Raw genomic sequence first — 57,671 nt, 5'->3', positions numbered from 1 at the left:
ACGACCTATCTGGAGCCTGCGCCCGAAGGCAGCGGCGTCCCCTATATCGTCGTGCCGGGGAGAGAGACCTTCGAGGCCGACCATATCGCGGGCGCGGATTTCCTCGACCTGCAGGGCGAGTTCTCCGATTCGAACACGGAACTGCGGTTCATGATGCCCGACGTCGCGCAGCTCGAATCCGCATTCGGCCGTCACGGGATCGGCCCCGACGGCCGGGTGGTGTTGTATTCGCAGGGCAATCCGATGTGGGCGACGCGATTCTGGTGGATGCTGAAGTCGCTGGGCTTCGACGGGGCCGCCGTGCTCGACGGCGGCTTGGACAAATGGAAAGCGGAAGGCCGTCCGCTCGAGACCGGCCCCGCCAAGGGCTATCCGCCGGCGACGTTTGCCGCGAAACCGCGAACGGGTTTCTTCGTCGGCAAGGATGACGTGCTCGCCGCACGAGCGGACCCGCGCACCGTCACCGTCAACGCGCTGGGTCCGCAATTCCATCAAGGACTGGAGCCGAGCCGCTACGGCCGGTCGGGGCGCATTCCCGGCAGTGTCAACATGCCGGCGGCGGCATTGCTTGACCCGGTGGCGAAGACCTTCGTTCCTCCGGTGGAAGCGGAGGCAAAATTCGCGAGCCAAGGCATCAGCAAGGACAAGCGCGTGATCGCCTATTGCGGCGGCGGCATTTCCGCCACCATCGATTTGTTTCAGCTGCATCGGCTCGGCTACGAGAATCTCACCCTCTATGACGCCTCGATGGGCGAATGGGCGAAGGACGAGACGCTGCCGATCGAGCGGGGATAGGATCGGGTTCGCGGGTCTCTCCACGTCATTGCGTCCTCGCGGAGCGAAGCAATCCATGGCGCCGCTTGCTGAGGCATGGATTGCTTCGCTTCGCTCGCAATGACGGGGGAAAGACTTACCTCAATACACACTCGTCATTCCGGGGCGATGCGAAGCATCGAGCCCGGAATCCATTTCTTCACTTGCGCCTGCGGCCCGATGGATTCCGGGCTCGCGACTTCGTCGCGCCCCCGGAATGACGGTGGTGGCTCACGCCGGCACATTCGGATCCGGGGTCACCTTCGGATCTGGCTTGTTGACGAGATAGAGGCCGACGATCACCAGCAGCGCTGCGACGCCGAACACCGGCGTCAGCGTGTCGTGCATGATGATGTAGGCGGCGACGACGCCGAACAAGGGCGTGATGAAGGTGAAGGCCGACAGCTTGCTGGCGGAATAGATCTTCACCATCGCAAACCAGATCACGAAGGTGCAGCCGACCACCCAGATCGCCTGATACGTCATCAAGGCAAGCGACAGCGGACTGGGAAAATGGGTGACGGTTTCGCCCGCAAGCCATGAGGCGATACCCAGGATCGGAATTGACAGGGCGACCTGATAGCCGAGCGCCTTTTCCGGCGCAGCCTTGCGCAGCGCCGTTCCCTTGGCCACCAGCGTGGTGGCCGCCCATAGCGCGCCGCCGCCAACCACCATCAGATCGCCCAGCAACACTCTTGCGTCGACGTCCGGCTGCGGCACGCCGATCGCGAGCGCAACGCCGGCAAAGCTCAAGGCAAGCCCGCTCCACTGCAAAGCCGAGAGCCGCTCGCCGAGGAACTGATAGGAGCCGAGTGCGACGAAGAACGGTGCCGTGTAGAGGAATACCGCCGCGCGCGATGCCGAGGTGAACACCAACCCGCTGAAGATCAGCACGAACTCGACGCCAAACATCAACCCCGCGACCAGGCCGGGCAGAAGCGTGCCGTCGCGCTCGAAGAATTTGACGCCGCGGAACCAGCCAACGATCAGCATCACCGGCAAGGCGCCGGCGGAGCGCAACATCGCCTGCAGCATCGGCGGAATGTCCGGCAGCGCGAGCTTGACCGCGATCTGGTTGAACCCCCAGCTCACGCACAGCATCAGCATGATCGCGACCGCGCCCGGGGTGAGCGCGCGCCCGGCTGCGGCGACGCTGGAGATGGCTTGCGTTGACATGTTGCCTCAGTTTCCGGCTTGGCGCCGTGTTATCGTTTGGAATTCCGGAACAGGGGGGCTTCCGGCTGCAATTCGATCAGAAACTGCCTCAGAGAACTGCCTTGGCTTCTTTCTGGCAATGCGCGCAAGTGCCGGCGATCTCGACGACCGACAGCTTCGGCGCGAAGCCCGCCGCACGCGCCGCGGCCTTCAGGCTCTGTGCCACAGGCGCCGCCGGAATTTCGCCGACCGCGCCGCAGCGATCGCAAATCAGGAACGCCACCATCGAGGTCTCGTCGTGGTCATGGGCGCAGGCCAGAAACGCGTTGCGGCTTTCGATGCGGTGGACGAGGCCGTTCTCCATCAGGAAATCGAGCGCGCGGTAGACGGTGATAGGCGCCGGGCGCGGCATCGACTTGGCGAGTTCGTCGATCACCTCATAGGCGCCGAGCGGCCGGTGGCTGGACAATAGCGCCTCGAGCACCTGGCGGCGGATCGGTGTGAACTTCTGCCCACGTCGCGCGCAGACCTCCTCGGCATGCGCGATCCCTTCCGCCGTGCAGCGGCCGTGATCGTGGTCAGGTGCGGGAAATGTGGGTTTTGCCAACGTCATATACGCCATTTTAGCAGCCTGACCGACGATTCCAAAGCCCGACGCGGGCAGCGTTCCCAGCCATGTTCTGGAAGCGGAGCTGCCTTCCGTTAACCCGGCATGCAGAATTCATAAGCTTGCTTATTATATTGCAAGCTTATGGAGGGTAGGCTTATGGCCGGTTCCGTTGATGCGAACTTCATGTTCACGCTTGGTGAGTTGTTTCGGCTGATCCGCGTCTACGCGGACAAGGAGGCCGCGCGCTACGGAATTACCCGCGCGCAATGGGCGGTACTGGCCAAGGTCGAGCGCAGCGAGGGAATGAAGCAGACCGAGCTTGCCGAGCTGCTCGAGATGCAGCCGATCACGCTGACGCGGCTGATCGACAAGCTCTGCGACAATGGCTGGATCGAACGCCGCGGCGACGAGAACGACCGTCGCGTCAACCGGCTCTATCTGCGCAAGGCGGCGCGCCCGCTGCTCGCCAAGCTTGCCGGCCTTCGCTCCGAACTCACCGCAACAGCGCTGGACGGCATCAATCCCGCCGATGCCCACCGCCTGCTCGCCCAACTCGAATCGATCAAGGAAAACGTCCGCAATGCGATCCAAACCCCAGCCGGCGAACCGCCCAGAAAAGAGCAGCGCTATGGCTGATCCCGTATTGAAACTCGCGCCCGAACAAAGAGACAATCCTGCCTCATCCCCGCCGAAGACCGAGGAGCCGCGCCGCAGCTTGATGGCGGGCTTGCGGCGCCATCGCCGCTTCCTCCTCCTCGTCGTTCTGCCGCTGGTGGCACTGGTTGGCGGCGTCGTCTTCTATCTGAACGGCGGCCGCTACGTGTCGACCGATGACGCCTATGTCGGCGCACAGAAGGTGCTGATCACGCCCGACATCTCCGGCAAGATCGAGAAGGTCGTGGTCAAGGAAGGCCAGCAGGTCAAGGAAGGCGACGTGCTGTTCGAGATCGACCCGGTGCCGTTTCGCCTTGCGGTGGACCAGGCCAAGGGCGCGCTCGACCAGGCGCGCACGAATTACGACAATCTGGTCGCCAATATCAAAATCTACGGACAGATGCTCGATCTGGCCCAGCGCGGCGTCGACCTGAAACAACGCGATGTCGACCGCAAGCAGTCACTGGTCAAGAGCAATTTCGGCTCGCAGCTCGACCTCGACAACGCCGCGACCTCGCTGGTCACCGCAAGCGCGCAGGCCGAGTTCATCAAGCAGCAGATCTCCAGTTCGAAAGCGCAACTGCTCGGCAATCCAGACCTGCCGCTGGAGCAATTCCCGCCTTATGCGCAGGCAAAGGCCAAGCTCGATGAAGCCCAGCGCAATCTCGACCATACGGTGATGCGCGCGCCGATGGCGGGCGTCGCCACTCAGGTCGAACAGATCCAGCTCGGCCGCTTCGTCGCCGCCGGCACGCCGGTGTTCTCCATCATCGACGTGGCGAACCCCTGGGTAGACGCCAACCCGAAGGAATCCGACTTCACCTATGTTGCGATCGGCCAGCCGGTCGAGCTCGAGGTCGACGCATTCCCGAACCACCTGTTCAAGGGCACGGTGGGCTCGCTTTCGCCGGGCACCGGCGCACAGTTCGCGATCCTGCCGCCGCAGAACGCGACCGGCAACTTCGTCAAGGTCGTGCAGCGCGTGCCGGTCCGTATCTATTTCGACAAGAACGACAGGATGGTGAAGAAGCTGAAGGCGGGCATGAGCGTCTACGCGACCATCGACACCAACCATCGCCGCACGCTGTCCGGTCTGCTCGGCCTGTCCTCGGCCGCGGCAACCCACGAACAGGACTGAACTGCGATGTCAATAGCGGCGCACTCGCCCAGCATGGTGCCCGGCCTCCGCCGGAACATGGTGACGGTCTGCGCCATGACGGCAACCGTCATGCAGGCGCTGGACACCACCATCGCCAATGTGGCGCTGCCCTATATGCAGGGCACGCTGTCGGCGTCGCAGGACCAGATCAACTGGGTGCTGACGTCCTACATCGTGGCAGCCGCGATCATGACCGCGCCGGTGGGCTGGATCGCCAACCGGTTCGGCCGCAAGCGCATCTTCATCATCTGCTCCGCCGGCTTCACCTTGGCTTCCGTGTTGTGCGGCCTTGCGCAGGACATCAGCCAAATGGTGCTGTTCCGCCTGCTGCAAGGCGTATTCGGCGCAGCGCTGGTGCCGCTGTCGCAGGCCGTGATGCTCGACTCCTACGCGCTGCATGAGCGGGCGAAGGCGATGTCGATCTGGGGCATGGGTGTGATGATGGGGCCGATCATGGGCCCCTCGCTCGGCGCCTGGCTGACCGAGACCTATTCCTGGCACTGGGTGTTCTTCGTCAACCTGCCGTTCGGCGCCATCACCGTGCTCGGCCTCATCATCTTCATGGACGAGACCAAGCAGGATCTGAACCTGCGCTTCGACTGGTTCGGCTTCGGCGCGCTCGCGGTCGCGATCGGCTCGCTGCAGCTTGCGCTCGACCGCGGCGAGCAGCTCGGCTGGCTCGAATCCAACGAGATCATCGCCGAATTCATCATCTGCGGCATCGGCTTCTATTACTTCTTCGCCCACTCCTTCACGACATCGAAGCCGTTCATCCAGTTCGAGCTGTTCAAGGACAAGAATTTCGTCGGCGGCTGCGTGTTCATGACCGTGATGGGGCTCGTGCTCTACTCGACCATGGCGCTGTCCTCGCCCTATCTACAGAACGTCATCGGCTATCCCATCATTACCGCCGGCGTGCTGCTGGCGAGCCGCGGCTGCGGCACCTTTGTCGCGATGATGCTGGTCGGACGCATGATGCGCTTCATCGAGGCGCGCACGCTGATCATCTCCGGGCTGGCGCTGACGGCGGCGTCACTGTTCGTGATGACGGGCTGGACCGACCAGACCGGCTCGAGCGAGATCGTGGTCGTGAGCATCGTCCAGGGTTTTGGCTTCGGACTGGTGTTCGTGCCGCTCTCGACGGTGGCGTTCCTGACCTTGCCCCATCACCTGCGCACCGACGGCACCTCGATGCTGACGCTGCTGCGCAACGTCGCGAGTTCGATCGGCATCTCCATCGTGATCGCGCAGCTCACGGAAGGCTCCCGGCGCATCTATGCGACGCTGTCCGAGCACATCAACCCGTTCAACCACGCACTGCAGATGCCCGACGTTGCCGGCATGATCAACCTCAACACCGACTCCGGCCGCGCGATGGCGGATAAGATCGTCGCGGCGCAGGCGCAGATCATCGCGTTCGCCCACGACTACCAGCTCGTGATGGTGTTCATCCTGACCTCGATCCCGCTCGCGATCATGATCGGCTCAACCAAGGCGACGCTGCGGTCGCAGTCGCAAGCATCATCGGACCATGCGGCGGTGATGGAGTAGCCCAGACTCGCTCACGAAGCAGTTACCTCCGGCGCGGCCGCTCTGGCCGATGCACCAAGCAGTCTTATCTCCTCACCCGGATTCGAGGAGATTGGAACATGGCGGGTTCAGCGCTGGTCGTGGGTGCGAGCGGTATCGTCGGCAATAATCTAGCCCGGCACCTTCGTCGGCAGGGATGGCAGGTCTACGGGCTGGCGCGTCGACCGCCGGCAAACATCGACGGCGTACAGCCTGTGGCGGCGGACCTGCTGGATCCCGCATCGGTTCGCCAGGCGCTGCAGGGGTTGAGACCGACGGATGTGTTCATCAGCACGTGGTTGCGGCAGAACACCGAGGCCGAAAATATCAGGGTCAACTCGGCGATGGTGCGCAACCTGCTCGACGCGTTGTCGCCTGCAGGCTCGGTCAGGCATGTCGCGCTCGTGACCGGGCTCAAGCACTATCTTGGTCCGTTCGAAAACTACGGCAAGGGCAAGCTGCCCGCGACGCCGTTTCGGGAAGACCAGCCACGGCTCGATATCAAGAATTTCTACTATGCCCAGGAAGACGAAGTGTTCGCCGCGGCTAGTCGCGACGGCTTTGGCTGGAGCATCCATCGGCCGCACACCATCATCGGCTATGCCCTGGGCAACGCGATGAACATGGGCGTGACGCTCGCCGTCTACGCCACCATTTGCCGAGAAACCGGCCGGCCATTCCTGTTTCCCGGCTCCGCGACGCAGTGGAATGGTCTGACCGATATGACGGATGCGCGGCTGCTCGCACGCCATCTGGAATGGGCGGCGACAACACCGGTCGCCCGCAATCAAGCGTTCAACATCGTCAATGGTGACGTCTTTCGCTGGAGCTGGATGTGGCAGCGGCTGGCCGACTGGTTCGGACTAAAGCCAGCCCCATTTCCGGGCGAAGGGATCCCGCTGGAGCGGCAATTGGAGGATGCGGGCCCGATCTGGTCCGATATTGCGCGAAAACACCGGCTGGCCGAGCCCGATATCGGAGTGCTCGCTTCGGCCTGGCACACCGACGCCGACCTCAGCCGCCCGATCGAGGTCGTCACCGATATGAGCAAGAGCCGGAAGCTCGGTTTCCTGGATTACCAGGCAACGGACGACAGCTTCTTCGATCTCTTCGCCCGTCTGCGGAACGAACATATCATTCCCTGACGCCTGCCGGTACGCAAGCGCGTCGAGCGGCACGTAGCCCGGGTGGAGCGAACGCGCAACCCAGGACACCTGCGCCCGCGTTTGCGAGCGGCCCCGGGTTACGCTGGCGCTCCACCCGGGCTACCGCACTCAAACTCAATCTCGGTCAGTTCATCGACGGCGAGCAGCGCCTCCGAGCAATCATCGTCGCGGAAGTAGGCGCTGCGGGTGAACAGCACGGGAATGCCGGCGCGCGAGGCCGCCAGCAATCCGTTGCGCGAGTCCTCGATGGCGATGCAGCGGGAAGCGGGGAGCGACAGTCGCGTCAGCATCATGAGATAGACGTCGGACGCCGGCTTCTTCTCGGGCACATCGTCGCCCGCGACGATCGCCTCGAACCATTCGGCCCAGTCGTCGCCCAGCGCAACCGACAGCAGCGCATCGATATTGGCACGCGAGGTCGTGGTCGCGATCGCCAGCCGCTGGCTGCGACGTCGTGCCCTCCGGAGCAAGGCTTCCACACCGGGCCGCAGCGGGCAGCCGCCCGCTGCGATCAGTTCGGCATAACGTGCGGTCTTGATCCGGTGCAGCTCTGCGATCTCGCGATTGGATAGCAGGGGCATGGTTCGCTTGCGCATGGCAAAGGCGCGGATGCGCTCCTTGCCACCGGCGACACGCAGCAATTGCCCGTAGGTCGCCTGGTCCCAGTGCCAGTTGAGGCCTGCGCGCAAGAACGCATCGTTGAAGGCGCGGCGGTGCACCTCCTCCGTCTCGGCCAGCGTGCCGTCGACATCGAAGATCAGGGCGTGGGCGCGGGCGATGAGGTCCCCGAAGGCTGCCCCCCGCACGGCTGTCAGCGCCTCGCTCATGTTTCCTTGTCCATCGCGCCTTTCGAGAATACCCGGCTTGCCAGCACGTCGCCGGCCTCGATCGACATCACGTCATCGGCCGTCAGCACCCGGTCGAGCCGCGAGACAATGCGGTTGGCCTGGCGGAGCCGGATGCGGTCCAAGGCATTGCGGATCGATCGCGCGTTGGAGAACAGCGGCTGGGTCTTGCGCACAGCGATGTAGCGGATGAAGGCGTCGCGCGCCGACGACGAAAGCCGGTAGTTCTGCTGTTGCAGCATCAATTCCGCGATCGCCAGAAGCTCGACATCCGAATAATCGGGAAAGTCGATGTGATGGGCGATGCGGGAACGGAAGCCCGGATTGCTCTGGAAGAATTTTTCCATCCGCTCGCCGTAGCCGGCGAGGATCACGACCAGATCCTCGCGCTGCTGCTCCATGATCTGCAACAGGATCTCGATCGCCTCCTGGCCGTAGTCGCGCTCATTGTCGGGGCGATAGAGGTAATAGGCCTCATCGATGAACAGCACGCCGCCCATCGCCTTCTTCAATATTTCTTTGGTCTTCGGCGCAGTGTGGCCAATATATTGCCCGACCAGATCGTCGCGGGTGACGCTGATGACGTGACCGCGGCGCACGAAGCCGAGCCGATGCAGGATGCTCGCCATACGCAACGCCACCGTCGTCTTGCCGGTGCCGGGATTGCCGGTGAAGGACATATGCAGGGTCGGAAAAGTGGTGGCGAGCGCCATCTTCTGCCTGATGCGCTCGACCAGCAGCAGCGCTGCGATCTCGCGGATGCGCGTCTTCACTGGCGCGAGACCAATCAATTCGGAATCGAGCTGGTCGAGCACGGCGCCGATGCCGAGGTCGGCGAATTCGCGCCTGACATCGACGGTCTCCAGCGGGGCTTCGAGCTCTTTTTCTTTCGCTATCGTCATTGTCCTCTCGTATCGAAAAGCTCCGTCGCCGCGATAGCGACGACGGAGAAGTGCATCCGGACCAGGTCGGCCGAGGGAGCCATCCGCCTGGCTTCGACCGGACGCGGTTAACGATCAGCGTAGCGCTCGCCTTCAGGCCGCTCCACCGCATAAGCGTGCGTCGAGTAGCGGAGGTTGCGGCCGACGGCTTCCTGCCGGTCGAGGCGGAAGCCGGGCTCGTCCTTGGGGCGATTGACGATGAAGGAGATGCGCACGGACTCCCATCCGTGGCTCGAATCGAAGCCGGATATCCGAATATAACGATCGCCATAGACGCGCCGGCATTCGGCGAGCTCCCGCATGATGCCGGCGGCGTCGGGCAGGTCGAACATCGGCAGGCCCCACATCTCCCAATAAGTGTTGCGCGGATGCGGATCGTCGGTGAACTCGATGTTAACGGCCCAGCCTTTGTCCAGGCAGTATTGGACCTGCGCGGTGATCTGCTCGTCGGTGAGATCGGGCAGGAAGGAGAAGCAGCCCTGGGTTATGCGCATGATGTGCTCCTTTCAGACCGCGATGCTCGGCGTCGGAACGAAATCCGGGGCATCGGTCGATTCGTAGTTGAAGGTGACGTCCTTCCAGACATCGAGCGCCTCACGCAGCGGCGTGCAGCTTTGCGCGGCCTTGGCCAGGATCTCCGGACCTTCATGGACGTAGTCGCGCCCCTCGTTGCGGGCGAGGATCATCGCTTCCAGCGCGACGCGGTTGGCGGTGGCACCCGCCTGGATACCTCGCGGGTGACCGATGGTGCCGCCGCCGAATTGCAGCACGACATCCTCGCCCAAAAGGTCGAGCAACTGATGCATCTGGCCGGCATGGATGCCGCCCGAGGCCACCGGCATCAGCTTGTTAAGGCTGGCCCAATGCTGGTCGAAGAATACGCCGTGCTGGAGCTGCATCGGATTGAAGTCTTCGCGGCAGATATCGTAATAGCCGCGCGTCGTGTTCGGATCGCCCTCCAGCTTGCCGACAACAGTGCCGGCGTGAATGTGATCCACGCCCGCGAGCCGCATCCATTTGGCGACGACGCGGAACGAGACGCCGTGCGACCGTTGCCGGGTGTAGGTGGAATGGCCGGCGCGGTGCAGATGCAGGATCATGTCGTTCTTGCGTGCCCATTTCGCCATCGACTGGATCGCGGTGTAGCCGATCACGAGATCGATCATGATGACGACGGAGCCGAGCTCGCGGGCGAAATCCGCGCGCTCGTACATGTCCTCCATCGTCGCCGCGGTGACGTTGAGATAGGTGCCCTTGATCTCGCCGGTCGCGGCCTGCGCGCGATTGACCGCCTCCATGCAGTAGAGGAAGCGCTCGCGCCAGTGCATGAACGGCTGCGAGTTGATGTTCTCGTCGTCCTTCGTGAAGTCGAGCCCGCCCTTCAGCGCCTCATAGACGACGCGGCCATAATTGCGGCCGGAGAGGCCGAGCTTCGGCTTGACGGTGGCGCCCAGCAATGGCCGGCCGAACTTGTCGAGCCGCTCGCGCTCGACCACGATGCCAGTCGCCGGTCCCTGGAACGTCTTCACATAGGCGATCGGCAGCCGCATGTCCTCGAGCCGCAGCGCCTTCAGCGGCTTGAATCCGAACACGTTGCCAATGATCGACGCGGTCAGGTTGGCGATCGAGCCCGGCTCGAACAGATCGAGGTCGTAGGCGATGTAGGCGAAATAGCTGCCGGGCGAACTCGGCACCGGATCGACGCGGTAGCATTTCGCGCGATATTTTTCCGCGGCCGTCAGGCGATCGGTCCACACCACGGTCCAGGTCGCAGTCGAGGATTCGCCGGCCACCGCGGCGCAGGCTTCGGTCGGATCGACGCCGTCCTGCGGGGTGACGCGGAACAGCGCGATGACGTCAGTGTCCTTCGGCTGGTAATCGGGCTCCCAGTAGCCCATGCGCTTGTATTCCATCACGCCGGACTTGTAGCGATCCTTGCCGCGAACGGTCGTCGACTGAAAGTTCATGTGGTCCTCCTGAAATTTCGTGACGTGTCCCTTAGGCTGCTTCGGTCATCGCCCCAATCTGCGGATCGAGCGCGCCGGCACGGTAGCGCCTGGCCATCTCGGACAGCGGGATCACCTTGATCTTTGCAGCATTGCCCGCGGTGCCGAACTGCTCGAACCGATCGCGGCAAAGGTCGCGCAGCGCATCCATCGCCGGCTTCAGGAATTTGCGCGGATCGAATTCGCTTTTCGATTGGCTCGCGACCTTGCGGAAGGCCGCCGCCATCGCGAGGCGGCAATCGGTATCGATGTTGACCTTGCGCACGCCGTGCTTGATGCCGCGGACGATCTCCTCGACCGGCACGCCCCACGTCTGCGGCATCTCGCCGCCGAACTGGTTGAACATGTCCTGCAATGGCTGCGGCACCGAGGACGAGCCGTGCATTACCAGATGCGTATTCGGCAGCCGCTTATGGATCTCCTCCACCACGCGCATCGCGAGGATGTCGCCATCGGGCCGCCGCGTGAACTTGTAGGCGCCGTGCGAGGTGCCCATTGCGATCGCGAGCGCATCCACCTTGGTGGCACGGACGAAATCGACCGCCTGGTCGGGATCGGTCAGCAGCTGATCGTGGCCGAGCTTGCCTTCGACGCCATGGCCATCTTCCTGCTCGCCGCCACCATGCTCGAGCGAGCCGAGTACACCAAGCTCGCCCTCGACGGAGGCGCCGACCCAGTGCGCGATCTCGACCACGCGTCGCGTGATGTCGACATTGTAGTCATAGTCGGCCGCGGTCTTGGCGTCGGCCTTCAGCGAGCCGTCCATCATGACAGAGGTGAAGCCGTACCGGATCGCGGTGGCGCAGCTGGATTCCTCATTGCCATGATCGAGATGCAGGCAGAGCGGTACGCCCGGATACATCTCCTCGAGCGCATCGATCATCTTCGCAAGCATGATGTCGTTGGCGTAAGCGCGCGCGCCGCGCGAAGCCTGGATGATGACTGGCGCGTCACAGGAGGACGCCGCCTCCATGATCGCAAGGCCCTGCTCCATATTGTTGATGTTGAAAGCCGGCACGCCGTAGCCGCGCTCGGCGGCATGATCCAATAGTTGCCTCAGGGTTATACGCGCCATGCTTATCTCCCTTCGTTTGCCCGCTGGATCACGCGCTTCGCCGCGGCAGCGACGGCGGCGGGCGTGATGCCGAACTCGCGGTAGAGCACGTCGGCCGGCGCAGAGGCGCCGAAACCGCTCATGCCGACGAACTCGCCGTCGTCGCCGAGCCAGCGCGCCCAGTCACCCTCGACCGCAGCCTCGATGCCGACGCGTGGAGCACTGCCCAGCACCTTGGTCTGGTAGTCGCGCGGCTGTTTCCGGAACAAATCGAAACACGGCGCGGAGACGACGGCAGCGCGGATATTCTCGCTTCCGAGCAACTTCGCCGCTTCGAGTGCGATCGATACTTCCGAGCCGGTCGCGATCAGCGTGACGTCACGGCCTCCGTCCGGCTCGATCGCCACATAGGCGCCAAGCACAACGTAGTTGGTATCAGTCGCATCGCGGAAGGCGGGCAGCGCCTGCCGCGACAGACACAGAATCGACGGCGACGTCTCTGTCCTCAGCGCGCAATCCCAGGCTTCCGCTGTCTCCACCGGATCGGCGGGGCGGAACACCAGGAGATTAGGGATTGCCCGCAGCGCCGCGAGATGCTCGACCGGCTGATGCGTCGGACCATCCTCGCCCAGCCCGATCGAATCGTGCGTCATGACATGGATGACGCGGATGCCCATCAGCGCGGCGAGCCGGATCGCAGGGCGGCTATAGTCGGCGAACGCGAGGAATGTTCCGCCATAGGGGATGAAGCCGCCATGCAGCGCGATGCCGTTCATCGCCGCCGCCATGGCATGTTCGCGGATGCCGTAATGGATATAGCTGCCGTGCAGCCAGCCCGCGCGAACCGGCACTTGCGACTTCGCCAGCGTGAGATTGGAGTGCGTCAGGTCCGCCGAGCCGCCGAGCAAGTTCGGCAGCACTTCGGCGATCGCATCGATCACCTGCTGCGATGCCTGCCGCGTCGCAAGCTTCGGACGCTCGAGCTCGAAACGCTCTTTCAGCTTCGTCATTGCCTCGACATAGGCGCCAGGCAGCTTCTTGTTCAGCGCATCGTGGAACGGCGACCTGCCGCCGCCGTTGCAGGCGCGCCGAGAACGCTCGATCCAGGCACGGCGCGCGGTGCGGCCGCGCGCGCCGACCTCGCGCCATTCTGTAAGCACGGCCGTCGGGATCTCAAAAGGCTCGTAGCGCCAACCGAGCGCGGCGCGTGTGCAGGCCACCTCCTCCGCTCCGAGCGGTGCACCATGAACCTTCTCGCTGCCTTGGCGGCTCGGCGCGCCGAAGCCGATCACGGTCTGGCAGGCGATCAGCGACGGCAGGTCGCTCCTCCTGGCTTCATCGATCGCCCTCGTGATCGCTTGCGGATCATGGCCGTCGATCCGGCATGCCAACCAGCCGGATGCCCTGAAGCGCGCGAGCTGATGGTCCGAACAGGACAGCGAGGTCGCGCCATCGATCGAGATCCGGTTGTCGTCGAACAGCACGATCAACCGGTTCAACCGCAAATGCCCGGCGAGCGAGATTGCCTCCTGGCTGATGCCTTCCATCAGACAGCCGTCGCCGGCGATGACGTAAGTGAAGTGGTCGACGAGATCGTCGCCAAAACGGGCATTCATCAATCGCTCGGCGAGCGCCATGCCGACCGCGGTCGCAATGCCCTGCCCGAGCGGACCGGTGGTCGTCTCCACGCCGGGCGTGTGGCCATATTCGGGATGCCCCGGCGTCGTCGATCCCCATTGGCGGAAGGCCTTGAGCTCGTCGAGCGTGACCGCTTCATAGCCGGTCAAATGCAGCAGCGCGTAGAGCAGCATCGAGCCATGGCCGGCCGAGAGCACGAAGCGATCGCGATCGGGCCAGGCCGGATCGTCGGGGTCGAATTTGAGGAAGCGCGAGAACAGCACGGTCGCGACATCGGCCATGCCCATCGGCATGCCGGGATGACCGGACTTCGCCTTCTCCACGGCATCGATGGCGAGGAAGCGGATGGCGTTCGCCAACTCGGCATGGCTGACTTCGGCGCGGCTGGCCACAGACGCAAGTGCGGTCATATCGTTCGCCTCTTTCGTTCCATCAGTTGCAGGATCAGCGGGGTGAGGATGAGCTGCATCGCCAGATCGAGCTTGGCGCCGTGGATCACGATCGAATTGGCGCGCGACATGAAGCTGTGCGGGATCATCGAAAGCAGATAGGGGAAATCGATGCCGCGCGGATTCTTCAGCCGGATCACGACCATCGATTCGTCCGGCGTCGGGATCCAGCGCGCGATGAACGGATTCGACGTGTCGACCGTCGGCACGCGCTGGAAGTTGATGTCGGTTTCGGAGAACTGCGGGCAGATGTAGTTCACGTAATCCGGCATGCGGCGCAGGATCGTGTCGGTCACGGCTTCCTTGGAGTAGCCGCGATGGCTGCGATCGCGATGCAGCTTCTGGATCCACTCCAGATTGATGACGGGAACGACGCCGATCTTGAGGTCGGCGTATTGCGCCACGTTCACTTTATCAGTGACGACGGCGCCATGCAGACCCTCATAGAACAGCAGATCCGAACTTTCCTGCAGCGGCTCCCATTGGGTGAAGGTGCCGGGCTGGGCGTCGTAAAGCTTCGCTTCCTCAGCGTCGTGGATGTAATGACGCGTCGTTCCGGTGCCGGACTCGCTGTAGTCACGGAACAGTTTCTCCAGTTCCTCGAACAAATTGGTTTCGGGGCTGAAATGACTGAAATGCTTGTTGCCGCGCTCCGCCTCCTCCAGCATCTTCTGACGCATTTCCGCGCGATCGTAGCGATGAAAGGCATCGCCCTCGATATAGGCCGCGACAACGTTCTCGCGGCGGAAGATGTTCTCGAACGTCTTCTTGACCGACGTCGTGCCGGCTCCTGAAGAGCCAGTGATCGAGATGATAGGGTGCCAGCGCGACATGACGTGCCTCCTCAGCGGAACAGGCCGCGGCGCGCAAAGAGCGGCGCGTCAGCATTTTCGAACAGCGGCTCAACCGCCTGATGGATGATATCGATGTCGCGCACCGTGCGCGGCGATCCCATGATCAGGGGCACCCGCTGGTGCGGCGTCCGTGCCGAAAGCTCGAGGATGCGCGCTCGCCCGCTGGAGGCAGCGCCATCAGCACATTCCATGATCAGCGCCATCGGATGGGCCTCATAGAGCAGGCGCAAGCGGCCCTCGCGGTAGCCTGGGCGCGCATCGGCTGGATAGAGGAACACGCCGCCGCGGACCAGGATGCGGTAGGCTTCGGCCACCAGCGAGCCGATCCAGCGCATGTTGAAATCGCGGCCGCGCTCGCCATTGGCGCCAGCAAGGCATTCATCGATGTAGCCGCGCACCGCGCCGCTCCAGTGCCGGCGGTTGGAGGCGTTGATGGCGAACTCTGGCGTGTCAGGCGGAATCCGGACGCCGCGCCTGGTCAGCACGAATTCGCGCCTCGGGGGATACAGCGTGAAGATATCGACACGCCGGTCCAACGCCAGCACCAGCACGGTTTGCGGACCATAGATGAAAAAGCCCGCAGCGATCTGCGCAGTGCCGGGTTCGAAGAAGGTCGACAGGATGTCGCGCGCCTTGGGCCGGATCGAAAAGATGGTGCCGATCGAGATGTTGTTCTGGAGATTGGCCGAACCGTCGAGCGGATCGATCGCGACACAGAGCGGCGCCTCGCCATCGAGCGTCTCCGGCAGCTCTACTTCCTCGGAGAGCACGGCGGCGACCGGCGCGGTGCGCAGTGCATCGCGCATCAGCTGATCTGCGACAACATCGATGTCCCTTTGGATGTCGCCGTCGGGATTGACCGCGCCATCCCGGCCGGTGATGCCGACCAGCGGCCCCGAGGCGATGATGCCTGCAAGTTCGATCGCGGCTGCGGCGAGCGCTTCGACGACCGCGACGGCTGCGGCGCGGACGGTGTCCTGACGCGCGGGGTCGTCGAGATAGGCATGCAATGCAGGAAGATGATCCAAGGCCGCTCTCCCATTCACCCTGCCCTCTCGACGGGGCCTTGCTTGACGCGGCTCCGGGCTGGAGTCGCTGTCGCCACTATCAACGCGCGAATTGCCGGATTAGTGAAATTTTAATATCTTAAGTGTGACCGAAGTATTTCTTATGGAGGCGCCAATGCCGGGACATTTCTCGCGCGACCTCACCATTCGTCAGCTCCGTGCGCTGGCTTTCGTGCACGCAGCGGGCTCGATCACGGGCGCGGCGAACCGGCTCAACCTCACCCAGCCGGCGGTCACCCTGCAGCTTCGCAATCTGCAGGAGCTCGCCGGCCTGCCGCTGATCCAGCGCACCGGCGACGGCATGGCGCTGACCGACGCCGGCCGCACCGTTCTCGCGCTGGTCGAGCGCATCGAATCGGCGCTCGCCGACTGCGAACAGTCGCTCGACATGATCGCGGGCAAGAGCGGCGGACGCGTCGCGATGGGCGCGGTTAGCACCGCGAAATATTTCGTGCCGTTCGCGATCGCGGCATTCTCGCAGCGCTTCCCGAAAATCGACGTGACGCTCAGGATCGGCAACCGCGAGGATATCCGCGACGCGCTGCGCGGCTACGATCTCGATATCGCCGTGATGGGGCAGCCGCCAGCGGACATCGAGGTCGAGATGCGCCCGCTGGGCAGGCATCCGCATGTGATCATCGCCGCCGCCGATCATCGGCTCAATGGAAAGAAGCGCGTCGCCGCTGCCGACCTCGCTGGCGAGACCTTCATTACCCGAGAGAATGGCTCCGGCACGCGGATGCTGATGGAGCAGTTCTTTCAGAACCACCGGATCGAGCCGATGGTCGGTATGGCCATGGACAGCAACGAGACCATCAAGCAGGCCGTGATGGCCGGGCTCGGCATCGCCTTCATCTCCCAGCACACGGTGTTCCACGAATTGGAGGAACGCCGGCTGGTGATGCTCAAAGTCGCAGGCCTGCCGGTGATGCGCCAATGGCACGCGATCCGCCGCGCCGACAAGATCCTGCTGCCGCCGGCGCAGGCAATGCTGGATTTCCTGGGAAAGGAGGGATCGCGCTATTTGCCGAATGTGCGGTGAGGCAGCCGCGCAACAGGCGCTGTCATACGCGGGCTTGACCCGCGTATCCATCCATTTTCGCAAACGACTCATTGAAGATGGATGGCCGGGTCAAGCCCGGCCATGACGAGAGAGAACGCCGCGGTGCAATCTCACACCTCGAAGAACACCGTCTCGTTGTCGCCTTGCAGGTGGACGTCGAGCACGTAGCTCGGATTGGTCGCACCGGCCTTGCGCTGGGCGATCAGTGTCGCGCGGCGATCGGCCGGCACCAGCGCCAGCACGGGATCGGTGGCGTTGGCCTCCTCGTCGTCGAAATAAATCCGGGTGTAGAGATGCAAGAGCATGCCGCGCGCGAACACCGCGAGCACGATGTGCGGCGCCTGCGGCTTGTCGTCGGGATCGGCGACCTGCCCCGGCTTGATGGTGTCGAAGGCATAGCCGCCCTTGGCGTCGGTGCCGATGCGGCCAAACCCCTTGAAGGAATTGTTCGGCAGCGCGCGGGCATCCTGCGGGTCGGAGAACCGGCCCTGCGCGTCGGCCTGCCAGATCTCCAGCATGCAGTCCGGCACCGGCACGCCATCGCCGTCATAAACGACGCCCTCGACGCGGATGCGCGCGCCGGAGACGTCCGGTGTGACGAGGTTGTTGCTGAAGGCGTCGTTCCACGCGTATTCGCCGTTCGGCGTCAGACCGTATTTGAAATACGGGCCGACCGTCTGCGATGGCGTGATGCCGTCCGGCCGCTGCTCGCTCACTGCTTATTCTCCATCGGCGTCGCGTTCCTGCCGCGCAGGACAATGTTGAAACGGTAGCACAGCGCCCATTCCGGCTGGGTGTTCTCCAGATCGAACGAGGAGATCATCCGCGCCCGCGCCCTCTCGTCCGTCACCGAGTTGAAGATCGGATCGAACGGAAACAGGGGATCGCCCGGGAAATACATCTGCGTCACCAGGCGCGAGATAAAGGAATGGCCGAACACCGAGAAATGGATGTGGGCCGGGCGCCAGGCGTTGTGGTGATTGCCCCAAGGGTAAGCGCCGGGCTTGATGGTGATGAACCTGTAATAGCCGCTCGCATCGGTCTGCACGCGGCCGGCGCCGGTGAAGTTCGGATCGAGCGGCGCCGGATGCTGGTCAACGACATGGATGTAGCGGCCGCAGGCATTGGCCTGCCACAGTTCGACCAGCGCGCTGGGCACACCGCGGCCATCCTCGTCGAGTACATGGCCGTGCACGATGATGCGCTCGCCGAGCGGCTCGCCCTTGTGCTGGATGGTGAGGTCATTGTCATTCTCGCGTACGGTCTCGTGGCCATAGACCGGGCCGGTCAGTTCCGAGAGCGTGTGCCGCATCGGGATCAGCGGCTTCGAGGGCGCACGCTTGACCGTCGAGCGATAGGCCGGCGACAGCCGCGGTGGATGCGCCGCAAGCGATTGCAGCGGATAGAGCAAGGTCATGATGATTTCCTCCCTGGCGCCTTTGCCGGCGAGCCTTCCGCCAGATCATTATAGGATATAACTAACCCGGAAAAGCGCTGTTTTGCTCTTCCGGGTTACCTCTCTCTCCTCATCCGGAGGAGCGCGGCACGCGCGTCTCGAAGGATGAGGCCACGGTCCGGGCCTCATGGTTCGCCCGGCGATGCTAAGCATCGTCCGGAGACGCCGCTTCGCGCCTCCTCACCATGAGGGTCAAGCACTTAGTTCAACTTCTCGATCGCTGCAGCGACGCCCTGGCCGACGCCGACGCACATGGTTGCCAAGGCAAGCTTTGCGCCTCGCTTCTCCATGCCATGCACGGCGGTCAAGGCAAGCCGCGCGCCGCTCATCCCTAAGGGATGGCCGAGCGCGATCGCGCCACCATGCGGGTTCACGAAGTCGGCATCCTCCTTGACCCCGAGCTGACGCAGGCAGGCTATCCCTTGCGAGGCGAAGGCTTCATTGAGCTCGATCAGATCGAAATCAGTGATCTTGAGGCCGAGCCGCTCCATCAATTTGCGCGTCGCAGGCACCGGGCCGATTCCCATGATGCGCGGCGGCACCGCGGCGGACGCAAGCCCGAGGATGCGCGCCCGCGGCGTCAACCCGTGCTTCTTCACGGCGGCCTCGGACGCCAGGATCATGGCGGCGGCGCCGTCATTGACGCCAGAGGCGTTGCCGGCGGTCACCGTGCCGGGATTGCGCACAATTGGCTTGAGCTTGGCGAGGCCTTCCAGCGTCGTCTCCGGACGCGGATGCTCATCCTTGTCGACGGTAATCGGGCCCGCCTTGCCGCCCGGCGCAGTGACCGGCGTGATCTCCTCGGCGAAATAGCCGGCCGCGATCGCCGCACCCGCGCGCTGCTGCGAGCGGATCGCGAACGCATCCTGGTCGGCGCGCGAGACCTGGAATTCCTCGGCGACGTTCTCGCCCGTCTCCGGCATCGAATCGACGCCGTATTGCGCTTTCATCAACGGATTGATGAAGCGCCAGCCGATGGTGGTGTCGAAGATTTCAGCCGAGCGCGAGAATGCCTCCGCCGCCTTGCCCATCACGAATGGCGCCCGCGTCATCGATTCGACCCCGCCGGCGATCGCGAAATCAATCTCGCCGGCACGTATGGCGCGGCCCGCGGCGCCGACCGCGTCGAGACCGGAGGCGCAGAGCCGGTTCAGCGTCTGGCCGGGAACCGTATCAGGCATGCCCGCGAGCAGCAGTGCCATGCGCGCAATGTTGCGGTTGTCTTCACCAGCCTGGTTGGCGCAGCCGAAAAAGACCTCATCCACCTGCGACCAATCGAGATTCGGATGCTTGGCCATCAGCGCCTTGATCGGGGTGGCGGCGAGATCGTCAGTGCGCACCTTGGCGAGGGATCCGCCGAAGCGGCCGATCGGGGTCCGGACGGCATCGCAAATAAACACATCACGCATCGATTCTCTCCCTGATTGCCGCGGACTTGGGCGTTAGAGGCTTGGATTGATGGCGAGTTTTAGGAGCGGGCCGGCAAGAGGTCAATTGACGGGAACGCGCCCCTCGCCCGCTCTCACAGCGTGGAGAGAGTGGAAAACCCCTCCATCTCGGGCAAAGCGGTGGGACGGGCAGACGAAATTTTGTAGTTTCCGCCCCCTCATGACCGTCCAGCAGCCAATCCCTGTTCCACCCGAGGCGACGTCGAATGCGGAGGCGCCTACGCGCATCACGCCGATGATGGAACAGTACCTCGAGATCAAGGCCGCCAATCAGGGCCTGCTCCTGTTCTACCGGATGGGCGACTTTTACGAATTGTTCTTCGAGGACGCCGAGATCGCCTCGAAGGCGCTCGGCATCGTGCTGACCAAGCGCGGCAAGCATCAGGGTATGGACATCCCGATGTGCGGCGTGCCGGTGGAACGCGCCGAGGACTATCTGCACCGGCTGATCGCGGCAGGACATCGCGTCGCCGTGTGCGAGCAGAGCGAGGATCCGGCGGCGGCGCGCGCCCGCGGCAACAAGAGCGTGGTGAAGCGCGACGTCGTGCGGCTGGTGACGCCGGGCACGCTGACCGAAGACACGCTGCTCGATGCCCGCACCAACAACTACCTGCTGGCGATCGCCCGCGCCCGCGGCTCGTCCGGCGGTGACCGCATCGGGCTTGCCTGGATCGATATCTCGACCTCCGAATTCATGGTGACGGAATGCTCGTCGGCTGAGTTGCCGGCAACGCTGGCGCGCATCAATCCGAATGAAGCCATTGTCACCGACGCGCTCTACAACGACGTCGAGTTCGGGGCACACTTGCGCGAATTGCCGGCGGTGACGCCGCTCACCCGAGACGTCTTCGATGGTGCCACCGCCGAGCGGCGGCTGTGCGACTATTTCGCGGTCGCGACCATGGACGGCCTTGCCGCGATGTCGCGGCTGGAAGCGACTGCGGCTGCGGCCGCCGTCACCTATATCGACCGCACGCAGGTGGGGAGACGGCCGCCGCTGTCGCCGCCCGCGCGCGAGGCGGTCGGCACCACCATGGCGATCGATCCTGCGACCCGCGCCAATCTCGAATTGACGCGCACGCTCGCCGGCGAACGCCGCGGCTCGCTGCTCGATGCGATCGATTGCACGGTGACCGCCGCCGGCTCGCGCCTGCTGGCGCAGCGGCTCGCGGCGCCGCTCACCGACAGCGCCGCAATCACGCGGCGGCTCGATGCGATCGCGGCCTTCGTCGCGGATAGTGCTGCGCGCGAGGATATCCGTAGCGTGCTGCGCGCAGCGCCCGACATGTCCCGCGCGCTAGCTCGGCTCTCGGTCGGCCGCGGCGGCCCGCGCGATCTCGCAGGCCTCCGTGACGGCGTCCTCGCCGCCGATCAGGCGCTGGCGCGGCTGGCGCAGCTCGATCAGCCACCGACCGAAGTCGTGGCCATGATGGAGGCGCTGCGGCGTCCTTCGCGCGAGCTGGCGCGCGAGTTCGAGCGCGCCCTCGCCGAGCAATTGCCGCTCATCAAGCGCGACGGCGGCTTTGTCCGCGAGGGCTATGAGGCTGCGCTCGACGAGAGCCGAAACCTGCGTGACGCCTCACGCCTCGTCGTCGCTTCGATGCAGGCGCGCTATGCCGAGGACACCGGCGTCAAGGGGCTCAAGATTCGGCACAACAATGTGCTCGGCTATTTCGTCGAGGTGACCGCGCAGCACGGCGACAAATTGATGACGCCGCCCTTGAACGCGACTTTCATCCATCGCCAGACGCTCGCCGGCCAGATCCGCTTCACCACATCGGAGCTCGGCGAGATCGAAGCCAAGATTGCCAATGCCGGAGACCGCGCGCTCAACCTCGAACTCGAGATCTTCGACCGGCTCTGCGCCATGGCGCTTGCGGCAAGCGATGATTTGCGCGCCGCCGCGCATGCTTTTGCGTTGCTCGATGTCGCGACTGCGCTGGCAAAGCTCGCAGTCGACGAGAACTACGTGCGGCCCGAGGTTGATCATTCCCTTGGCTTTGCGATCGAAGGCGGCCGCCATCCCGTGGTCGAGCAGGCGTTGAAGCGCAACGGCCAGCCGTTCATCGCCAATGCCTGCGATCTGTCGCCAGGACCGGCGCAGAAATCCGGACAGATCTGGCTGCTCACCGGTCCGAACATGGCCGGCAAGTCGACCTTCCTGCGCCAGAATGCGCTGATTGCGCTGCTGGCGCAGATCGGAAGCTATGTGCCGACCTCGCGGGCGCGGATCGGCATCATCGACCGCCTGTTCTCCCGCGTCGGTGCTGCTGACGATCTGGCGCGGGGGCGCTCGACCTTCATGGTCGAGATGGTCGAGACCGCCGCGATCCTCAACCAGGCAAGCGAACGGTCGCTGGTCATCCTCGACGAAATCGGCCGCGGCACGGCAACCTTCGACGGCCTGTCGATCGCCTGGGCCGCGATCGAGCATCTGCATGAGAACAACCGCTGCCGCACACTGTTCGCAACGCACTATCACGAGCTCACCGCGCTGTCGGCAAAACTGCCGCGGCTGTTCAATGCCACGGTGCGGGTGAAGGAATGGCAGGGCAACGTCGTGTTCCTGCACGAGGTGCTGCCGGGCTCGGCGGATCGCTCCTACGGCATCCAGGTGGCAAAGCTCGCAGGCCTGCCGCCGGCCGTGATCAGCCGCGCAAAGTCGGTGCTGGCGAAACTGGAGGCGCAGGACCGCGGCCAGACCGCACGCGCTTTGGTCGACGACCTCCCGCTGTTCGCCGTCCCCTCACGCGCCGCCGCAGAGGCCGCGCCGCCGAGTGAAGCGGAGCTTTTGATGGAAGCAGTGAAGGCACTGCATCCCGACGAGATGTCGCCGCGCGAGGCGCTGGAGGCACTCTACGCACTGAAAGCGAAACTGCCGAAGCAGTAACGACTGCTGTAGGGTAGGCAAAGCGCAGCGTGCCCACCATCGCCAGCAAAACGTGGATGGTGGCACGGCGCTGACGCGCCTTTGCCCACCCTAGGCATCCTGCCAAAGCAATGACGAAACTAACCGACGCGCACTTGTCGCCGCCCGCGCCACCACAGGCCGAGATTCCAGGTCACGCAGGTGGCGAGCGCGAGACTCAAGCCGATCGCTGAGCCGAACTGCAGCGCAGCGAGGTGCAACACGGCGATCGCAATTCCAAACCCCATCAGGCCCCAGGCGCCGTTGGCGATCACGGCAGCGGTCGGCGGACCGCCGATGCGCGGATGCAGGATCAGCATCATCGAGGTGAACACGACCGGAAACAGCGCGATGATGCCGCTGACCTGCGGGCCGACCCAGCCTGAGGACGTCACCACGATCGCGACCAATGTCGCGACCAGCGAGGCGCGCAGCGGGATGTCGTACCAGCGGCGCGTGATCAGCGGCATCTTCTTCACATGGCGATAACGCTGCAACAGCGGCACGCAGATCGCGAAGGTGATGACGTTTACGATCAGCCCTGCGGCAAGCGTCCACTGAAACTGGCGAAAGATGGTCGCGAGCGCAAGCCATACCGCGACTGCCGCGGTCGTGCTGAGCAGCGCACTATGGCGCTGGGCCAGCACGACATAAGTCAAGCCGAGATAGATGGTCGCCGCATTGATCGGCAGGCTTGCGAGCGCACCCTCGGCGATGAAGGCTGCATCATGGTCGAGCGCGAGGAAGACATAGGATGGTCCCGCCGAGATCGGCAGCGTCGCCACCAGCGCGCCGATCATCGGCCCCGAACGCTCGGTGATGATCGAGGCGGTCACGACAAACGCTGCCGTGATCGCCATGCGCAATAGCAGCGTCAGCAGGAAGATGAATTCGGGGGACATCGGGCGCGAGAAGAATTTTTTGCCGGATCAGTGCAGCGACGGCCGCTTTCACCTCTCCCATAGGGAGAGGTCGATTTGCGCAGCAAATCGGGTGAGGGTTTCAGGTCCCTCGAGGGAGCGAAACCCCTCACCCGCGCCTTCGGCGCGACCTCTCCCCATGGGAGAGGTGGAAAGAAAGCATCACACTCGTTTCATCGAGACCGCGACCTGCGGGCCGTGCCTGATGGTCTGGTAGACCACGCAATAGCGTTCGGTGAGCTTGAGCAAGAGGTCGAGCTTGTCCTGCGGTGCGTCGGTGTCGACCTCGAAGCGCAGGCGAATCTCGGCAAACCCAACCGGAGCCTCCTTGTCGACGCCGAGCGTGCCGCGGAAATCGAGATCGCCTTCGGCTAAGACGTTGCCGCTCCGCAGCGGCACTTCGATCGCAGTCGCCACCGACTTGAGCGTCACGCCGGCGCACGCGACCAGCGCTTCTAGCAGCATGTCGCCGGAGCACAGTTCCAGTCCGGAGCCGCCGGTTGCCGGATGGAGGCCGGCGACCGCGAGCGCGCGGCCGGTCTCGACCTTGCAGGCGATGCCTTCGTTCTCGATCGAGCCTTTGGCTTTCAGCGTGATGACGGCGGCGGAGGGATCAGCCTTGTAGCGTTCCTTGATCGGGGCTTGCAGCGCGCGGAGCTCGGTGGCGTCCATTGTTGTTCTCCCGGATGTTCTAGAGTCTTATCGCTTCTGATCGGAAGCGATAAGACTCTTGCTCTTTGTTTTGACGCGTTTTCTTCACGCGAACCGGCCTCCACTTCGCTCGAAAACGCTCTCGCCTTCGATGTACTCCCTGAGCGCGGTGCTGTCACCACCACATCGCCTCGCCGGCGTTCGCGGCCGCCTCGCTGTCGGGCACGTTGCGATCGAGCGAGCGGTCGAGCGCGGTGAGCACGCGGCGCTTGAAATTGTCGAAATGCAGCGAGTTGCGGTCACGCGGCCGCGCCAGATTGATCGCGATCTCCTCGAACAGCCGGCCCGGCCGCGGCCGCATCACCAGCACGCGGTCCGCCAGCACCACGGCCTCGTCGACGTCATGCGTCACCAGGATCAGCGTCGGTCTTGTGTCGGCCCAGAGGTCGAGCAGATGATCCTGCAGGTCGCGCCGGGTGAAGGCATCGAGCGCGGAGAACGGCTCGTCCAAGAGCAGCACTTCCGGCTGCGGCACCAAGGCACGCGCGATTGCCACCCGCTGCGCCTGCCCGCCGGAAAGCTCGCGCGGCCAGGCGTTGGCCTTGTCAGCGAGGCCGACGCGGGCCAGCGCGCGGGTTACCTTCTCACGTCGCGCATCGGCTGGCAGGTCCGAAAGTCCGAAACCGATATTGTCGGCGACGCTAAGCCAGGGCAGCAGCCGCGGCTCCTGGAAGATGATGCCGATCTTGGCGTGCGGCGCGGTGATGGTGGCGCCATCGAGCGTCACCGTGCCTGATGTGGCGCGATCAAGCCCCGCGATGGCGCGGAGCAGCGTCGACTTGCCGCAACCGGAACCGCCGATGATGGCGACTATCTCGCCCGGCCTGATCTCGGCGGAGAAGCGCGAAAGCGCATGGACCCTGTTGGGATAGGTCTTGCCGACCCTGTCGAGCGCGAGCATCAGGCGGCTCCACGCTCGCGGCCGAAGGCATCCTGCCAGCGCAAGAGCGGCGCGGTAGCGAGCTCAATCAGCCAGTCGGTGGTCTTGCCGAGGATCGCGAAGATCACGATCGCGGCGACGATCTGCGCCGGCTTCCCGAGCTGCTGGCCATCGATCAGGAGATAGCCAAGCCCTTCGGAGGCGCCCATGAACTCGGCGGCAACCACGAACATCCAGCCCAGACCAAGGCCGACACGAAGCGCTACCACATAAGCCGGCAACATCGCCGGCAAGAGGATACGGCGGATCATCGCAGGGCCGGAGAGGCGGAAGATGCGGCCGACCTCGACGATCTTGCGATCGACCGAGTGGATCGCGCCCATCACGCCGAGATAGACCGGGAAGAACACGCCGACCGCGATGAGGGCAACCTTCGAAGTTTCAAAAATGCCGAGCCAAAGGATAAACAGCGGCACCCAGGCGATCGAGGGGATCGCGCGAAGCGCCTGCACGGTCGGATCGAGCAGCCGCCGCGCCACCCCCCAATAGCCGGAGACAGCGCCGAGCAGCGTGCCGGCGACGACGCCAAGCCCAAAGCCCGCGGCGACGCGGGAGAGCGTCGTGATGATGTGCCGCGACAGCTCACCGCTTTTTGCGAGTTCCACGATCGTGGCGAAGACTTTGGTGGGTGGCGGCACCAGCCGGCCGTTGGAATAACCGAGCCAAACCGCAAGCTCCCAGCCGAGAGCGAGGCCGACAGGTAAAAGCAGCCCCAGCGCCGGCCGCGCAAAACGCGACAGGCGCGCCGATGCCGCAGACGGCACGGCGGCGTCGGGTCGTTCCAGCACTGGCGCTTCGATGGTCATGGCCACGGCAAGAACCCTTTCCCGCGCCGAATTGCAAGGTGGGATGCCACCCTCCCCTGAAAGGCAGGGGAGGGTTTAGCGATCAGTTCGTCGGCAGCGGGACCTGGTCGTCGATCAGCGAGTTCAACGCCGCCTTCACGTCGACCTTGGCGTCGACCACGCCGGCCTGCTGCAGCGCAAGCCCTGCGGCGAGGATCGAATCGCGCTGCGGGGCGCCGATCCGGCTGTGGGTCAACTCGGTGCGCTCCTTGAGCTGCTTGTCGACCACGGCCTCCGGCAGCTTCGTCACGGCAATGAAGGTCTTCTTCAGGTCATCGTAGTTTGCGAGCGAATATTTGCGCGCATCTTCGTAAACCGCGAGCACGCGGCGGACGATGTCGGGATGATCCTTCAAAAACTGCTCGCGCACATTGAGGATACCCCAGGTGTTGGCGTCCGCCTTGCGGAAGAACAGTTTTGCACCGTCCTCGACTTCCGCCTGCGCCATCATCGGATCCAGGCCAGCCCAGGCGTCCACGTCGCCGCGGATCAGCGCGGTCTTGCCGTCGGCGTGCTGCAACAGCACCGGCGTGATGTCCTTTTCGGAGAGGCCGGCATCGAGCAGCGCACGGACCAGGAAGATGTGGGGGTCAGTGCCGCGGGTCACCGCGACGCGCTTGCCCTTGAGGTCGGCGACCGAGGCAATCTTGGAGTCCTTGCCCGTGACCAGCGCAGTCCATTCAGGACGCGAATAGACATAGATCGACCTGATCGGGTTGCCGTTGATCTTGGCGACCAGCGCGGCCGAGCCCGCTGTCGAGCCGAAATCGATCGAGCCCGCATTGAGGAATTCGAGCGCCTTGTTGGAGCCGGCGGATTGCACCCAGACGATGCTGATGCCGTCCTTGGCGAACTCCTTTTCCAGGAGCCCCTTCTGCTTCAGGACCAGCGAGACCGGATTGTAGGTCGCCCAATCGATGCGTATCTCCTTCGGCGGCTCCGCCGCAAAACCTGCCGCGGGCGCAAGCGCTAGACCTGCAATCATCGCAGCCATAGCGCGCCGTGAAATCCGGACCATCCTCAGCCTCCAGGTGATGAAAAACGTCATTTTATCTCAATGAGTTAGGTCGGAAGGTCAATGAGAAAATCCGCACCCTGAAGGCGGCAATGCGAGAATGACTTTGCTCAAATCAGCTGGAATTCAGCACAGAGCGATCACAGGGCCACAATGTCCCGTGACAGTGCAGGCGCGGTCCTTTATCGGGATAGACCATGGATAGTGTCGTGGCCGAACCCCGCCCGGAAGTGGATGAAAGTTTCGATACTGCGCGGATCACCGCCGCGGTCGACGCACTCGCCGAGAAACACGCGGGCCGCGAGGACCAATTCCGCTCGGCCATGGCGCAACTGCTCAAGGCGGAACTGATCGCCGCGCGGGCGACGGCGCAGGCGGTGCTGCTCAAGGACCGCCACGGCCGGCGCTGCGCGGAGCGGCTCTGCTTCGTGCAGGACGAGATCATCCGCATCCTGTATGCGGCGGCGACCAAGCATCTCTACTACTCGCCGATCCCCTCCGGCGAGGAGCGCATGGCTGTCGTCGCCACCGGCGGCTACGGCCGCGGCCTGATGGCGCCGGAGTCGGACATCGATCTGCTCTTCATCCTGCCCTACAAGCAGACCGCCTGGGGCGAGCAGGTCGCCGAAGCGATCCTTTATTGCCTGTGGGACATGGGACTGAAGGTCGGCCACGCCACCCGCTCGGTCGATGAATCGATCCGACAGGCGCGCGGCGATATGACGATCCGCACGGCGATCCTGGAGACGCGGTTCCTGACCGGCGACCGGCCGCTCTATGACGAGCTGGTCGAGCGCTTCGACAAGGACGTCGTGCAGGGCACCGCGGCCGAATTCGTCACCGCCAAACTCGCCGAACGCGAGGAGCGGCACCGCCGCGCGGGACAGTCGCGCTACCTGGTCGAGCCCAACGTCAAGGACGGCAAAGGCGGTCTGCGCGACCTGCACACGCTGTTCTGGATCGCAAAATACGTCTACCGCGTGCGCCAGACTGACGAGCTGCTCGAACGCGGCGTGTTCGACGCGCAGGAATATCGCACCTTCCGCCGCTGCGCCGATTTCCTGTGGTCGGTCCGCTGCAATATCCATTTCTTCGCCGGCCGCGCCGAGGAGCGGCTGTCCTTCGACGTCCAGCGCGAGATCGCGATCAGGCTCGGCTACACCTCGCATCCCGGCATGCAGGACGTCGAGCGCTTCATGAAGCACTACTTCCTGATCGCCAAGGACGTCGGCGACCTCACCGCGATCCTATGCGCCAAGCTGGAAGAGGAGCAGAAGAAGCCGGCTCCGGTGCTGAGCCGCGTTGTGGCGCGCTTGCGGCCGGGCGGCACCAAGCGACGCGTGCCCGAGAGCGACGACTTCATCGTCGACAACAACCGCATCAACCTGGCCGCGCCCGACGTGTTCAAGCACGATCCGGTCAACCTGATCCGCATCTTCCGCCTGGCGCAGAAGAACAACCTCGCCTTCCATCCCGACGCGATGCGCACGGTGACGCGCTCGCTGAAGCTCGTGAACACGCAGCTTCGCGAAGACGCGGAAGCCAACCGGCTGTTCATGGAAATCCTGACATCAGACAATGCCGAGATCGTGCTGCGGCGAATGAACGAAACCGGCGTGCTCGGTCACTTCATCCGCGCTTTCGGCAAGATCGTCTCGATGATGCAGTTCAACATGTATCACCACTACACGGTGGACGAGCACCTGATCCGCTGCATCGGCTTCCTGCAGGAGATCGAGCGCGGCGGCAATGACGAGTTCATTGTTGCCAGTGACCTGTTTCGCAAGATCCGGCCCGAGCATCGTCCGGTGCTGTATATCGCGACCCTTTTGCACGATATCGCCAAGGGCCGGCCCGAAGATCATTCGATCGCCGGCGCGAAGGTGGCGCGGCGGCTATGCCCCCGGCTCGGCTTCAGCAACGCCGACACCGAGCTCGTCGCATGGCTGATCGAGGAGCATCTGACGATGTCGACGGTCGCCCAGTCGCGCGATCTCTCCGACCGCAAGACCATCGAGAATTTCGCCGCCGTCGTGCAATCGGTCGAGCAGATGAAGCTGCTGACGATCCTCACCACCGCTGACATCCGCGGCGTCGGCCCCGGCGTCTGGAACGGCTGGAAGGCGCAGCTCCTGCGCACGCTCTATTACGAGACCGAGCCGGTCCTGACCGGCGGCTTCTCGGAAGTGAACCGCGCCCGCCGCATCGCGATGGCGCAGGCCGAATTCCGCGACGCCTTCACCGAGTGGCCCGAAGCGGAGCTCAACGCCTATATCGAACGGCACTATCCAGCTTACTGGCTTAAGGTCGAACTGCCGCGCAAGATCCGCCAGGCGCGGTTCATCCGCGCCAGTGAGCAGGCCGGGCATAAGCTTGCGATCAATGTCGGGTTCGACGAGGCGCGCGGCGTCACCGAACTGACGATCTGGGCGACCGACCATCCCTGGCTGCTGTCGATCATCGCCGGCGCCTGTGCGTCCGCGGGCGGCAATATCGTCGATGCCCAGATCTACACCACGACCGATGGCCGCGCGCTCGACACCATCGCGATCTCCCGCGAATACGACCGCGACGAGGATGAAGGCCGCCGCGCCACCCGGATCGGCGAGATGATCGAGGATGTGCTGGAAGGCAAATTGCGTCTGCCCGAGGCGATGGCGCGCCGCGCCGTCCATCGCAGCAGCGGCAATAAGGTAAAGGCGTTCACCGTCGAGCCGGAAGTGACAATCAACAACCAGTGGTCGGACCGCTACACCGTGATCGAGGTGTCCGGTCTCGACCGCCCCGGCCTGCTCTATCAACTCACCACCGCCATCTCGAAGCTCAACCTCAATATCGCCTCCGCCCATGTCGCGACCTTCGGCGAGCGCGCCCGCGACGTGTTCTACGTCACCGACCTCCTGGGCGCGCAGATCACCGCGCCGACCCGGCAGGCCGCGATCAAGAGCGCGCTGTTGCACCTGCTCGCGGACGAAAACGCCGCCGCCCAGCCGGCGGCGTAGTTCCAAGAATTAAGGCTTCTCGCAGGTTTCCGTGATGTAACAGGGTTGCCGCATCCGGCCCCCTGCCTTACCTAGAGCCTCGGTAAACCAAGGCTCTAGGCTTTGTCTTTGACGCGTTTTCTTGACGCGAACCGGTATCCACGTCGCTCGAAAACGCTATGGTAGACCCATGAAATTCCTCGATGAAGCAAAGGTCTATATTCGCTCCGGCGACGGCGGCAACGGCTGCGTTGCGTTCCGGCGCGAGAAGTTCATCGAGTTCGGCGGCCCCTCCGGCGGCAATGGCGGCCGCGGCGGCGACGTCATCATCGAGGCGGTCGACGGGCTGAACACGCTGATCGATTACCGCTACCAGCAGCATTTTAAGGCGCAAAAGGGCACCAATGGCATGGGCAAGGACCGCCATGGCGCCAACGGCAAGCCGATCGTGCTGAAGGTGCCGGTGGGAACCCAGGTGTTCGACGAGGACCGCGAGACGCTGATCTACGATTTCACCAAGCTCGGCGAGAAATTCGTGCTGGCCGAAGGCGGCAATGGCGGTTTCGGCAATGCGCATTTCAAGTCGTCCACCAACCGCGCCCCGCGCAACGCCAACCCCGGCCTGCCCGGCGAGGAGCGCTGGATCTGGCTCCGCTTGAAACTGATCGCGGATGCGGGCCTGGTCGGCCTGCCGAACGCCGGCAAATCGACCTTCCTCTCGGTGGTCAGCGCCGCCAAGCCGAAGATTGCGGACTATCCCTTCACCACGTTGCACCCGCAGCTCGGGGTCGTCAGTGCGCAGGGCCGCGAATTCGTGCTCGCCGACATCCCCGGGCTGATCGAGGGCGCGCACGAGGGCGCCGGCCTCGGTGACCGCTTCTTGGGCCATGTCGAACGCTGCCGGGTGCTGTTGCACCTGATCGACGCCACCTGCGAGCATGCCGGCAAGGCCTACAAGACTGTGCGCACCGAACTCGAGGCCTACGAGGGCCATCTTGCCGAGAAGATCGAGATCGTCGCGCTGAACAAGATCGACGCAGTCGCGCCGGACGAATTGAAGAAACAGAAGGACCGGCTGAAGCGTGCGGCGAAGAAGACCCCGCTGCTGCTCTCCGCCGCCACCGGCGAGGGCGTGCCGGAAGCGTTGAAGACGCTGGTCGAGGTGATCGGCGAAGCGCCGGTGTCGAGCAAGGCCAAGAGCGCCGCCGAAATCGAGCCGTGGACGGCGTAAGCCACGCAGGCGCACGCTTGCCAGCGGCGCCCCGATAGCGCAGCATTCGATCATCAAGAAAACACCGGGGCAGGAGCATGGCGCGCACCAAAAACGTTCTCTGGATCATGTGCGACCAGCTTCGCTATGATTATCTCGGCTGCACCGGACATCCGACCCTGAAGACTCCCAATATCGATGCCATGGCCAAGCGCGGCGTGCGCTTCACCAACGCTTATGTGCAATCTCCGATCTGCGGACCTTCGCGGATGTCATTCTACACCGGCCGCTACATGCGCTCACACGGCTCGCACTGGAACGGCTGGCCCTTGCGCGTCGGAGAGCCGACTCTCGGCGACCACTTGAAGAAGATCGGCGTGCGCAATGTGCTGGTCGGCAAGACCCATATGGCGCCGGACATCGAAGGCATGAAGATGCTCGGCATCCCGCCGGAATCGATCATCGGCGTGCATGTGTCCGAATGCGGCTTTGAGCCTTATGAGCGCGACGATGGCTTGCATCCGACCGGGCGCCCACGTCCAAAATACGATGCATATCTGCGCCAACAGGGATTCGAGGCTGCAAACCCCTGGGAACACTGGGCGAATTCCGGAGAAGCGACGGACGGCAGCCTGCAGAACGGCTGGCTGCTGGTGCACGCGGACAAGCCCGCGCGCGTCCCGGAGCAGCATTCCGAGACGCCCTACATGACGCGCCGCGCGATGGACTTCATCGGTGAGGCCGAAGCGGACGGTCGCCCCTGGTGCCTGCACCTCTCCTACATCAAGCCGCACTGGCCCTATATCGCTCCCGAGCCGTACGCCAGCATGTACGCGACATCAGACATGCTGCCGGTGATCCGTTCGGACAGCGAGCGGCAAGATCCGCATCCGGTGTTCGCCGCCTACATGGATATGCGCTACTCGAAGAACATGGCCCGCGACGACGCGCGCGAGAAGGTGATCCCTGCCTACATGGGCCTGATCACGCAGATTGACGACCAGATGGGCGTGCTGATGAAGTTTCTGACAGCGCGCGGCCTTCTGGACAGCACGCTGATCGTATTCACGTCCGACCATGGCGACTATCTCGGTGATCACTGGATGGGCGAGAAGGATCTATTCCACGAGCAGTCTGCCAAGATCCCGCTGATCATCATCGATCCTTCGCCCGAGGCTGACGCGCAGAGAGGCACGACCTGCGATGCGCTGGTCGAGGCGATTGACCTTGCGCCGACCTTTGTCGATTTTTTCGGCGGCAAAGTGCCGGATCACATCCTCGAGGGCCGCTCCCTGATGCCGCTGTTGCGCGGTCAAAAGCCCGATGACTGGCGCAAGGTCGTCTTCTCCGAATACGACTATGCCATGCAAGACGTGCGGTTGAAGCTGAACCAGCCGATCGAGCGCTGCCGCCTGTTCATGGTGTTCGACGGACGCTGGAAATACGTCCATGCCTCCGGCTTCCGCCCGATGCTGTATGACCTTAAGACCGATCCGCCGGAATACATCGATCGCGGCCAGGACCCATCCTGCGCCGATGTGATCGCGCGACTGCAGGCTGCGCTGTTCGACTGGGCGCTGCACCCCAACGACCACATCACTACCAGCCGCGAGAAGATTGCGGCATATGCCGACAATCAGCTCCAGGTCAAAGGCGGCATCCTGATCGGCATCTACGACGAGGCGGAGCTTGCCGTGATCCGCGAGCAGATCGCGCAGCGCGCGAGACTGTGATTGTCAGACGACAAGTCATTTGAGATCAATTCGTGATCTTGTAGCCCGTCGCTTTCACGACGGGCTGCCAGAACTCGGTGTTGGCGGCGAGTTCCTGGGCAAGGCCTTCCGGCGTCGTGCCCGCCGGGATCAGGCCGATGCCGGTCAGTTTCTCCTTCACCTCTGGCCTCGCGAGCGCTGCGGCGGCTGCCGCGCTCAACTTGTTCGCAAAATCAGGCGAACTGCTTGCGGGTAACCACATGCCATACCAGCCGTCCGCCACCAGATCGATGCCGTTTTCCTTCAGCGTCGGCACCTCAGGCAGGAAGGGCGAACGCGTCGCGCTGCTCACCGCGAGAATCCTGAGGCCGCCCGAGCGATGTTGTGGGATTGCATCCGCAATGGTGGTGATGCCAAACGGCAGGTGGCCGCCGACGAGGTCGTTGATGATGGGCGCGCTGCCGCGGTACGGCACGCGCTGCAGCGGAATCTTCAGCGCGTCCTCGAGCCGCGAGCCGGTGAAATGGGGAATCGTGCCATTGCTCGGCACGCCGAATGTCGCTTTGCCCGGATTGGCCTTCAACCAGGCGACAAGTTGCGCAAAATCCTTGGCGTCAACAGCGGGGCCGGCAACGATACCGAATTCGAACCGCGCGAGCAGCGAAACCGGCACAAAGTCCTTTGCGGTGTTGAAGCTCGGCTGCGTCTCCACCATCGGCAGCAGGTACATGGTGGGACCGGTAGTCACCAGGATGGTGGTGCCGTCGGGACTTGCGTTCTTCACCGCTTTGATACCGATCAGACCGTCACCGCCGGTCCGGTTCTCGACGATGATGGTGCGATCAAGCAGCGGCCCGAGCTGTTGGGCCACGAGCCTGCACAGCGTATCGCCACCGGCACCGGCGGCAAACGGAAAGATGATCTTGGTGAGCGGCCCTGATTCGGCGCTCGCCGCATGAACGCTTCCCAGCAAAGGCAACCCGAGGCATCCGGCAACGAATTTGCGGCGGTCCACTGTATTTCCCCCATCCTTCTGATCGCCCATTAAAGCGACGCAGCGACATCGTTACAAGGCCGGCACTGGTGCTGATTCCGACTGAACCTGCCTTGCGCCGGCCACCGTCCTGCTGCAAAAGCAGATCGCATCGGCGCCGGATAACGAACCGCCGTCTCCCTTTACAGACCTAATGCTGCGCGCCCATGGCCCGTCCCGAACTGAGCAATTTCCGTCGCATCGTCGTCAAGGTCGGCTCATCGCTCCTGATCGATTCCGAGGCGGGCGAGGTCAAGGCGTCGTGGCTGTCTGCGCTCGCCGCCGATATCGCCAAGCTGCACAGGGAAGGCCGCGAGGTCCTGATCGTTTCCTCCGGTTCGATCGCGCTCGGGCGCAGTCGGCTGAAGCTGCCGCGCGGACCGCTGAAGCTCGAGGAAAGCCAGGGCGCGGCCGCCGTAGGCCAGATCGCGCTGGCGCGAATCTGGTCGGAAGTGCTTGGCGACCACGGAATCGGCGCAGGGCAGATCCTGGTCACGCTGCAGGACACCGAGGAGCGCCGCCGCTATCTCAATGCGCGGTCCACCATCGCAAAGCTCCTGGAATGGCGCGCGGTACCCGTGATCAACGAGAACGACACGGTCGCCACCAACGAGATCCGCTATGGCGACAACGACCGCCTCGCCGCCCGCGTCGCCACCATGGCGAGCGCGGACCTCCTGATCCTGCTGTCCGACATCGACGGCCTCTATGATGCGCCGCCGGCCAGCAACCCCGACGCAAAACTGATCCCGGTCGTGGAAAGCATCACCGCCGAGATCGAGGCGATGGCGGGCGAAGCCGGATCCGAACTGTCGCGCGGCGGCATGCGCACCAAGATCGAGGCGGCGAAGATCGCGACCACCGGCGGCACGCATATGCTGATCGCTTCCGGCAAGATCGAGCATCCGCTGCAGGCGATCGCGGACGGGGGGCGCTGCACCTGGTTCCTGACGCCGGCCAACCCGATCACCTCGCGCAAACGCTGGATTGCGGGTTCGCTGGAGCCGAAGGGCACGCTGACCATCGACGCCGGCGCGGTGGCCGCCCTACGCGCCGGAAAGAGCCTGTTGCCGGCCGGGGTGATCCGGATCGACGGCCAGTTCGCCCGCGGCGACGCCGTAATCGTCCGCGGTCCCGACACCCATGAGATCGGCCGCGGCCTCGTCGCCTACGACGCTGACGATGCCGAGAAGATCAAGGGCCGCTCCTCCCCCGACGTGATGGCCATCCTCGGCATCAGCGGCCGGGCGGAGATGATCCACCGGGATGATCTGGTGGTGGGCCCGACCGGGATTATCTCGATCAAATAGGCCATTGGCCGAGTTCCTGTGGACTCCCAGCGGCCGGCGAAACCGCCCGGTTCGACCTGCCATGCTGGTTCCTCACCTCGCCAAGGCCCCGAATTCCGTGCTAGACCATGGCCTTAACAGAACGCTGGGACATTCCATGACTGCGCCGCTGAAGGCGATCGACGGCAACGCCGATCTGCCGAGCCTGATGAATGAACTCGCGACGCAGGCGCGCGCGGCTGCGCGCGTGCTGGCGCTTGCGCCGCCCGAGCAAAAGAACCGCGCGCTCGCCGCGATCGAGCGCGCGATCCGCGAGAATGCGCCGACCATCCTTGCCGCCAATGCCGAGGATGTCGCCGAAGCGCGTGCGAGCGGCGCCACCTCGGCCTTCATCGACCGCTTGACGCTGACGCAGGCGCGCATCGATGCGATGGCCGATGGCGTCGCCACCGTGCGCAACATTCCTGATCCGGTCGGCGCCGTCACCGAGAGCTGGCAGCGACCGAACGGCATGACCATCGAACGCGTCCGCGTGCCGCTCGGCGTTATCGCCGTGATCTTCGAGAGCCGTCCCAATGTCGCGGCCGATGCCGGCGTGCTGTGCTTGAAATCCGGCAACGCCGTGATCCTGCGCGGCGGCTCGGACAGTTTCCGTTCCTGCCGCGCGATCCACGACTGCCTGACGCAGGGCCTGCGCGAGGCGGATCTACCGGAGGCCGCGATCACGCTGGTGCCGACCCGCGACCGCGCCGCGGTCGGGCTATTGCTCACCGGCCTGAACGGCGGCGTCGACGTGATCGTACCGCGTGGCGGCAAGAGCCTGGTCGCGCGGGTGGAAGCGGAAGCGCGCGTGCCGGTGTTCGCCCATCTCGAGGGCGTCAACCACGTCTATGTCGACCGCTACGCCAATCTCGAGATGGCGAAGTCGATCGTGCTGAACGCCAAAATGCGGCGTCCCGGCGTCTGCGGCGCCGCCGAGACTCTTCTGGTCGACCGCGCCGGCGCTTCCACCAGCTTGAAGCCGCTCATCGAGATGCTGATCGACGCCGGCTGCGAGGTGCGCGGCGACGAGGCGGTGCAGCACGTCGATGCCCGCGTGAAGCCGGCGACCGGAGAAGACTGGGACACCGAATATGAGGACGCGATCATCGCGGCCCGCGTCGTCAGCGGCGTCGATGAGGCGATCGCGCATATCCACCATCACGGCTCGCGGCACACAGATGCGATCGTGACCGAGGATGCCGAGGTGGCGAAGAAATTCCTCAACGAGGTCGACTCCGCGATCGTGCTGCACAACGCCTCGACCCAGTTCGCCGACGGCGGCGAGTTCGGCTTCGGCGCGGAGATCGGAATAGCCACCGGCAAATTCCATGCCCGCGGGCCGGTCGGCGCCGAGCAGCTGACGAGCTTCAAATATCGCATCCACGGCACCGGACAGACGCGGCCGTGAAGCCAACCTTGTGATCCCGTTGAAGCCAGCCCAGATCGCGTCGCCATCCGCCGCGCGGGCGCTTCCGTTCTACACCAACGGGATGCGCATCGGCCTGCTCGGCGGCTCTTTCAACCCGCCACATGCCGCGCATCGCGCCATTAGCCTGTTCGCGCTCAAGCGGTTGCAGCTCGACCGCATCTGGTGGCTGCTCACGCCCGGCAACCCGCTCAAGAATCACGACGGCTTGCATGCGCTCGCGGAGCGCGCCGCAGCCGCACTGAAAGTGGCCGACGATCCCCGTATCGATGTGAGCTGTCTCGAAGCTGTCATCGGCACGCGCTACACTGTCGAAACGATCATCCATTTGCGGCGCCGCGTTTCCGGCGTGCATTTTGTCTGGATCATGGGCGCCGACAATCTCGCGCAGTTCCATCGTTGGAAAGACTGGCGGCGCATCGCCTCCGATGTGCCGATCGCCGTGATCGACCGTCCGCCACAAAGTTTCCGCGCGCTCGCCGCGCCCGCCGCCCAGGCACTCGCCCGCTATCGTCTGCCCGAGAATCAGGCGCCCCGGCTGGCGGATCAGCCGGCGCCGGCCTGGGTCTTTCTCACCGGCATGAAATCCAATCTGTCGTCGACCGGCCTTCGGAACCCTGATGGAAGCTGGAGGACGGTCTAGCGCATGATCGGCTGGATCATGCGGCAAGCGAAGTGGGGCTTACTGGAATATTGAAACCTTTAACCCCACATGCGTAGTATAGGAGGCGGACGCTGAGATTCGCGGCGTTCGCGATACAGTGAAAGGAATGGTCCCTGGCCACATCTGTATTGTCCAAGTCTGTTTTACCCAAGGTAGCCAACAAGGCAGCGAAACCTGCGCGTAAAACATCGACCCAAACTGCGGCCTTGAAGGCGCAAGGCGACGCCGACAAGACCCTGAATATGATCCTCTCCCGCCTCGACGATATGAAGGCGGAAGAAACGGTCACCATCGACCTTCGCGGCAAATCAGCATACTCCGACTACATGGTCATCACCTCGGGCCGGGCCAACCGGCACGTCGGTGCGATCGCGGAGAATGTCACGAAAGCGCTGAAGGAAAACGGCGTCAGCAAAATCCATGTCGAAGGCTTGCCCAATTGCGACTGGGTGCTGATCGATTCCGGCGATGTGATCGTGCACGTGTTCAGGCCCGAGGTGCGCGAGTTCTACAATCTCGAGCGGTTGTGGACGCAAAGCCCGGTCGCGGCGGTCTAGACCTCTGAGCCGATGCAAATCGGCCGATGCGCATGCTAACATGCGTTAATGCGATTACTCGTCATCGCAGTCGGCCGATTGAAGCAAGGCCCGGAGCGTGAACTAGCGGAGCGCTACCGCGAGCGCTTCGATGATATCGGCCGCAAGCTCGGCTTTCGCGGCCTGGACATTCATGAACTTCCGGAAAGCCGCGCACGCGACGCCGCAACGAGGATGGCCGAGGAAGCGGCGGCGATCTCGGCATTGATGCCCGAAAAACATGTGCTCGTGGCGCTGGATGAGCGCGGCGAGAACGTCGACAGCGCGGCATTTGCCGGGTATCTCAGGCGCTGGCGGGACCAATCGGTGGCTAACACTATTTTCGTCATCGGCGGCGCGGACGGACTTTCGCCTGATTTGCGGCGCAATGCCAAGCTGCGCGTCGCATTCGGCGCGGCGACTTGGCCGCATCAGATGGTCCGAGTCATGCTTCTGGAACAGATTTATCGGGCGGCGACCATTTTGGCAGGCCACCCCTATCACCGCGCGTGAACCGACAAGAGAAAGCGCTGAGCAATCCGATGCTGTCGCCGCGCGACCTTCCCTGTTATCCCGACACCGCGCACCGTGGCCGGTGTCCGGCGTCCTCGCTCCCCCTGCCGGTCCTATTGTTGTCGGCGAGCCTTGCCACAGTCGCGATCGCGCAAACACCGCCGCAACCGCAGGAGACGGCGGCAACCGCGCCTTCGCCCGATATCATCAGGCAGCGGGAGCAGGAACTTGAAGCCGCCCGCGAGCAGCAGCGAAAAGCGACCGAGCTGCAGGAGAAATTGAAGGCCGACATTGCCGCGATCGGCCAGGACCGCAGCAAGCTCAACCAGCAGATCATCGACATTGCAGGCCAGGTGCGCGGGGTCGAAGGCCGAATTGCCGATGCGGAGGCGCGGCTGCGGCCGCTCGACAGCCGCGAGCAGGAGATCCGCACCTCGCTCGATTCTCGCCGCGCCGAGATCATCGAGGTGCTGGCGGCGCTGCAGCGTGCCGGCCGGCGCACGCCGCCCGCGCTGCTGGTGCGACCAGAAGACGCACTGCAGTCGCTGCGGACCGCGATGCTGCTCGGCGCGGTCGTACCTGAATTGAGGGGGCGCGCGGAAAAGCTGACCGCCGACCTCGGCGAGCTGGTTGCATTGCGCAAGACCATCGCCAGCGAGCGCGACGCGCTGGCGCGCGACCGCGATAAGCTCCGGGAAGATCAGGTCCGGCTGGCTGCGCTGGTCGAGGAGCGGCAGCGCCAGCAGAGCGCGATCGAGAGGGACATGGAAGCGGAAGGCACGCGCGCCATCGCGCTGTCCAAGCAGGTCGACAGCCTGCAGGGCCTGATCGCCAAGATGGAACAAGATCTCAAGAGCGCGGCAAAGGCGGCCGCCACCGCCAATCTGCAGGGCACACCCGCCGCCCCGAACGGCAAGCCCAATTTAGGCGCGTTGAAGGATCCGGCGCGGCTGAGCCCGGCTGTGGCCTTTGCCTCCGCCAAGGGCCTGTTCGCCTACCCAGTCAACGGCACCAAAATTCGTGATTTTGGCGCGTCCGACGGTGCTGGCGGCGCGCAAAAAGGCATTTCTTTGGCAGCCAGGCCCGGCGCCCAGGTCACAACCCCGTGTGACGGCTGGGTCGTCTATGCCGGACCCTTCCGAAGTTACGGTCAACTCTTGATCCTCAACGCCGGGGGCGGGTATCATGTTTTAATCGCCGGGATGGAGCGTATTTCGGTAAACATCGGCCAGTTTGTACTTACGGGAGAGCCGGTCGCGACCATGGGGTCGACATCCCAGGTTGCATCCATTTTCGCGACAAGCGCGAGCCAACCCGTGCTCTATGTCGAGTTCCGTAAGGACGGCACTCCAATCGATCCAGGCCCATGGTGGGCCGCAAATGAAGGCGAAAAGGTTCGCGGATGATGCGCAAGACTTCTGTAATTCTCCTCAGCGCCGCATGCGGTGCAGCGTTGACGCTGTTCGTTACTCAACCGCGCGCCGTGCTGATGGGATCAAGCGCGCGCGCCGCGACCTCGGACACCTACCGCCAGCTCAATCTGTTCGGCGACGTGTTCGAGCGCGTGCGCAGCGACTATGTCGAGAAGCCCGATGACAGCAAGCTTGTGGAATCCGCGATCAGCGGCATGCTGACCGGGCTCGATCCGCACTCGAGCTACATGGATGCCAAGAGCTTCCGCGACATGCAGGTGCAGACCCGCGGCGAGTTCGGCGGGCTCGGCATCGAGGTCACGATGGAAGACGGCCTGATCAAGGTCGTCTCTCCGATCGATGACACCCCGGCGTCGAAGGCCGGCATCATGGCCAACGACATCATCACCACGCTCGACGATGAGGCGGTGCAGGGTCTGACCCTCAACCAGGCCGTCGAGAAGATGCGCGGCCCGGTGAACACCAAGATCCGGCTGAAGATCATCCGCAAGGGCCAGGACAATCCGATCGAAGTCACGCTGGTGCGCGACAACATCCGCGTCCGCTCGGTGCGCGCCCGCGTCGAGGCCGACGACATCGCCTATATCCGCATCACTACTTTCAATGAGCAGACCACCGAGGGCCTGAAGAAGGAGATCGCCAACCTCTCGAGCCAGATCGGCGACAAGCTCAAGGGCTACATCATCGATCTCCGCAACAATCCCGGCGGTCTCCTGGAGGAAGCCGTGACGGTCTCCGACTCCTTCCTGGAGCGCGGTGAGATCGTCTCGACCCGCGGCCGCAATGCTGAGGAAACCCAGCGCCGCGCCGCCCATGCGGGCGACCTGACCAAGGGCAAGCCGGTGATCGTGCTGGTCAACGGCGGCTCGGCCTCGGCCTCCGAAATCGTCGCTGGCGCGCTGCAGGACCACAAGCGGGCGACGCTGGTCGGCACCCGTTCCTTCGGCAAGGGCTCGGTCCAGACCATCATCCCGCTCGGCAGCGGCAATGGCGCGCTGCGGCTGACCACGGCGCGCTACTACACGCCGTCCGGGAAGTCGATCCAGGCCAAGGGTATCGTGCCTGATATCGAGGTGCTGCAGGATGTGCCGGACGAACTGAAGGCCCGGACCGACACCAAGGGTGAGGCGTCGCTGCGCGGCCACCTGAAATCCGACGGTGACGAAAAGACTGGCTCGCAGTCCTACGTGCCGCCGGACGCCAAGGACGACAAGGCGCTCAAGCTGGCCGACGACCTCCTGCACGGCATCAAGTCCACGGCGAGTTCAGCTCCGCCGCCCGCGAGCGGCGACAAGGCTGCTGTCGACAACAAGCCGGGCAAGGCCGCGAACTGATCGGCTGAGAACGATTTTGCGGAAAGAGCGGCCAGTCGGCCGCTCTTTTTGCTTTGCGGGTACCCCGGGAGGCACCAGCTCTGACTGGCGCGTCCTCCGCCCGAACCGGCTCGCTCATGCTATCGTCGGCGCTGGGTGATTCGGGGGATCTATGGCAGAGGCGGCCGACGAGCTGAGCGCACCGCTCGGACAGGAAACCGTGGCCAAGAAGCGCCGGTTCCAGGTGCCGTTCACGACCATGCTGGCGGTGGTGCTTGGGCTGATTCTGCTCACCTTCGCCGGCGTCGCCTTGTTCAACGACGATCCACTCGGCGGCGAGCCGATCGCCCATATTACCTTGCGCAAGACGCCGGTGGCGGAGGAAAAACCGGCGGCGGCCGGCCATACCGCCGAGCCTGCGGCCAAATCGTCGCCCAAGCAGGCTGCTGCCGGCGAGAGCAGGACAGTCACCATCATCGACGGCTCAAGCGGCGCGCGGCATGACGTCGTGATTGGCAGTGGTGCCGCCGACAAGGCCGAGACTGACGCCGCGCCGGGGCCAATGGCCGGTATTGACCAGCGCCTTCTGGAAAAATCGCGCTATGGCATGATCCCGGTGGCCGCAGACGGCTTGAAGCCGTTCACAGTCTATGCGGCGGATGCCGACCGCGCCAAGGCGGCAAAAATGCCCGTGGTCGCGATCGTGATTGGCGGGCTTGGCGTCGGCGCCGCCAAGACGACCGATGCGATCATGAAACTGCCGCCAGCGGTCACGCTGGCCTTCACGCCCTATGGCGCCGATCCGACAAAGCTGGCCGAACGGGCACGGGCGCAGCGCCACGAAATCCTGCTGCAGGTCCCGATGGAGCCGTTCGATTACCCGGACAATGATCCGGGCCCCCAGACCCTGCTCACGACTCTGAACACGGAGCAGAATCTCGACCGGCTCTATTGGCACTTCAGCCGCTTCCAGGGCTATGCCGGCATCGCCAATTTCATGGGAGCCCGTTTCGTGGCGACCGACCCAGCGATGCAGCCGATCATGCGGGAAGCGGCCAAGCGCGGCCTCAGCTATTTCGACGACGGTGCTACGCCACGCAGCGCCGCGGCCTCGCTCGCCGCGGGTCAGGCGCTGCCGTTTGCCAAAGCCGACTTTACCATCGACGCGGTTCCGACTTCGGTGGAGATCGACCGTGTGCTGGTCAAGCTCGAGACGCTCGCCAAGGAACGCGGCTTGGCGGTCGGCGTCGCCTCGGCGCTGCCGATTTCGATCGAGCGTATCGCAGCCTGGACCAGGACGCTGGAGGCCCGCGGCATCCTGCTTGTGCCATTGACAACCGCGATGCTGAAATCAAAATCGGGCTAGAGCGTTTTCGAGCGAAGTGGACACCGGTTCGCGTGAAGAAAACGTATCAAAACAAGAATTTAGAGCATCGACCTGATGGCGCGATTTCGGACTTCGGACCAGATCATGATCCGCTCGGATGAATCGGGTCATGGTCTCGTCTTTTTATTGGAGCGTGATCTCCGCGCAAACGCTTCGCGTTTGTCGCGAGGGAGAACCGATCCCACTATTCCGGATCACGCTCTGGGGGTCCTGATCGAATGACGCGTTACGAGGAGCTGCCTTACCGGACCTGCGTCGGCGTGATGCTGCTCAACCGAGACGGGCTGGTCTTTATCGGACGCCGCGCCGGCGGCGTCGAGCATGTCGACGACACCCATGTCTGGCAGATGCCGCAAGGGGGCGTGGACCCTGGTGAAGAGGTTTGGGAAGCCGCCAAGCGCGAGCTCTATGAGGAGACCAGCGTCCGTTCGGTCGAGAAGCTCGGCGAAGTCGACGACTGGCTGATTTACGATATTCCGCGCACGGTCGCGGGGCGCACCTGGAAAGGCCGTTATCGCGGCCAGCGCCAGAAATGGTTCGCCGTGCGTTTCACCGGCAAGGACAATGAGATCGACGTCGAGCATCCCGGCGGCGGAGGCCACAAGGCCGAGTTCTCGAACTGGCGCTGGGAGCCGATGAAGAATCTCCCCGAATTGATCGTCCCGTTCAAGCGGCCCGTCTACGAGCGCGTGGTGCGGGAATTTTCCAGGCTCGCGGGTCGATAAGAATGCCCGAGCAAAAGCTGTACCGCCCCAATGTCGGGATCGCCCTGTTCAACGGGTCCGGCCGCGTGCTGATCGGCCATCGCTTCAGGGACGATGGCCCGGAAATCATCCTCCCCGGGCTCGAATGGCAGATGCCGCAGGGCGGCATCGATCCAGGCGAGGAACCGCGCCAGGCGGTCATGCGCGAACTCTGGGAGGAGACGGGGGCGGTCTCCGCCGACTATCTCGGCGAGACCGACTGGATCATTTACGAGTTTCCGCGTTACGACGGACCGCCACATCGCCTCGGCAAATTCCACGGACAGCGGCAGAAGTGGTTTGCGCTGCGATTCACCGGGCGCGACGAGGAGATCGATCCGCTGACACTGCGCAACGGACAACCGGCCGAATTCGATGGCTGGCGCTGGGAACAGCTCGACCGCGTCGCCGACCTCGTCGTGCCGTTCCGGCGCGAAGTGTACCGGCATGTCGCCCGCAGCTTCGCCGGCTTTGCGCAAGGGCACTGAAGACGGATTGCAGAACGCCGCGCCTCATCTGAGCAACTGCGCTACTCCGATAGCGGGAGCTCGGCGACATCAAGGATGCTGCCGATGCCATGCCGCAGGCGGCGCATGGCGCTGTCTTCGCTCGCGAGACCGAATGCCAGCATCGAGCGTCCGGTCACGGCATAGGCGTGGCCGAACGGAAAGGTCGGCAGGTGCCCGTCCGGCTGGTTGGTGTCGATCAGCCCCTGCCAATGCTGCCCTTGCGGGACCTTCGGCAGCGTAAAGTTCACGACGTCAAAATGGGCGTTGTAGATCAACAGCAGGGTCGCGTCCGATCCGCGACGCTTGATGCCGGTCTCCTGAGCGCGACCATCGAGCAGCATCCCAAAGCAGCGCACATTGCCATCCTGCCATTGCTCGGTGACCATTTCCTCGCCCGACGGGGCGAGCCAGGTCACATCCTTGACGTCAAGCTCCTCATTGTGTGTTCCGACGACGAAGCGGCTCCGATAAAGGATTGGAAACGCCTTGCGCATCGCGATCAGCTTTCGCGTGAATTCGCGCAAGGCGCGGCCTTCAGGCGATATCTTCATCCAATCGAGCCAGGTGGTCTCGTTATCCTGCGCATAGGCGTTGTTGTTGCCTTTCTGGCTGTGACCGAACTCGTCACCGGCGAGCAGCATCGGCGTGCCGTGCGACAAGATCATCGTGGCCAGGAAATTGCGTTTCTGCCGTTCGCGCAGCGCGACAATCTCCGCGTCCTGCGTTGGACCTTCGACGCCGTGATTCCACGAGTGATTGTTGGAGTGACCGTCTTTGTTGTTCTCGCCATTGGCCTCGTTGTGCTTGTCGTTGTACGAGACGAGATCGTTGAGGGTGAAGCCGTCATGGGCAGTGACGAAGTTGACACTCGCCCAGGGTTTGCGGCCGCGCTTGTTGAACAAGTCTCCTGACCCGCTAATACGCTTGACGAAATCGGCGACCTGTCCGGCATCCCCTTTCCAAAAGCTTCGCACGGTATCGCGGAATTTGTCGTTCCATTCCGCCCAGCCCGGCGCAAACTGGCCGACCTGGTAGCCGCCGGGGCCGATGTCCCACGGCTCTGCGATCAGCTTGACATTGGAGAGCACCGGGTCCTGCCGACAGGCATCAAGGAAGCTGCCGCCCTCATCGAAGCCGTAGGGCTCGCGCGCGAGAATGGTGGCAAGATCGAAACGGAAGCCGTCGATGCGCATCTCCGTTGCCCAGTAACGAAGAGAGTCGGCGACCATCTGCAGCACGCGCTGGTGCGATAGATTGACGGTATTCCCGGTGCCGGTATCGTTGATGTAGTAGCGCTTCTGATCGGGCAGCAGCCGATAGTAGCTCGCGTTGTCGATGCCCTTAAACGACAGCGTCGGTCCGAGTTCGTTGCCTTCCGCCGTGTGGTTATAAACCACGTCGAGGATCACCTCGATGCCGTGGGCATGGAACTGGTTGACCATCTCCTTGAACTCGTTCGGCCAGGGCGTCCGCAGATAGCGCGGATCGGGTGCGAAGAAGGCGACCGAGTTGTAGCCCCAATAATTGTGCAGGCCCTTGTCGACCAGATAGCTGTCGTCGACGAAAGCGTGAATCGGCAACAGCTCGGCGCTGGTGACGCCGAGCGAGCGCAAATACGCTGACACGTTCGGGCAGGCGAGGCCCGCGAATGTGCCGCGGTCGGCCTCCGGCACCAATGGATGCAGCTTGGTGAAACCTTTCACATGCATCTCGTAGATGATGGTGCGCTCCCACGGTGTCGCGGGCTTGCGGTCACGCCCCCAGGTGAAAGCGGGATCGATGACCCGGCACTTCTGCACCAGATGGACATTGTCACGGTCATCAAAGGATTTGTCCTTGTCGGGATCACCGATCTTGTAACCGAACAGCTCGGGGCCCCATTGCAACTGACCGACCAGTTGTCGGGCGTAGGGATCGATCACCAGCTTGTTCGGATTGAAGCGATGGCCGGCATCCGGTTCATAGGGACCATGGACGCGGTAGGCGTAAACCAATCCTGGGCGCGCGGTCGGCAGATAGCCATGCCAGACTTCGTCGGTATATTCGGGAAGCTCGATCCGCTCGATCTCGGTTTCGCCTGCGTTATCGAACAGGCACAGCTCCACCTTGGAGGCGTGCGCTGAAAACAGCGCGAAGTTGACGCCAAGGCCGTCCCAAGTGGCGCCGAAGGGAACTGGCTTGCCTTCTCGAACGGCGGAGCGCCGCAGCAACTGCGCTGCCTGCGCGAGCTCACGATCGGCCGCTGATCTATCCATCGGATGGCGTGCCCTTGGATCAAGTGAACGCTTTTACGTCGCCATCGTTCCTCTGGTGGCTAGCTGCGCTTCCGCGGCGGCTCTGTCCGTAGCCGGACGGCCCTGCACGCCGCGAAAAATTTCGTCTCGCCCTCTTGAATCGGAATTCTACGTTCCTAGTTCGACTTCCGCCCTGGACTGGTTCCGAGCGCCGGTCCTGTGACGCCGTTGAAGCGGGACGACCAGGGCCTCGCGGAAGGCCACTTAGAGCATGATCCGGAAAGATCGAAACCGCTTTCCCCGACCATGCTCAAACAAAGACGATAGAACGCAGTTGGTCCATCAAGGGGAGAGGAGAAACAAGGGGAGAGGAGAAAACGTCATGGCTGCGAAAGACGTGAAGTTCTCAACCGAAGCCCGTGAGCGCATGCTGCGTGGCGTAGATCTGCTGGCGAACGCGGTCAAGGTCACGCTCGGACCGAAGGGCCGCAACGTCGTGCTGGAAAAATCCTTTGGAGCGCCGCGCATCACCAAGGATGGCGTCACCGTCGCCAAGGAGATAGAGCTCGAGGACAGATTCAAGAACATGGGCGCGCAGATGGTGCGGGAGGTCGCGTCCAAGACCAGCGATCTCGCAGGTGACGGCACCACCACCGCGACAGTGCTTGCGCAGGCGATCGTCAAGGAGGGCGCCAAGTCGGTCGCCGCCGGCATGAACCCGATGGACCTCAAGCGCGGCATCGACCTCGCCGTCGACGCGATCGTCGACAACCTCGAAGCCCATGCCAAGAAGATCACCTCGAACGACGAGATTGCCCAGGTAGGCACCATCTCCGCCAACGGAGATGCGGAGATCGGCCGCTTCCTCGCCGATGCCATGCAGAAGGTCGGCAATGAAGGCGTGATCACGGTCGAGGAGGCGAAGAGCCTGAACACGGAGCTTGAAGTGGTCGAGGGCATGCAGTTCGACCGCGGCTATGTCTCGCCATATTTCGTCACCAATGCCGAGAAGATGAAGGTGGAGCTCGAAGAGCCCTACGTTCTGATCCACGAGCAGAAACTGACCACGCTGCAATCGATGTTGCCGCTGCTGGAGGCGGTGGGGCAGTCGAGCAAGCCGCTGCTCATCGTCGCGGAAGACATTGAGGGCGAGGCGCTGGCGACGCTCGTTGTCAACAAGCTGCGCGGCGGCCTGAAGGTCGCCGCGGTGAAGGCGCCGGGTTTCGGCGATCGCCGCAAGGCGATGCTCGAGGATATTGCGATCCTCACCGGCGGCACCGCGATCTCGGAAGATCTCGGCATCAAGCTCGAGAATGCCACGTTGAACATGCTCGGCCGGGCCAAGAAGGTCGTGATCGAAAAAGAGAACACGACCATCGTTGATGGCGCCGGAGCCAAGAAGGACATCGAGGCGCGGGCCGCCCAGATCAAGGCGCGGATCGAGGAAACCACCTCCGACTATGATCGCGAGAAGCTGCAGGAGCGACTCGCCAAGCTCGCCGGCGGCGTCGCCGTGATCCGGGTCGGCGGCGCGACCGAGGTCGAGGTGAAGGAGCGGAAGGACCGCGTCGAGGACGCGCTACACGCGACCCGCGCAGCAGTCGAGGAGGGCATCCTTCCCGGCGGGGGCGTGCCGCTGCTTCGCGCCTTGAAGGTGCTGGACGAGATTGAGACCGCCAACGCCGACCAGAAGGCCGGCGTCGATATCGTGCGTCGCGCCTTACAGATACCGGCGCGCCAGATCGTCGAGAATGCCGGCGAGGACGGTTCGCTGGTGGTCGGCAAGCTGCTCGAGAGCGGCGACTATAACTGGGGCTTCAATGCCGCGACTGGCGAGTACGAGGACTTGGTAAAGGCTGGCGTGATCGATCCGGCGAAGGTGGTTCGTGCCGCATTGCAGGACGCGGCATCCGTTGCCTCGCTCCTGATCACGACGGAAGCATTGGTCGCCGACAAGCCGAAGAAGTCCGAGCAGACCCCCACACCGTCGCCGATGGACTTCTGATCGGCCCAAACCCCGGTCGGGAACGGACCTGGTCGCGCGCCTGAGCAACGGATCGAGCACGATCGGTATCGGGGACGCCGGATCCTCTCGGCCGATCGAGCGCAGCAGGCGGCCCGACGTCGGCCGCTGCGGGAATGAGGGCAGGCTCGCGGACTACGGAGTCCGCGCCACAGATCTCATGCTAGACAGGAGGATAAACATGGCATTTCGTGATCTTATTCCCTGGTCGAGAAACCAGGAGCTTGCGCCGACGCGCGACCCGTTTGATCCATTCTTCACGCTCCACCGCGAGATGAACCGGCTGTTCGACGACGCCTTCCGCGGCTTCGGTTCGTTCGGCCGCGTCGGCAGTCCGCTGATGGAGGGCCGGTTCAGCTGGCCGAAGATCGAGCTCAGCGAGACCGACAACACGCTAACCGTTTCCGCCGAACTCCCCGGCTTGACCGAGAAGGACGTCCAGGTCGAAATCGCCAACGGCGTGCTGACGCTCAAGGGTGAGAAGAGGGCTGAGCGGACGGACGAGGAAAGGTATTTTTCCGAGCGCTACTACGGCGCGTTCGAGCGGCAGATCCCGCTGGAGGGCATCGCAGAGGACAAGGCTGAGGCCTCGTTCCGCGACGGCGTGCTGAAGATCACGCTGCCAAAAACGGAGCAGGTGCGAGAAAACGTCAAACGCATCCCGATCAACAAGCAATAGCATGGCAAGGCGGTGCCCCTGCGCCGCCTTTCTCAACTACAACGGTGTCTTTCCCGCTGCGGAATCTCTCGGCGGCGACCAAAAGCCCGCGCCTCGCCCTTCGCCATGCTGACGCCATCAATTTTGGCGCTCGCTTTGATCAATCAAGCATCCGCGGTGATCGCCGTGCCATGGCTGGCACGGCTGCAGCGGTGGCATGCGAATGCCGCGATCTCAAGCAGGACAAAGCGGCGTTAAGGAACCGCGATGCTTGAATTCGGCGATCAGTAAACTGCCGCCCGCCAGGAGATGACGGGCGTCGGGTCGTTCAAAATTTTTGCTCGGCCCCGGCGCAGTGCACCGGGGCCTAGTGCATGGCTGTCGCGTTGAGGATGTGCTCGATACTCTTGAAGTGGTCAAGCCGCTCGATCTCGTGGTCGAGCTCCGAGCCTTCCTTCTCTTTCAGATTCTCTTCCATCTCGGCGATGGTCTCGCTGAACTGAGCGCGATCGACTTCCTGGATCGAGGTCGCGACATCGGCGAGCACGGTCAGGCGATTGTCCGAGACTTCGGCCAAACCGCCGAGCACCACCATCTTCTGATGCGCGCCGCCAGCCGTGATGGTCAGGATACCCGGACGGACCGCCGCGACGACCGGCGCGTGACCGGCGAGCACGCCGAAATCACCTTCCAGGCCGGGAATATCCACCTGATCGACCTCACCGGAGAAAGCGAGCTTTTCGGGGGAAACGAGATCGAAGTGGAAGGTGGCCATGGTGTACCTGCGAATAGCGAATAGCGAATGGTGAGTGGCGAAGTCAGGGAGCAGCGCTATTCGCTACTCCCTACTTCGCCATTCGCCCCTTAGGCTGCCTCGGCAGCCAGCTTCTTGCCCTTCTCGACCGCCTCTTCGATGGTGCCGACCATGTAGAAGGCAGCCTCCGGCAGGTGATCGTACTTGCCTTCGCACAGGCCGCGGAAGCCCTTGATGGTGTCGGCGAGCTCGACGAACTTGCCGGGCGAGCCGGTGAAGACTTCGGCGACGTGGAACGGCTGCGACAGGAAGCGCTCGATCTTGCGGGCGCGGGCCACCGTCAGCTTGTCCTCTTCGGAGAGTTCGTCCATGCCGAGGATGGCGATGATGTCCTGCAGCGACTTATACTTCTGCAGCACCTGCTGAACCATGCGCGCGGTCTGATAGTGCTCCTCTCCGACGACGAGCGGGGAGAGCATGCGCGAGGTAGAGTCGAGCGGGTCTACCGCCGGGTAGATGCCCTTTTCCGAAATCGCGCGGCTCAACACTGTGGTCGCGTCCAAGTGGGCGAACGAGGTGGCGGGCGCCGGGTCGGTCAAGTCGTCGGCCGGCACGTAGATCGCCTGCACCGAGGTGATCGAGCCCTTGTGGGTGGTGGTGATACGCTCCTGCAGCGCGCCCATGTCGGTCGCAAGCGTCGGCTGGTAACCCACCGCCGACGGGATACGGCCGAGCAGCGCCGACACTTCGGAGCCGGCCTGCGTGAAGCGGAAGATGTTGTCGACGAAGAACAGCACGTCCTGACCCTGGTCGCGGAAGTGCTCGGCCACGGTGAGGCCGGTGAGGCCGACGCGCGCGCGCGCGCCCGGCGGTTCATTCATCTGGCCGAACACCAGCGCGCATTTCGACTGCACGCTCGGATCGGGATTGCGCGGGTCCGCGTTGACCTTGGACTCGATGAACTCATGATAGAGATCGTTGCCTTCGCGGGTGCGCTCGCCGACGCCGGCGAACACCGAGTAACCGCCGTGCGCTTTCGCAACGTTATTGATCAGCTCCTGGATCAGCACGGTCTTGCCGACGCCGGCGCCGCCGAACAGGCCGATCTTGCCGCCCTTGGCGTAAGGCGCGAGCAAATCGACCACCTTGATGCCGGTGACGAGAATTTCCGCCTCGGTGGACTGGTCGGTATAGGTCGGCGCTTCCTGGTGGATCGCGCGCAGGTCTTCGGCCTTGATCGGACCAGCCTCGTCGATGGGCTCGCCGATGACATTGATGATGCGGCCGAGCGTGCCAACGCCGACCGGCACCCTGATCGGCTGGCCGGTATCGGTCACGTCCTGGCCGCGCACCAGACCTTCTGTGGTGTCCATCGCGATCGTCCGCACGGTGGATTCGCCGAGATGCTGCGCCACCTCGAGCACGAGACGGCTGCCGCCGTTCGTCGTCTCCAGCGAATTGAGAATTGCCGGCAGGTGGCCCTCGAACTGGACGTCGACGACGGCGCCCATGACCTGGGTGACGCGACCGATCTGGTTGGCTGCTGTAGCCATTTACTCTGTCTCCTTCGATCCGAATTTCAGACCACGGTCAGCTTGACCGGGATATTGCCTTTGGTGGCCTTCGAATACGGGCACACCGTGTGAGCTTCATCGACGACCGCCTGCACCTTGGCCTTGTCGGCGCCGGGAATGGAAACCTTGAGTTCGACCGCGAGCGAAAAGCCGCCGTCAGTCTTGAGCGTCACGTCAGCGGTGACCTCGGCCGCCTGGCCGTCGACACCGTGGTTCTTGGCGACAACGAGAATGGCCTGGCCAAAGCAAGCCGAATAGCCCAGTGCAAAAAGCTGCTCGGGATTATTGCCGTCGCCGGCACCGCCCAATTCCTTCGGCAGCGCCATCGCGAGCGCGAGCCCGCCGCTGTCGAGCATGGAACGGCCGTTGCGTCCGCCCTTGGTGGTAGCCGATGTGACGTATGCCATGTCGCGCTCCCTTGGTTAGACCGCCTCGGCGCCGGAAATGATTTCGATCAGTTCCTTGGTGATCATCGCCTGGCGGGTGCGATTGTAGACCAGCGTCTGCTTGCGGATCATTTCACCGGCATTGCGCGTCGCGTTGTCCATCGCGCTCATCTGCGCGCCGTAGAACGAGGCGTTGTTTTCCAGGAGCGCGCGGAATACCTGCACCGCGAGGTTGCGCGGCAACAAGCGGGTGAGGATCTCGTCCTCTTCCGGCTCGTACTCGTAAGCGGTTGCCGCGCCGCCGTTTCCGGCCGGCGTTTCCACCACCAGCGGAATGACCTGCTGCGCCGTCGGGATTTGCGCAATCACCGACTTGAACTGCGAATAGAACAGTGTGCAGACGTCGAATTCACCAGCATCGAAGCGTGCCAGCACTTTTTTGGCGATGTCCTCGGCGTTGACGAAGCCGAGCTGGCGCACCGCGCGCAGGTCGATATGTTCGACAATCTGCCGTTCGAACAGGCGGCGAAGCTGCTCATAGCCCTTGCGGCCGACGCAGAAGAATTTGACCTCCTTGCCCTGACCAAGCAGCGACAGCGCGTGCTCGCGCGCCAGTCGCACGATCGCGGAGTTGAACGCGCCGCAAAGGCCACGTTCGCCGGTGCAGACCAACAGCAGATGCACCTGGTCCTTACCCGTCCCGGCGAGCAGCGCCGGCGCACCGGGCGAGCCCGCGGCGGCGCTGGCGATATTGCCGATCACGGCGCCCATCTTGTCTGCATACGGCCGGGCAGCCTCGGCAGCGGTCTGCGCGCGGCGCAGCTTTGACGCCGCCACCATCTGCATGGCCTTGGTGATCTTCTGCGTCGCCTTGGTCGAGGCGATGCGGACCCGCATGTCTTTCAGTGACGCCATTCTTCGTCCACCCCGGCGATCCGATCAGGCGATCCGACCGCTAGCCTATCCCATTGTTCTGTCCGGCGGCCTGCGCCGGGCATCCGCATCTCGGCGGCCGGGAGCCGCAGCGCGAAGACCACTTCGCGCCTTGCCCGGCCGCGACGACGTTTAGGCAAACGTCTTGGCGAAACCTTCGACAACGCTCTTCAGCTTGGCGGCGAGGTCGTCGTTAAGGTCACGGCTTTCGCGGATGGCGTCGAGGAGGTCGGCGTTCTTGCCGCGCAGAAGTGACAGCAGGCCATCCTCGAAGGCGCGCACCTTGTTGAGCGGCAGCGGATCGAGATAGCCGTTGGTGCCGGCCCAGATCACACACACCTGCTCTTCCATCTTGAGCGGCGAGAACTGCGGCTGCTTCAATAGTTCGGTCAGGCGCGAGCCGCGGTTGAGCAGGCGCTGGGTCGAGGCGTCGAGATCGGAGCCGAACTGCGCGAACGCCGCCATTTCACGGTACTGCGCAAGCTCGCCCTTGATCTTGCCTGCGACCTTCTTCATCGCCTTGGTCTGCGCCGACGATCCGACGCGCGACACCGACAGACCGACGTTAACCGCGGGGCGGATGCCCTGGAAGAACAGGTCGGTTTCCAGGAAGATCTGGCCGTCGGTAATCGAGATCACGTTGGTCGGGATGTAGGCCGACACGTCGTTGGCCTGGGTTTCGATCACCGGCAGCGCGGTCAGCGAACCCAAACCGTGCTCCTTGTTGAGCTTCGCCGCGCGCTCGAGCAGACGGGAGTGGAGATAGAACACGTCGCCCGGATAGGCTTCGCGGCCCGGCGGGCGGCGCAGCAGCAGCGACATCTGGCGGTAAGCAACGGCCTGCTTCGACAGGTCGTCATAGATGATGACCGCATGCATGCCGTTGTCGCGGAAGTATTCGCCCATCGTGCAGCCGGTGAACGGCGCGATGTACTGCATCGGCGCCGGATCGGAAGCGGTGGCAGCGACGACAATCGAATATTCCAGCGCGCCCTGCTCTTCGAGCACTTTCACGAATTGCGCGACGGTGGAACGCTTCTGGCCGACCGCAACGTAGACGCAATACAGCTTGATGCTCTCGTCCGGCTGGGCGTTGAGCGGCTTCTGATTGAGGATGGTATCGAGCGCGATCGCGGTCTTGCCGGTCTGGCGGTCGCCAATGATCAGTTCGCGCTGGCCGCGGCCGATCGGGATCAGGGCATCGATCGCCTTCAGGCCGGTCGCCATCGGCTCGTTCACCGACTTGCGCGGAATGATGCCCGGCGCCTTCACGTCGACGCGCATGCGCTTTTCTGCCTGGATCGGACCCTTGCCATCGATCGGGTTGCCGAGCGCGTCCACAACGCGGCCGAGCAGGCCCTTGCCGACTGGCGTGTCGACGATGGCGCGGGTGCGCTTGACGGTCTGGCCTTCCTTGATCTCGCGGTCGGCGCCGAAGATCACGATGCCGACGTTGTCGTTTTCGAGGTTGAGCGCCATGCCGCGGGTGCCGTTCTCGAACTCGACCATTTCACCGGCCTGGACATTGTCGAGGCCGTAGACGCGGGCGATACCGTCACCGACCGACAGCACCTGTCCGACTTCGGTGACCTCGGCCTCCTGGCCGAAATTCTTGATCTGGTCCTTGAGGATCGCGGAAATTTCCGCGGCGCGGATGTCCATCAGCCTGCCTCTTTCATCGCGTGCTTGATCGAATTGAGTTTGGTGCGAAGCGAACTATCCACCATGCGGCTACCGACCTTGACCACGAGGCCGCCGATGATGGAGGGATCGATCTTCACGTTGAGTGCGACGTCCTTGCCCGTCACCGATTTCAGTGCGGCCTTCAGCGCGTCGAGATTCTTGTCATTGAGCTGTTCGGCGACGATGACCTCGGCGGTCGCCTCGCCTTTGAAGTTCGCTACCAGCGCGCGGTAGGCGCGAATCACGCCCGCCACCGCAAACAGCCGGCGATTGCCGGTCAGCACTTTGAGGAACTTTGCCGAGGTGCCGGATATACCGGCCTTGTCGAGCACCGCGGAGAGCGCCTTCAACTGCGCCCCGGCGGAGAACACCGGACTGCGCACCAGGCGCTTCAAGTCGGCACTCTCGTTCAGCAGGGCATCGAAATTATCGAGATCGGCCTTGACGGCATCGACGGACTTTTCCTCGCGAGCCAGTTCAAACAACGCGGTCGCATAACGACCGGCAACTCCCGAGACGGACGGATGTTCAGCAGCCACAGACGCGCTCTTTTTAGCTGTCAAACTCGCAAGGGAAAAACCGTCGCCACGATAGCGGCGCCTAGCGATCCAAGCCCTTGGAATTCAAGCGGGACTTCGATTTCCGACCGGCACCAGAGAGTGCCGGGATCGTTAAAATCGCGGCTTTGCTAGCATGGCGGGCGCGCAGGTGCAACATGACGTCACATCTGGGTGATGCCTTGTCGCACGGCGCCGCGAAGCGCCGGCACCTCTGCCCGAGCAAAATTCTGCGTGCAGGAATTTTGTCCGGCGAGCAAGAAGCCGGCCGATCGTTCCATCTGCGAACGCATGTGGCCAGGGCGAAATTTTGCGTTCCCATCGCGGAACAAAACGCTGCCTGCTCTCCATTTCGTGATTACTTGCGCAAACCTTACCGGGACGTAAGTCAACAGTATTCGTAAGTATTCATTCAGTTAAGATTGGTTAAAGTCAAAGACGAGCGGACGCTGTCAGACGGCGCGGCGGCAGTAACAAGATATTTCAGCCTGATACATTCCGGATTTACTGCCCAATTCATGCCTCATTGCGAAACCACACGACCCTCGTCAACGAAGGGACGGGGGTTCCATTTGTCACGCATGTGGCAATACTGATTGAGGGTCTTGAATGCTGAAATACAAGAAGTCGGCTCCGGGCAACGCAACCCGGTCGTCGCGCGCGGCGCTGGCTGTCGTCGCCGCAACATTCCTGGTTGGTGGCATCAGCGAAGCGTCGGCCAAATCCAGGCACCACCATCACCATCATCGCCATCACCATCATCACCACGCCCGCGCCGCCACCGATGGGGCATCCTTCCGCGACGCCAATGCGGCGTTTGCCCCCAGCACGGGCGGGCGCAGCTTCTCGGGCGTGGCATCCTTCTACGGCAACGAGTCGGGCAGCCGCACCGCATCCGGTCAGCGCTTCAACCAGAGCGCCTTGACCGCAGCCCACCGCAGCCTGCCGTTCGGCACCAAGCTGCGCGTGACCCATGGCGGCCGCAGCGTGATCGTCACCATCAATGATCGTGGCCCGTTCATTCGTGGCCGCGTCCTCGATCTCTCCACGGGCGCCGCCCGTGCCATCGGCCTGACTGGTGCCGGCGTCGGCCGTGTCACCGCCGAGGTCGTCTCTTAACGATGCCCTTCAGGCGCCGTTTCCGACCAGTTTCGGTAAGCGTTGCGTAGAGTAGCGGTAGCGGAACTTTCCGTGCCGATCAGAGCCTGCCGTCAGAAATGACGGCAGGCTTTTTTCATGTCGCTTCCATCGTCATTCCGGGGCGATGCGCAGTATCGAGCCCGGAATGACAGAAGCAACTACAAAAAGCTTTGCGGGTCGACGTCGACCTCGAGCTTGAGGTTCCCGGTGGTCTTCGGCGCGGCCGCCAGCCATTCGCGCAAGTATTGCGACAGATCGACCGAGCGCAGCGATTTCACCAGCAGGCGGAAGCGATAGCGGCCCTTGATGACGGCAAGCGGCGCCTCGGCCGGGCCGAGCACCTGGATGCGCTCGTCGAATGGCGCGACCGAGGCCAGCTTGCGCGCAAAGCCCTCCGCCGTGGGCCGGTCGCCCGCGGAGATGATCAGGCTCGCCAATCGCCCGAACGGCGGATAGCCGGTGCGCTCGCGCTGCTCGATCTCGCTTGCATAGAACGCCTCGCGGTCGTTGGCGACCAGCGCCTTCATCACGGGATGTTCGGGCTGATGGGTCTGCAGATAGCCGACGCCGCGGCCCTGGTCGCGGCCGGCGCGCCCGATCACCTGGTTGAGGAGCTGGAATGTGCGCTCGGCGGCGCGCGGATCGCCGTTGCCGAGGCCTAGATCTGCATCGACGACGCCGACCAGGTTGAGACGCGGAAAGTTGTGGCCTTTCGCCACAAGCTGCGTGCCGATGATGATGTCGACCCGGCCTTCCGCGATCTCGTTGAGCTCGGTGCGCATGGTCTCGATCGACGTGATGAGGTCGCTGGAGAGCACCATGGTGCGCGCGCGGGGAAAGAGCGCTGCGGCTTCTTCCTGCAGCCGCTCGACGCCGGGGCCGACCGCGACCAGCGATTCTTCCGCTGCGCAATGCGGACAGATGTTCGGGCGCGGCATCGAGAAGCCGCAATGATGGCAGACCAGGCGCTGGCGGAAGCGGTGATCGACCAGCCAAGCGTCGCAGATAGTGCAGGCAAAGCGGTGTCCGCAGGCGCGGCACAGCGTCAGCGGCGCATAGCCGCGGCGATTGAGGAACAATAACGCCTGCTCGCGCCGTTCCACCGCATAACGGATCTGCTCGGCGAGCCGCGGCGAGATAAAGCGGCCGCGCGGCGGCGGCTCGCGGCGCAGGTCGATGGCCTCGATATGCGGCATGTGCTGGCCACCGAAGCGCGAAGGCAGCGCGATGCGCTGATAGCGCCCCTTGCGCGCATTGACCTCGCTCTCAATCGACGGCGTGGCGGAGGCCAGCACGATCGGGATCTTTGCGATATGCGCGCGCACGACGGCCATATCTCGGGCATGGTAACGCGCCCCGTCGTCCTGCTTGTAGGCCTGGTCGTGCTCCTCATCGACGATGATGAACCCGAGATCGGCGTAGGGCAGGAATAGCGCCGAGCGCGCGCCGACCACGACCGCGGCCTCGCCGCCCGAGATCGCCGCCCAATTGCGGGCGCGGGTGCGCGGCGAGAGCTCGGAATGCCATTCCAGCGGACGCACGCCGAAGCGCTGCGCGAAGCGATCGAGGAACTGGCCGGTCAGCGCAATCTCAGGCATCAGGATCAGCGACTG

At 63.8% G+C, this 57,671-nt stretch carries 50 protein-coding genes (2 of these 50 cut by a window edge); 23 read left to right on the top strand and 27 right to left on the bottom strand.

Annotation, left to right across the window (positions count from 1 at the left end):
* Positions 1–795 carry the 3' portion of a sulfurtransferase gene (locus J6497_RS16615; protein WP_225705343.1) on the top strand. Its footprint begins 81 nt before the window's first position, so the window shows 795 of its 876 coding nt (coding positions 82–876); its start codon lies beyond the left edge, outside the window; it ends in the stop codon at positions 793–795.
* Between the two features lie 249 nt (positions 796–1,044).
* Here the strand turns inward: J6497_RS16615 and J6497_RS16610 are convergent, their stop codons facing one another.
* Together J6497_RS16610 and J6497_RS16605 are read right to left on the bottom strand one after the other, a co-directional pair.
* Positions 1,045–1,920 (bottom strand): DMT family transporter, encoded by an 876-nt coding sequence (locus J6497_RS16610; RefSeq protein WP_376708220.1) that lies wholly within the window; start codon positions 1,918–1,920, stop codon positions 1,045–1,047.
* Between the two features lie 157 nt (positions 1,921–2,077).
* On the bottom strand, positions 2,078–2,581 hold the full coding sequence (locus J6497_RS16605; RefSeq protein WP_225705385.1) for a Fur family transcriptional regulator: 504 nt from the start codon (positions 2,579–2,581) through the stop codon (positions 2,078–2,080).
* Positions 2,582–2,719: 138 nt separating this feature from the next.
* Here J6497_RS16605 and J6497_RS16600 point away from each other — a divergent pair, with 138 nt between their 5' ends.
* The 4 genes from J6497_RS16600 to J6497_RS16585 all read left to right on the top strand — a co-directional run bounded on the left by J6497_RS16600 (position 2,720) and on the right by J6497_RS16585 (position 7,105).
* On the top strand, positions 2,720–3,214 hold the full coding sequence (locus J6497_RS16600; protein WP_225705341.1) for a MarR family winged helix-turn-helix transcriptional regulator: 495 nt from the start codon (positions 2,720–2,722) through the stop codon (positions 3,212–3,214).
* A complete protein-coding gene (locus tag J6497_RS16595; protein ID WP_225705340.1) occupies positions 3,207–4,370 on the top strand; it encodes an HlyD family secretion protein in 1,164 nt (387 codons plus the stop codon). Before J6497_RS16600 ends, J6497_RS16595 begins: the two co-directional genes overlap by 8 nt.
* 6 nt (positions 4,371–4,376) lie before the next feature.
* Positions 4,377–5,942 (top strand): DHA2 family efflux MFS transporter permease subunit, encoded by a 1,566-nt coding sequence (locus tag J6497_RS16590; protein ID WP_225705339.1) that lies wholly within the window; start codon positions 4,377–4,379, stop codon positions 5,940–5,942.
* Positions 5,943–6,040: 98 nt separating this feature from the next.
* Positions 6,041–7,105, top strand: a complete 1,065-nt coding sequence (locus J6497_RS16585) for an SDR family oxidoreductase (RefSeq protein ID WP_225705338.1) — start codon at positions 6,041–6,043, stop codon at positions 7,103–7,105.
* Positions 7,106–7,203: 98 nt separating this feature from the next.
* Here J6497_RS16585 and J6497_RS16580 read toward each other — a convergent pair whose 3' ends face one another.
* From J6497_RS16580 to J6497_RS16545, 8 genes are all read right to left on the bottom strand, one after another.
* Positions 7,204–7,953 (bottom strand): HAD-IA family hydrolase, encoded by a 750-nt coding sequence (locus J6497_RS16580; RefSeq protein WP_225705337.1) that lies wholly within the window; start codon positions 7,951–7,953, stop codon positions 7,204–7,206.
* Positions 7,950–8,873, bottom strand: coding sequence for a CbbX protein (gene cbbX / locus J6497_RS16575; RefSeq protein WP_225705336.1), 924 nt, complete (start codon positions 8,871–8,873; stop codon positions 7,950–7,952). The genes J6497_RS16580 and cbbX overlap by 4 nt, the downstream gene beginning before the upstream one ends.
* Positions 8,874–8,980: 107 nt before the next feature.
* Positions 8,981–9,406, bottom strand: coding sequence for a ribulose bisphosphate carboxylase small subunit (locus J6497_RS16570; RefSeq protein ID WP_225705335.1), 426 nt, complete (start codon positions 9,404–9,406; stop codon positions 8,981–8,983).
* Positions 9,407–9,418: 12 nt separating this feature from the next.
* A complete protein-coding gene (locus J6497_RS16565; RefSeq protein ID WP_225705334.1) occupies positions 9,419–10,879 on the bottom strand; it encodes a form I ribulose bisphosphate carboxylase large subunit in 1,461 nt (486 codons plus the stop codon).
* A gap of 31 nt (positions 10,880–10,910) precedes the next feature.
* Positions 10,911–11,993, bottom strand: coding sequence for a class II fructose-bisphosphate aldolase (fba, locus tag J6497_RS16560; protein ID WP_225705333.1), 1,083 nt, complete (start codon positions 11,991–11,993; stop codon positions 10,911–10,913).
* 2 nt (positions 11,994–11,995) lie between these two features.
* Positions 11,996–14,020 (bottom strand): transketolase, encoded by a 2,025-nt coding sequence (tkt, locus tag J6497_RS16555; protein WP_225705332.1) that lies wholly within the window; start codon positions 14,018–14,020, stop codon positions 11,996–11,998.
* Complete coding sequence (locus tag J6497_RS16550) at positions 14,017–14,892, bottom strand: phosphoribulokinase (protein ID WP_225705331.1); 876 nt, start codon at positions 14,890–14,892, stop codon at positions 14,017–14,019. The genes tkt and J6497_RS16550 overlap by 4 nt, the downstream gene beginning before the upstream one ends.
* A gap of 11 nt (positions 14,893–14,903) precedes the next feature.
* Positions 14,904–15,941, bottom strand: a complete 1,038-nt coding sequence (locus J6497_RS16545) for a class 1 fructose-bisphosphatase (protein WP_376708219.1) — start codon at positions 15,939–15,941, stop codon at positions 14,904–14,906.
* Positions 15,942–16,095: 154 nt separating this feature from the next.
* On the opposite strand from J6497_RS16545, the gene J6497_RS16540 reads away from it, so the two are divergent.
* Positions 16,096–17,022 carry a LysR family transcriptional regulator gene (locus J6497_RS16540; protein WP_225705330.1) on the top strand — a complete coding sequence of 309 codons (927 nt, stop codon included), beginning with the start codon at positions 16,096–16,098 and terminating at the stop codon, positions 17,020–17,022.
* Between the two features lie 131 nt (positions 17,023–17,153).
* On the opposite strand, the gene pcaG is transcribed toward J6497_RS16540, so the two are convergent.
* The 3 genes from pcaG to pcaF all read right to left on the bottom strand — a co-directional run bounded on the left by pcaG (position 17,154) and on the right by pcaF (position 19,908).
* Positions 17,154–17,759 (bottom strand): protocatechuate 3,4-dioxygenase subunit alpha, encoded by a 606-nt coding sequence (gene pcaG, locus J6497_RS16535; RefSeq protein ID WP_225705329.1) that lies wholly within the window; start codon positions 17,757–17,759, stop codon positions 17,154–17,156.
* Positions 17,756–18,460 (bottom strand): protocatechuate 3,4-dioxygenase subunit beta, encoded by a 705-nt coding sequence (pcaH, locus tag J6497_RS16530; protein ID WP_225705328.1) that lies wholly within the window; start codon positions 18,458–18,460, stop codon positions 17,756–17,758. The genes pcaG and pcaH overlap by 4 nt, the downstream gene beginning before the upstream one ends.
* A gap of 239 nt (positions 18,461–18,699) precedes the next feature.
* Entirely contained in the window at positions 18,700–19,908 is a 1,209-nt protein-coding gene (pcaF, locus tag J6497_RS16525) for a 3-oxoadipyl-CoA thiolase (protein WP_225705327.1), read from the bottom strand.
* 199 nt (positions 19,909–20,107) lie between these two features.
* On the opposite strand from pcaF, the gene mutS reads away from it, so the two are divergent.
* Complete coding sequence (gene mutS / locus J6497_RS16520) at positions 20,108–22,837, top strand: DNA mismatch repair protein MutS (RefSeq protein ID WP_225705326.1); 2,730 nt, start codon at positions 20,108–20,110, stop codon at positions 22,835–22,837.
* 119 nt (positions 22,838–22,956) lie between these two features.
* On the opposite strand, the gene J6497_RS16515 is transcribed toward mutS, so the two are convergent.
* The 5 genes from J6497_RS16515 to J6497_RS16495 form a co-directional block, all read right to left on the bottom strand.
* On the bottom strand, positions 22,957–23,757 hold the full coding sequence (locus J6497_RS16515; RefSeq protein WP_225705325.1) for a hypothetical protein: 801 nt from the start codon (positions 23,755–23,757) through the stop codon (positions 22,957–22,959).
* Between the two features lie 180 nt (positions 23,758–23,937).
* The gene (locus J6497_RS16510) at positions 23,938–24,447 is read right to left on the bottom strand and encodes an OsmC family protein (RefSeq protein ID WP_225705324.1); all 510 of its coding nucleotides are present in this window, start codon (positions 24,445–24,447) and stop codon (positions 23,938–23,940) included.
* A gap of 154 nt (positions 24,448–24,601) precedes the next feature.
* A complete protein-coding gene (locus J6497_RS16505) occupies positions 24,602–25,387 on the bottom strand; it encodes an ABC transporter ATP-binding protein (RefSeq protein ID WP_225705323.1) in 786 nt (261 codons plus the stop codon).
* Positions 25,387–26,232, bottom strand: a complete 846-nt coding sequence (locus tag J6497_RS16500; RefSeq protein WP_225705383.1) for an ABC transporter permease — start codon at positions 26,230–26,232, stop codon at positions 25,387–25,389. The genes J6497_RS16505 and J6497_RS16500 overlap by 1 nt, the downstream gene beginning before the upstream one ends.
* 82 nt (positions 26,233–26,314) lie before the next feature.
* Positions 26,315–27,289: an aliphatic sulfonate ABC transporter substrate-binding protein gene (locus J6497_RS16495; protein WP_225705322.1), complete on the bottom strand. Its 975-nt coding sequence runs from the start codon at positions 27,287–27,289 to the stop codon at positions 26,315–26,317.
* A gap of 194 nt (positions 27,290–27,483) precedes the next feature.
* Here J6497_RS16495 and J6497_RS16490 point away from each other — a divergent pair, with 194 nt between their 5' ends.
* The 3 genes from J6497_RS16490 (at position 27,484) to J6497_RS16480 (ending at position 33,210) form a co-directional block, all read left to right on the top strand.
* Positions 27,484–30,288, top strand: a complete 2,805-nt coding sequence (locus J6497_RS16490; protein WP_225705321.1) for a [protein-PII] uridylyltransferase — start codon at positions 27,484–27,486, stop codon at positions 30,286–30,288.
* A gap of 169 nt (positions 30,289–30,457) precedes the next feature.
* Positions 30,458–31,498 (top strand): GTPase ObgE, encoded by a 1,041-nt coding sequence (gene obgE, locus J6497_RS16485; protein ID WP_225705320.1) that lies wholly within the window; start codon positions 30,458–30,460, stop codon positions 31,496–31,498.
* Positions 31,499–31,575: 77 nt separating this feature from the next.
* A complete protein-coding gene (locus J6497_RS16480; RefSeq protein ID WP_225705319.1) occupies positions 31,576–33,210 on the top strand; it encodes an alkaline phosphatase family protein in 1,635 nt (544 codons plus the stop codon).
* Positions 33,211–33,235: 25 nt separating this feature from the next.
* Here the strand turns inward: J6497_RS16480 and J6497_RS16475 are convergent, their stop codons facing one another.
* Positions 33,236–34,204, bottom strand: a complete 969-nt coding sequence (locus J6497_RS16475; RefSeq protein ID WP_225705318.1) for a Bug family tripartite tricarboxylate transporter substrate binding protein — start codon at positions 34,202–34,204, stop codon at positions 33,236–33,238.
* 185 nt (positions 34,205–34,389) lie between these two features.
* On the opposite strand from J6497_RS16475, the gene proB reads away from it, so the two are divergent.
* The 10 genes from proB to J6497_RS16425 all read left to right on the top strand — a co-directional run bounded on the left by proB (position 34,390) and on the right by J6497_RS16425 (position 44,095).
* Positions 34,390–35,532 (top strand): glutamate 5-kinase, encoded by a 1,143-nt coding sequence (gene proB, locus J6497_RS16470; RefSeq protein WP_225705317.1) that lies wholly within the window; start codon positions 34,390–34,392, stop codon positions 35,530–35,532.
* Positions 35,533–35,668: 136 nt separating this feature from the next.
* Complete coding sequence (locus J6497_RS16465; RefSeq protein ID WP_225705316.1) at positions 35,669–36,961, top strand: glutamate-5-semialdehyde dehydrogenase; 1,293 nt, start codon at positions 35,669–35,671, stop codon at positions 36,959–36,961.
* 34 nt (positions 36,962–36,995) lie between these two features.
* Positions 36,996–37,622: a nicotinate-nucleotide adenylyltransferase gene (locus J6497_RS16460; RefSeq protein WP_312010301.1), complete on the top strand. Its 627-nt coding sequence runs from the start codon at positions 36,996–36,998 to the stop codon at positions 37,620–37,622.
* 227 nt (positions 37,623–37,849) lie between these two features.
* Positions 37,850–38,200, top strand: a complete 351-nt coding sequence (gene rsfS, locus J6497_RS16455; RefSeq protein WP_225705314.1) for a ribosome silencing factor — start codon at positions 37,850–37,852, stop codon at positions 38,198–38,200.
* Positions 38,201–38,248: 48 nt separating this feature from the next.
* Complete coding sequence (gene rlmH, locus J6497_RS16450; protein WP_225705313.1) at positions 38,249–38,731, top strand: 23S rRNA (pseudouridine(1915)-N(3))-methyltransferase RlmH; 483 nt, start codon at positions 38,249–38,251, stop codon at positions 38,729–38,731.
* A 29-nt stretch (positions 38,732–38,760) separates the two neighbouring features.
* A complete protein-coding gene (locus J6497_RS16445; protein WP_225705312.1) occupies positions 38,761–40,137 on the top strand; it encodes a murein hydrolase activator EnvC family protein in 1,377 nt (458 codons plus the stop codon).
* Positions 40,134–41,498: a S41 family peptidase gene (locus tag J6497_RS16440; protein ID WP_225705311.1), complete on the top strand. Its 1,365-nt coding sequence runs from the start codon at positions 40,134–40,136 to the stop codon at positions 41,496–41,498. The genes J6497_RS16445 and J6497_RS16440 overlap by 4 nt, the downstream gene beginning before the upstream one ends.
* Positions 41,499–41,649: 151 nt before the next feature.
* Positions 41,650–42,843, top strand: coding sequence for a divergent polysaccharide deacetylase family protein (locus tag J6497_RS16435; protein ID WP_225705310.1), 1,194 nt, complete (start codon positions 41,650–41,652; stop codon positions 42,841–42,843).
* Between the two features lie 239 nt (positions 42,844–43,082).
* Positions 43,083–43,589: an RNA pyrophosphohydrolase gene (locus J6497_RS16430; RefSeq protein WP_225705309.1), complete on the top strand. Its 507-nt coding sequence runs from the start codon at positions 43,083–43,085 to the stop codon at positions 43,587–43,589.
* Between the two features lie 2 nt (positions 43,590–43,591).
* Entirely contained in the window at positions 43,592–44,095 is a 504-nt protein-coding gene (locus J6497_RS16425; protein ID WP_225705308.1) for an RNA pyrophosphohydrolase, read from the top strand.
* A gap of 41 nt (positions 44,096–44,136) precedes the next feature.
* Here J6497_RS16425 and glgX read toward each other — a convergent pair whose 3' ends face one another.
* Positions 44,137–46,371, bottom strand: coding sequence for a glycogen debranching protein GlgX (gene glgX / locus J6497_RS16420; RefSeq protein ID WP_225705307.1), 2,235 nt, complete (start codon positions 46,369–46,371; stop codon positions 44,137–44,139).
* Between the two features lie 361 nt (positions 46,372–46,732).
* Here glgX and groL point away from each other — a divergent pair, with 361 nt between their 5' ends.
* Positions 46,733–48,355: a chaperonin GroEL gene (groL, locus tag J6497_RS16415; RefSeq protein ID WP_225705306.1), complete on the top strand. Its 1,623-nt coding sequence runs from the start codon at positions 46,733–46,735 to the stop codon at positions 48,353–48,355.
* 199 nt (positions 48,356–48,554) lie between these two features.
* Positions 48,555–49,052, top strand: coding sequence for an Hsp20/alpha crystallin family protein (locus tag J6497_RS16410; protein WP_225705305.1), 498 nt, complete (start codon positions 48,555–48,557; stop codon positions 49,050–49,052).
* Positions 49,053–49,398: 346 nt separating this feature from the next.
* Here the strand turns inward: J6497_RS16410 and J6497_RS16405 are convergent, their stop codons facing one another.
* The 6 genes from J6497_RS16405 to J6497_RS16380 all read right to left on the bottom strand — a co-directional run bounded on the left by J6497_RS16405 (position 49,399) and on the right by J6497_RS16380 (position 54,900).
* Positions 49,399–49,806, bottom strand: a complete 408-nt coding sequence (locus J6497_RS16405) for a F0F1 ATP synthase subunit epsilon (RefSeq protein WP_225705304.1) — start codon at positions 49,804–49,806, stop codon at positions 49,399–49,401.
* An 89-nt stretch (positions 49,807–49,895) separates the two neighbouring features.
* The gene (gene atpD / locus J6497_RS16400; RefSeq protein ID WP_225705303.1) at positions 49,896–51,338 is read right to left on the bottom strand and encodes a F0F1 ATP synthase subunit beta; all 1,443 of its coding nucleotides are present in this window, start codon (positions 51,336–51,338) and stop codon (positions 49,896–49,898) included.
* A 26-nt stretch (positions 51,339–51,364) separates the two neighbouring features.
* Positions 51,365–51,766, bottom strand: a complete 402-nt coding sequence (locus tag J6497_RS16395; protein ID WP_225705302.1) for an organic hydroperoxide resistance protein — start codon at positions 51,764–51,766, stop codon at positions 51,365–51,367.
* Positions 51,767–51,781: 15 nt separating this feature from the next.
* A complete protein-coding gene (locus J6497_RS16390; protein ID WP_225705301.1) occupies positions 51,782–52,660 on the bottom strand; it encodes a F0F1 ATP synthase subunit gamma in 879 nt (292 codons plus the stop codon).
* 150 nt (positions 52,661–52,810) lie between these two features.
* Entirely contained in the window at positions 52,811–54,340 is a 1,530-nt protein-coding gene (gene atpA / locus J6497_RS16385; protein WP_225705300.1) for a F0F1 ATP synthase subunit alpha, read from the bottom strand.
* Positions 54,340–54,900 carry a F0F1 ATP synthase subunit delta gene (locus tag J6497_RS16380; protein ID WP_225705299.1) on the bottom strand — a complete coding sequence of 187 codons (561 nt, stop codon included), beginning with the start codon at positions 54,898–54,900 and terminating at the stop codon, positions 54,340–54,342. Before J6497_RS16380 ends, atpA begins: the two co-directional genes overlap by 1 nt.
* A gap of 627 nt (positions 54,901–55,527) precedes the next feature.
* Here J6497_RS16380 and J6497_RS16375 point away from each other — a divergent pair.
* On the top strand, positions 55,528–56,037 hold the full coding sequence (locus tag J6497_RS16375) for a septal ring lytic transglycosylase RlpA family protein (RefSeq protein WP_225705298.1): 510 nt from the start codon (positions 55,528–55,530) through the stop codon (positions 56,035–56,037).
* A gap of 179 nt (positions 56,038–56,216) precedes the next feature.
* On the opposite strand, the gene J6497_RS16370 is transcribed toward J6497_RS16375, so the two are convergent.
* Positions 56,217–57,671, bottom strand: partial view of a primosomal protein N' gene (locus J6497_RS16370; RefSeq protein WP_225705297.1) — the 3' portion only. Its footprint extends 753 nt past the window's final position; only the last 1,455 of its 2,208 coding nucleotides appear in the window; its start codon lies off the right edge, out of view; the stop codon is at positions 56,217–56,219.

This window comes from Bradyrhizobium cenepequi (assembly GCF_020329485.1).
GTDB classification, from domain to species: domain Bacteria; phylum Pseudomonadota; class Alphaproteobacteria; order Rhizobiales; family Xanthobacteraceae; genus Bradyrhizobium; species Bradyrhizobium cenepequi.
The sequence above is the reverse complement of the archived record's forward strand: the minus strand, read 5'-3'. Positions and strand labels throughout refer to the sequence as shown.

Coding starts and splice junctions, on each gene's coding strand:
- J6497_RS16435 (WP_225705310.1), top strand. CDS start 41,650: ATGGCAGAGGCGGCCGACGAGCTGAGCGCACCGCTCGGACAGGAAACC.
- J6497_RS16465 (WP_225705316.1), top strand. CDS start 35,669: ATGACTGCGCCGCTGAAGGCGATCGACGGCAACGCCGATCTGCCGAGC.
- obgE (WP_225705320.1), top strand. CDS start 30,458: ATGAAATTCCTCGATGAAGCAAAGGTCTATATTCGCTCCGGCGACGGC.
- J6497_RS16410 (WP_225705305.1), top strand. CDS start 48,555: ATGGCATTTCGTGATCTTATTCCCTGGTCGAGAAACCAGGAGCTTGCG.
- J6497_RS16390 (WP_225705301.1), bottom strand. CDS start 52,660: ATGGCGTCACTGAAAGACATGCGGGTCCGCATCGCCTCGACCAAGGCG.
- J6497_RS16480 (WP_225705319.1), top strand. CDS start 31,576: ATGGCGCGCACCAAAAACGTTCTCTGGATCATGTGCGACCAGCTTCGC.
- J6497_RS16440 (WP_225705311.1), top strand. CDS start 40,134: ATGATGCGCAAGACTTCTGTAATTCTCCTCAGCGCCGCATGCGGTGCA.
- J6497_RS16495 (WP_225705322.1), bottom strand. CDS start 27,289: ATGGTCCGGATTTCACGGCGCGCTATGGCTGCGATGATTGCAGGTCTA.
- J6497_RS16490 (WP_225705321.1), top strand. CDS start 27,484: ATGGATAGTGTCGTGGCCGAACCCCGCCCGGAAGTGGATGAAAGTTTC.
- J6497_RS16510 (WP_225705324.1), bottom strand. CDS start 24,447: ATGGACGCCACCGAGCTCCGCGCGCTGCAAGCCCCGATCAAGGAACGC.
- J6497_RS16550 (WP_225705331.1), bottom strand. CDS start 14,892: ATGTCGCGCTGGCACCCTATCATCTCGATCACTGGCTCTTCAGGAGCC.
- atpA (WP_225705300.1), bottom strand. CDS start 54,340: ATGGACATCCGCGCCGCGGAAATTTCCGCGATCCTCAAGGACCAGATC.
- pcaH (WP_225705328.1), bottom strand. CDS start 18,460: ATGACCTTGCTCTATCCGCTGCAATCGCTTGCGGCGCATCCACCGCGG.
- J6497_RS16445 (WP_225705312.1), top strand. CDS start 38,761: ATGCTGTCGCCGCGCGACCTTCCCTGTTATCCCGACACCGCGCACCGT.
- J6497_RS16375 (WP_225705298.1), top strand. CDS start 55,528: ATGCTGAAATACAAGAAGTCGGCTCCGGGCAACGCAACCCGGTCGTCG.
- atpD (WP_225705303.1), bottom strand. CDS start 51,338: ATGGCTACAGCAGCCAACCAGATCGGTCGCGTCACCCAGGTCATGGGC.
- J6497_RS16430 (WP_225705309.1), top strand. CDS start 43,083: ATGACGCGTTACGAGGAGCTGCCTTACCGGACCTGCGTCGGCGTGATG.
- J6497_RS16605 (WP_225705385.1), bottom strand. CDS start 2,581: ATGACGTTGGCAAAACCCACATTTCCCGCACCTGACCACGATCACGGC.
- J6497_RS16405 (WP_225705304.1), bottom strand. CDS start 49,806: ATGGCCACCTTCCACTTCGATCTCGTTTCCCCCGAAAAGCTCGCTTTC.
- J6497_RS16610 (WP_376708220.1), bottom strand. CDS start 1,920: ATGCTGATGCTGTGCGTGAGCTGGGGGTTCAACCAGATCGCGGTCAAG.
- tkt (WP_225705332.1), bottom strand. CDS start 14,020: ATGACCGCACTTGCGTCTGTGGCCAGCCGCGCCGAAGTCAGCCATGCC.
- J6497_RS16395 (WP_225705302.1), bottom strand. CDS start 51,766: ATGGCATACGTCACATCGGCTACCACCAAGGGCGGACGCAACGGCCGT.
- J6497_RS16595 (WP_225705340.1), top strand. CDS start 3,207: ATGGCTGATCCCGTATTGAAACTCGCGCCCGAACAAAGAGACAATCCT.
- glgX (WP_225705307.1), bottom strand. CDS start 46,371: ATGGATAGATCAGCGGCCGATCGTGAGCTCGCGCAGGCAGCGCAGTTG.
- J6497_RS16565 (WP_225705334.1), bottom strand. CDS start 10,879: ATGAACTTTCAGTCGACGACCGTTCGCGGCAAGGATCGCTACAAGTCC.
- groL (WP_225705306.1), top strand. CDS start 46,733: ATGGCTGCGAAAGACGTGAAGTTCTCAACCGAAGCCCGTGAGCGCATG.
- fba (WP_225705333.1), bottom strand. CDS start 11,993: ATGGCGCGTATAACCCTGAGGCAACTATTGGATCATGCCGCCGAGCGC.
- J6497_RS16540 (WP_225705330.1), top strand. CDS start 16,096: ATGCCGGGACATTTCTCGCGCGACCTCACCATTCGTCAGCTCCGTGCG.
- pcaF (WP_225705327.1), bottom strand. CDS start 19,908: ATGCGTGATGTGTTTATTTGCGATGCCGTCCGGACCCCGATCGGCCGC.
- J6497_RS16505 (WP_225705323.1), bottom strand. CDS start 25,387: ATGCTCGCGCTCGACAGGGTCGGCAAGACCTATCCCAACAGGGTCCAT.
- J6497_RS16585 (WP_225705338.1), top strand. CDS start 6,041: ATGGCGGGTTCAGCGCTGGTCGTGGGTGCGAGCGGTATCGTCGGCAAT.
- proB (WP_225705317.1), top strand. CDS start 34,390: ATGGCCCGTCCCGAACTGAGCAATTTCCGTCGCATCGTCGTCAAGGTC.
- J6497_RS16590 (WP_225705339.1), top strand. CDS start 4,377: ATGTCAATAGCGGCGCACTCGCCCAGCATGGTGCCCGGCCTCCGCCGG.
- J6497_RS16600 (WP_225705341.1), top strand. CDS start 2,720: ATGGAGGGTAGGCTTATGGCCGGTTCCGTTGATGCGAACTTCATGTTC.
- J6497_RS16500 (WP_225705383.1), bottom strand. CDS start 26,232: ATGACCATCGAAGCGCCAGTGCTGGAACGACCCGACGCCGCCGTGCCG.
- rlmH (WP_225705313.1), top strand. CDS start 38,249: ATGCGATTACTCGTCATCGCAGTCGGCCGATTGAAGCAAGGCCCGGAG.
- cbbX (WP_225705336.1), bottom strand. CDS start 8,873: ATGACGATAGCGAAAGAAAAAGAGCTCGAAGCCCCGCTGGAGACCGTC.
- J6497_RS16580 (WP_225705337.1), bottom strand. CDS start 7,953: ATGAGCGAGGCGCTGACAGCCGTGCGGGGGGCAGCCTTCGGGGACCTC.
- mutS (WP_225705326.1), top strand. CDS start 20,108: ATGACCGTCCAGCAGCCAATCCCTGTTCCACCCGAGGCGACGTCGAAT.
- J6497_RS16515 (WP_225705325.1), bottom strand. CDS start 23,757: ATGTCCCCCGAATTCATCTTCCTGCTGACGCTGCTATTGCGCATGGCG.
- J6497_RS16425 (WP_225705308.1), top strand. CDS start 43,592: ATGCCCGAGCAAAAGCTGTACCGCCCCAATGTCGGGATCGCCCTGTTC.
- J6497_RS16570 (WP_225705335.1), bottom strand. CDS start 9,406: ATGCGCATAACCCAGGGCTGCTTCTCCTTCCTGCCCGATCTCACCGAC.